Here is a 57,671-nt window from a genome sequence, read left to right on the forward strand (position 1 = left end):
CCCACTCAGTGCATGGCACTGAAAAAGCACTCGCATGAACAAGTTAATCAAAGCCTTACCCCAAAAGAGGGGTGGCTAGCCCGTTTGGCGGCCCAATTGCAGGGACATAGGCTTTGAGCCTTTGCACCTCTTGAAAAGCCGCCCTGAGGGCATTGACATAAATTTTGGTTTTTAGGGCAAAGTGGTTGGTCTGCTCTTTTGCAGACAGCAGTTCGAGTTTAGTCCAGGCAATCATGGCAGCAAAAACATGGTTGCACTGGGATGTCTCGTGCTTGGTGGGGGACTTTTCCAGCCCCACGTTTTGTTTGAGCGATTTGTGGAATACCTCCACTCCCCAGCGTGTCCCGTAGGTTGTGCAGATAGCTGGGCCGCTTAGCTCCAGATCGTTGGTGACCAGGTACAAGTCTCCAGTTGAGCCGTCTTGGTTTATAAAGACCTGTTTGACCAGCTGGACTTGGAAGTCCAGCCCTTTAAGGTAAACAGTAATGGCCTGGCCTGCTTGCAGTTCTAGCCCGTCGACTCGGTGGAACTTGCCTTCCAGTTTGTCTTCCATGGTAAGGGCAGCCTTGCGGTTGCTCTTTAAGGCACTGATAAAATGCTTGCCCAGCTCATAGTGCACGAACTCAAAGTTCTCCTTGGCAGCAAACCAAGTGTCCCAGACCACATAGCGGAAGGGCACGCGGTTGTATTTGACAAGTGCAAAAAGCTGGTCGCGCAGCATCTCGTTCTTGCTGCGGGGGCTGCGCTTCTTTACCTGCCCGCTTTTGGTATCCACGTATTCTTGCGACTTGCGCACGATCTCAAAAGCAACAGGCAGCTCTATGCCCTGTGGGCTCTGGTAAAGGAAATTCAGGATGTTGATCCCTTTGGTGTGCCCCGCTTTCGGCTTCTTGGAGTGGTCCCAGTGCCAAGTGACCACTTCATTCTCCGTAGAGTGCGGCTTCTCCTCGATCGTGTCATCTATCTTGATGACCGCGTCCGGGTGCTCCACTTTACGTACCAAAGGCTTTATGCAACGCCAATAGTCCTTTGCCGTGAAGGCTTCCTGCCCTAAAAAACGGCTGATCTTGTCATGGCTCAGTGCCTGATCGGTCAGCTCGGACAAGCCGGTGGCTGTCGCCATGCGAAACGATGCCAGCAGGTAGTCCGAATACAAGTCTAGTAACTTTGGGTCTTTCATCTTTCGCTCCTTTGAGCTGCAAGATAACTGCCCTGACATTATTAATCAATTTTCCAAATATTTCGCGTGCGAAAGGTCAGTTATATTAGTAAAGTAATAGGATTAGCCAACTAATCAAAGTTAGGTTACTCAATGAGCGATCAACAAATTCTAGCACAGCTTAATCAACTACCCGCGGGGCTGAAAAAAGAAGTTGAAGACTTCATTTCCTTTCTGTTATTCAAGTATAAGTCCCGTAATATCGATAATAAGAATAGAGTATCTGAAAAAAAAGGCTGCATTCAGCGAATACAGAGCTGTTTTTCAAAACGCTTATTCGATGGAAGAAATTGATTTGCAGTTAGATAAGCTACGTGACGAATGGGAAAGGAATTCCTTTTAGATACCAATACTGTAACTCACTCCCTAAACCGCTCCACCCGCTGTACCGCATTTTTCCGGATATCCACATAAAATAAATTGAGGTCGCCTACATGATAGTTGCGGCGCAGCATAAGGAAGCTGCCTGGAAACTGAGGTTTGCTGCTCCACAGTACGGGTCCGCGCACCTCCGCACTAACGTTATTGGGGCGCACCTTTTCGAAGGGAGTCAGTACAGCACCATCATTGAGCGTACGGGGCGCAAACGCCTTGGTGGTATCCCAAAGCAGGGGGTTGGTCACAACCACAGCTGGTTCAGGCTCCTTTTTGGTGCCCCGCCGGAAGGTCCGCCAGGAAACATAGCAGCTGGTGTCAAGGCTGTCGGTGCAGGGCGGTATGTTTTTAAAATCTGTTTGGCGTACCGGAATACCAATGATGTAAGCGGCTACGAGTTGTGATTGCAGCGGCTTCCCATCAAAAAACTCCCGTAGCAATTGTTTGGCATGGGTAGTCCCCTGACTATGAGCAGCGATGATGATCGGCCGCCCGTCATTGTAGTGCTCCAGGTAGTATTCAAATGCCCGCCGGATATCGCTATACGCCAGGTCAAAGGCTTGTTTGGCGCTTGTCGTATCTTTGGTGAAGTAAGCTTCAAGGTGCGCCTGCCGGTAAAATGGCGCATACACCTTGCCCGCGGCATTGAAGGCGCTCGCCTGGAATAAGATCGGTCCTTCCAGCGTACGCTCCTGCAAATCAGCTTTCCCAACCGGGCCGTTCCAGAGCCGGTCGCCCCGCTTACCGGTGTAGGTGGTAGGGTGTAGGAAAAACACATCGGCGGCAGCACTATCCTGTTGATTTTCCAGACCGTCAGGTGCCCGGTCGGCATGATCGGTTTTGGAGGGCAGGGCAGCCCAGGCGTCTGCCTGACTGTAATCCGGTGCCATCGGCTTGGTCGTGGTGGAAAAGGTGCCCGAAGGCTTGGTGGCGCACCCCCACAGGAGCAGGCTTAAAATCAGGATGTTAAATCGTGTCTTCATGGAATAGTACTTTTTTCGGATCGTTTGGCCATAGCCAACTGCCCAATAGCATGCCCAGCAAACTGCTCAGCCCGCCGTAGATCAGGCTTGGGATTGCAGTGGCTTGCCATTCGCAAATTAGCCAAACCGCCATACCGATGATAATGGCCGCAAGGGCACCAATGTTCGAAGCGCGCCTCCAGTACAGCCCTGCCGTTAGTGGCACAAACAGGCTCACAAGGCTGAGGGCGGAAGACTGCCCGACGAGCTCGTAGATGTTCTGAGTGCTTGCGGCAAGGAGTGCAGAACAAATGGCAACCCCTACCACAGACAGCCGCATCACCAACAGCAACCGCTGATCGGACATGTCGGGAAAGTAGGGGCGCACCAGGTTTTCCCCAATGACGGTAGCCGGGGCAAGCATAGCGCCGGAGGTCGTACTTAGAATCGCTGACAGCAATGCTCCGAAAAAGAGGATTTGCACCCACATGCTACTGTGTTCCAGCACCATAAAGGGCAGGACCATCTGCGTGTCGTCCACCATCTGCAGTTCCGGGTAGAGCATTTTGCCGCAAAGGCCGATGAAGAGTGGAATTGATCCAATGGTCAGGTACATGAAGCCCGAAAGATAGGAGGCCGTTACCGCCGTTTTTGCCGACCGAGCCGACATGACTCGCTGAAAGACATCCTGCTGCGGGATAGACCCCAGCCCGATCGTAATCCAGGCCGCGATATAGTGCACGATGCTGTGGAAGTTGCCCTCCGGCCAAAACCGGAAAAAGCCCTCCGGCACCGAAGCGGCCACCTTCTGTACGCCTCCCACCTGCTCCGACAATTGCCACGCAATGATCAGCAGCCCGATGATGATCATGATGGTCTGCAAAAAATCTGTGATGGAAACCGCCCACATCCCGCCGATGTAGGTGTAAAAGACCACGATCAGCGCACAGAGCAGGATGCCTTGCAGCAGGGTGAGCCCGGCGATGGTATTAAGAATGATCGCCATAGCCACGAGCTGTGCCGCGATCCATCCGAAGTAGGAAGGGATCATGAACAGGGCGGAGATGACCTCTGCCTGCCGGCTGAAGCGGATACGGAAGAAATCATTGAAGGTGATGATGTTCAGCTTGTACAGCGGGCGGGCAAAAAACGCCCCTACAAGCACCAGGCAAAGCGCAGCACCAAAGGGGTCTTCGATCACCCCGATCAGCCCGTGCTCCACGAATTCTGAGCTGGCGCCCATAATGGTTTCAGAACCAAACCAGGTCGCGAAAAGAGCAGAAGCCGCCACCACCATAGGCAGGTTACGCCCGGCAATAACAAAGTCTTTTGTGGAGTGCACCCGGCGGGAAGCCCACCAGCCTATACCGAGGGTCAGCAGCAGATAGCCACCGATGAAAAGCAACAGCATGGCCTACTCTGTTTCGGGTTGGAAGCGGATATCCTGCAGATCCATCAGGCGGCTTACGGGATATAGCCGGTAGGTAGGCTCATAGTGGGGAGACCGCTCGTAAATGAAGTTGAGCTGAGCCCAGGCGGACTTGGCAAACTCCGGGTCTTCCGCCCTTTTGGCTTCAAGCGCTGCCTTTAGTTCCGGGTCTGCCGCCAGCATAGCGGCTGCTTTGTCTTCAAATACGTAGGCTGAGAAATACTCCTTTTGCATCAGTATGCCATCGAAAAAGTTCCAGGAGAAGAAGGCGTCCGGCGCCTGCGGTTCCAGGGTTTCCACAATGTACCGGTTGAGGGGCTGATTGGTCAGGACCACGTAGTCGCCCCGATGGTAGCGCTGTTGGCGGTCTTCGGTGGTTACGGTTGTGCCGTAGTGGAGGTAGTGCCCTTCGTAGGCAGCGCGGTCTTTGTAATCTTCGATGCGGTATTGTTCCACCTTCAGCGTTTGGTCTTCCGTAAGGCGGTGCAGCGTGACATTATTCCACCGCAACCGTTCGATAACCTCCTGATAAGCCTGTGGAATGACATAGGCGATGGGCTTTTGGACGGCTACCGTGGTATTGTAAAACTTAAAGTAGGGAATTTCCCTGGTGTAGGGCGCCTCCCGGTCGTAGTAGAGCCGTTGTAGCCCGGAGACTTCGCTTGGCTTGTATTTGGCGGTGTAGCCTTTGAAAGTTTGAGGTACCTGACGCTCCATATCGAGTGCCCAGTTCAGGGCAAAGGTGTCCTTTTGGATAGTATGGGTACGGGCTTGCTTTCGGGCATGCTGAATGGATTCATGGTCGTCCCAGGCGGCCTGTAGCAGGTTGTCCATAAACGTGTAAGTGCTTTTTACCCGGTCTTTGAAGGGCTTCAGCATATGCGTCTCGGGCATGAACCCGATGGTATTGTGTAATGCCGCATAGCCGGTAGAGTAGCGGGGCAGGTCGAGAAAAGCCGCAATGCCTTCATCCGGTGTGCTGCGGGCGTAAACGTAGGACGTCATTTCCCACCCATCGGCTTCCATGTCGGCGTAAAGGCGGGGGAGCAGGCGGTTGTCCAGGTAATCAGACAGGTGGGGATCGAGCTTGTCGCTTTGGGTGGGAATGAGGGTGATGGTGTATTGATAGTCGGCCCCATTTGACGTATGATTATCAACGAACAGGTCCGGCTGCCAGTCAGCGAAAATTTGATTAAACGTCTGCGCATTGCGGGAATCGGCTTTGATGAAGTCCCGGTTGAGGTCGAGGTTGCGGGCATTGCCCCGGAAGCCATGTGCCTCAGGCCCGTCCTGATTGGCGCGGCTGTGCGGCCCGCGGTTGAGCCCTCCACCGATATTGTAAAACGGGATAGCCACCACCACAAGGCGGTCGAGTAGCGCCATTTTCTCCGGGCTTTGCAGCCAGTTGCGCAGGAGCAGCATCGTGGCATCCACCCCGCAGGGCTCTCCGGGATGAATGGCATTATTGATGAAGATGATCGTTTTGCCCTGCGCTTTTGCCGCTTCCGGTTGCCAGGCTCCGCCGGTGGCGAGCACGGCCGTATGCAGGGGGAAGCCTGCGTCAGTGTGCCCATGTGCCTGTAGGTGCAGCTGTGGATAAGCCAGGCTTAGCGTCTCGTAAAATGCAATCGTTTGTTGGTAGGTCGCAGTGGTATTGCTGTCCAGTTCGAAGGGGGCGGTAAGGGCCTGCGGCTGTTGGGCAGACAACTTCGCTAATGGGATTAGGGCCAGCAACAAAGGCAGTAGCAGCGAGTTTCGCATTTCGGATCATTTTAGTGAGGATAGCGGTGGTAAAAGTAGCTCAAAATACTACAACTCCGGTGCCCGCCGCGCCCCCCGCGCCTGCTCAAAATCATACGCCAGCCCGATCAGCACCGGTTCGCTCCATGCAGTACCATAAAAGGATAAGCCTACCGGCAGCCCTTCGATAAAGCCCATAGGCACGCTGATATTGGGATAACCGGCCCAGGCAGCAGGGGAGGAACTGCCCAGGGTGTAGTGGTCACCATTGACATGATCGGTTTTCCAGGCCGGGGCACCGGTGGGGGCGATCAGGGCGTCCAGTTCGTAGGTGGCCATGATTTTATCAATACCTTCAGCCCGGGCCAGGCGCTGCATTTCTGATACGGTACTGCGGTAATCATCGCTATCCAGCGGCCCCATTTGCGCGGCTTGTTCCAAAATATCCTGATGGAAATGCCGGAGCTCCACCTCGTCGGCCTGATTGAAAGCGATGAGTTCCCCGACTGATTTCACCGGAGCATCAGGGCCCAGGCTGCCAAAGTATTGATTGAGCCCGTCTTTGAATTCATAGAGCATCACCTGATAGCTCAGGCTGCCGGTTTGGGAAGGCAGGCGGTCCTCAATGGCAATCACTTCTGCCCCTTGTTCGCGCAGTGTCTGCATGGCGCTTTCCATCAGGGTGTCCACTTTGTAGTGAGTGCCTTTGGGGGCGGTGTAGTAGCCAATCCGCTTGCCCTTCAGGGCTGTACTGTCGAGGTAGGGCGTGTAGTCGGTTTTGAATTGCCCTTCACTTGCAGTGGTTTTGGCATCCGCCTGATCTACGCCAGTCATCACACCCAGTGCGATAGCGGCATCCGTGACGGTACGCGCCATAGGCCCGGGCGTATCCTGCGTAAAGGAAATAGGAATGATGCCATCGCGGCTCAGCAGCCCCACCGTAGGTTTAATGCCCACAATCCCGTTGGCAGAGGAAGGGCATACGATGGAGCCATTGGTCTCCGTACCCAGCGCCGCCACGCAGAGGTTGGCGGCAACTGCTACTCCGGAACCCGAACTTGACCCGCAGGGATTACAGTCGAGTCGGTAGGGGTTGTGCGTTTGGCCACCGAGCCCGCTCCAGCCACTGCTCGAATGTGTGCTTCGAAAGTTCGCCCACTCGCTGAGATTGGTCTTGCCAAGAATAATTGCCCCGGCTTCCCGCAATTGTTTGACAATAAACGCATCATCGGGTGCAACAGACCCTTCCAGCGCCCGGCTGCCGGCAGTGGTCGGCATTTGGTCGCCGGTATCAATATTGTCTTTTAGGAGCACCGGAATACCGTGCAGGGGACCGCGTACCCGCCCGTTGACTCGTTCCTCATCCAGCCTGCGGGCAATGTCCAGGGCATCGGGATTAATGGTTAAGACGGAATTCAGGCCCGGGTCGGATTGGTCGGTCGCAGCGATTCGGTCGAGGTAGTACTGCACTACAGCGGCAGCGGAAAGCGTGCCGGATGCATACTTTTCCTGTAATTCGGCAATAGTGATTTCTTCGAGGTTGAGGGCCTCATCCTGATTGGGTTCAGAGGCTGTGGCAGGCTGACAAGCGGGAAGGAGCGCAGATAGCAGTAACAGCTCAAAGCAATAGCGGATAAGTTGGTTCATTACAAGAAGCTTTAATTATTCAACTAACGAAAATATCGGATTTTTGTTAAAATCTATTGGCCGTACCTCCTGCAAAAGCGGAAAGCGGAGCCCCTGTATTTAGATTTTGATGAAGGATTTATGCCCTGTGGTTAATCCCTCTACAACTTCTGCCGTCTAACCCCTATCTTTAAGGCAGAAATAACAGCCCGTATGAATGACATGCAGCTTTGGGAAGCCCTTCGACGTGGCGAAAAGTCCGCATTGGAGGCCATCTACCGCAGGGAGGTGGCAGATCTGTTCCGTTATGGGCGCCGAATCATTAACGACGAGGCGCTCGTCGAGGATGTTATTCAGGACATGTTTATAGGTTTGTGGAGGCGTCGGGACGGGCTTGGGGCCACCGACTCCATTCGCCGGTACCTCTTTGTAGCGCTGCGCCGGGACCTCATCCGCCGCAATACCCGGCTGCGCCGAATCACCGGTGAGTTGGACGAGACAAAGCTTGAAGAGGAAACGGTGACCTCCATTGATGCCGAGATCATCGAAGCAGAAAGCCGGGAACTACGGATCGCCCGGCTGAAAGAGGCGATGCAGCAACTCAGCAAGCGGCAGCAAGAGGTCCTCTACCTCAAGTATTTCCAACAAATGGACTACCATACGATTGCGGAAGTGCTGGAAATCAATTATCAGTCAGTACGCAATGTAGCCTCCGCTGGGCTGAAAGCATTGCGTAAACTCATTGGGTTGCTTTTTCTGCTGTGGTGGCTATAGAATCCTGCGCTGCCGCAAAACCAATAGCAAGAGGCTCAGTACAAATACCCCACCTGCCAGTCCTATTTGCATCCATCGCGTCTGCTGCGCCCGCACCCGGCTTTCCACATAATACGGATTGGCAGCATTGGGTGTGCCGGTGCCCGGCCGGAATGCCCAGTTTTGAGGGTCCGAGTTGTTGAGGTCCGGCAACAGGAGGCTCAGTACGAATGCCGAATCTACCGGAGGGGCTTCGTAACTAATGCTGTCTACCATAGCGCCAAGGATAGAATACAGGGCAATGGATTCCTGCCGTTTATTCAGCCCGAAGTCCAGGCCTCCAATCACATTATAGGCTTTAGGATATTTGGCCCTGAATCCCACAGAATCTTCTGCAATGACCAGATAGTCGTTGGGCTCAATCGTTACTGCCGGAAAGGTGAAGGTGTTTTGCTTAAGGTCACTTAGGGTCCACTTGGCCAGGTTGAGCCGCTCTTTGGATCCGTTATACAATTCCAGCCAATCGCCGGCATCTCCACTTTTAGGTGATATTTCGTTGATAACCAGCTTGCTTTCCAGCGGGTGGATGTAAGGCTCGAAGACGGCGTAAACCTCTGTGTCTCCCGGTGCCAGCGAAAGGGATAGTTCCCGGCGTTCGTCCCCGGCAATGACCCCTTCCCAGTGGGAGAACCGGTAGCCATGGTGGGCTACTACACCCAAGGATATAGGGAACCGCTCAAAGTAGGTGCCCAGCAGGGTATCGGAGGTGATGGTCAGGTTTTCATTAAGGACGACCTGTCCACCCTTGGTACTGCCCACAGAGACCTTGCGCTGTGCTCCGGTCTGAAAATATTCCATCAGGTGCATGCGTACATATCCCGGGCGTTCCTGTGCAAAGGTGCGCATGACGTTTACGTGGAAATTCCAGTCCGTACGGCTAAGCTTCCATCGGTCCAGATGGCGGGGCATCTCGGGCTTCAGCCGTTCGTAAAAGAAGTTGACCTGATCCAGTACTCGTTGGGGCTCAAAAGAGGTATTCAGGCGATCGGCAAAGCGGTTGACAAAACGGTGGCGGCAATCCTCATTCTCCAGCAATTTGCGCAAAAGGAAAGTGCTCCAGGGCGGATTAGGCCAGGCCGGGCCATCGGGGTTGGTATGAAAAGCCAGGCTATTGTGCTCGAAGGCACTGGGTTCATGCAGGCCAAAGCCCCAGTCAGTATCGTAGAGGATCCAGCGCCACCGTCCACGTTCAGTTTGAGGGCGCCAGTACCGGATGTTGCCGCCTGCGTCCTGATTGTCGAAGTAAATCTGGGCAATCTGGTAGTCCAGAAAGTTGTCGATATCCATTTGTGTGGCTACATAATCAAAATGCCCGGGCTCGCTCAAGTCATGTTCTTCCAGATAGCGGAGCAGAGAACGGTAATGCCGTGCACTGCCTCTTTTGACCGTGTACCGGTGCTCCATGATATCCACGCTGTCGTTTTCCACTTCTTCAAAGTGGCTGTCAATGAAGTATCGGTTGATTTTTTCGCGGATGTTATAGATGCCCCAGTACCGCCCATTGATGTAGACATGAGCGGGGCGGTTGTCCTGGGTCTCCAGGTCCCAGTCTTCTACCAGGCTGGTCATGAGGGCATCCCGGAAGTGGCTTTTCCCAAAATCGCTGCCCGAGTTGCGCAGGACCAGGAACTTGAACTTCTTCTTGCCGGGCTTTCCGAAAATTTCGTGGTCAATGCGGTGCTCTCCGTATTCGTCCCGGGCAACCAGCGCTATGGATTTTTGTGGAAAAAGGCGGCTCATGCCTCCAAATAGCCGGAATCCGGAAGGGCTTCGGTATACGCATTGCCCGTTGCTTTCGAAGATCTCCAGATTGCAGGTGGTTTCTCTTTTGCTCCAAAAGTTGGCACCGGGTTTTTTCCAAAGGGTATCTACTGCATTGGCACCCAGCATAAAAAGCCCGTGGAAAGGATGAAAAAGCGTAGATGGGTCTATCCCGATAGAGATAGTGGCAAAGCTGGTCTCTGGCTCCCCAATGAAGTAGGTGTGCCCTTCCAGTACCTCGTCGCGCCCGTCCTCATAGGTGGCGAGGAGCCGAAGCACCGTGGTTTCCTGAATGGTGATTGGGTTTTGATAGCGGGCCGATCGTTGGGTCGGCGTTGAACCGTCGAGCGTAAAATAGACTTTTCCGCCCGGGCACTGAATGTCCAGGGAGATGGCTTCCGGATAATAACCAGCCGGGACGGATAGTATAATCTCGGGTGGTGGAGGCGCTGCCGCTTCCTGTGCGGGCAGGCAGAGCGTTAGGCAAAGCAGGGAAAAAAGGGATGTCAGTCGCTTCAAGGTGCTCGTGTGTTTAATCGGTTTTGGGCAGTAAGCCGCAAATTACGCATTTTTGTCAAGTGTTGCCACTCGCATTGTCCTCCTCTTCTTACGCAAATCAGGAGCGGTAAGTTACATTTTGCAAAATTGATTATTTTGGTAGCCTCTAACCAAAGTGAAGCGTCTTAAAAAGATGGGAAGGTACATTAGCACAATGCTTTTGAGCTGGCTGGGCTGGCGTATTGTCACCGCATATGAGGCACTGCCGCCTAAGTACGTCCTCATTGCCGTGCCGCATACCTCGAACTGGGATTTTCCGGTCGGTCTGCTGGCTCGCTCTGCACTGGGGCTCGATATCAAGTATGTGGGCAAGGACAGCCTTTTCCGCCCTCCACTGGGCTGGCTTTTCCGCTTGTTGGGTGGCTATCCTGTGGACCGGAACCGGAGTACCGGCTATGTGGATGCGGTGGTCGACATCTTCAATGAAAAAGACGCCTTCGCCATGTGCATAGCTCCTGAAGGTACACGAAGCCGGGTAGACAAGCTGAAATCCGGGTTCTACTATATCGCCATGGGTGCTCAGGTCCCCATTGTTATGACGCGCTTCGATTGGCAAAAAAAGTGCATCACGATCAGTGCCCCGTTTCACCCAACTGGCAATAAGGAACTGGATTTCTCTCATATTGATGCTTTTTTTGTCGGTACGCCCGGCAAAAATCCAGAGCAAGGCTACGGTTACCGTCGCGAGCACGACCTCGCTGCAGATTAGCCCCGGCTTTCTCTAAGGTGGAGATAAACCTTTTGCAACGCTTTCTGTCTTAAACTTCATCATTTACACTCATAAACCACCAACGATGAAGTTTAAATTACTCTACACGCTATTTGTGCTGGCGGGCGGTGCTTTTCTGTTCCTTGGCAACAGCTCAGGTGCCGGGGCAGTACAGGGCCAGGATCGTACCGGCTCACCGCTGAGCAGCGCTACCTGTGGCGCCTGCCATGGGGGCAATAATTTCTCGCCCATCATCGAATTGGAAATCCTGAAGGATGGGGAAGCGGTAGCCGCGTATATTCCCGGAGAAGTGTATACCATGCGGGTCTCAGCCGGATTCACAGGCAATCCTTCTGTTTTCGGCTTTCAGGCGGTTGCGCTTACCGGAGCTAATAACGCACAGGCTGGCGATTTTCAGAATGCGCCCTCTGGCGTACAAATCACTGCCCTTAATGGGCGGGAGTATCCCGAGCATAGCTCACGCAGCCAGGAGAGTGCTTTTGAGATAGAATGGGTGGCTCCGGAGGCGGGTACCGGTGAGGTGCGTTTCTACAGTTCCATTCTGGCAGCCAACAACGGCAATGGTTCCGGCGGTGATGGCGTAGCTACACTGGATGCACCGGTTGTGCTTACTGAGGATGCGACCAGCAATATAGCAGACCGTCTGGCCCTTGAGGCTGCAGTCGAGGTATTCCCAAATCCCGCAGGTGAAACAGCAAATCTACGCATCAGCGAAGCGGACGCAGGCGACTATCAAGTAGAACTAATGACGATACACGGCCAAGTGCTTTCTGCTCAAAAGCTGCAGGTCAATGGTGCTGCGACACTGCCAATAGATATGTCCGCTTGGGCAGCAGGGCTTTACCTTGTGCGAGTCAGCAATGGGGAGCGTTCACTCGTGCGCCGGGTAATCAAGCGATAAGAGGGCTTAGACTGTGTTGGGAATTCGCTTTTGGAGCGAATGAAGTCAAATTTTATTCTGAACAAGTCTTTGATCCCGACATTCATCGTCTGGGGCGCGATGAGGGAGCCTAGCCTGAGCTAAGCGACTGAAGAGCAACGAAGTGCAGGATAAATTTGGCAAATGCAGCCCAAAGGGTGAAACCCCAACACAGTCTTAACGAACTACTATGCCTTGTGGGGGCTGCGTGGTATTGGCATCCGTCAGGTACCCGTACTGCTCAATAGCTTCGTATACCGTGCTAAGGATACGGTGGCGGGTACGGAGCTTATTGAGCCGGTAGTTGTTCATATCCGGGAAAGTACGGTTGGAAAGGAAAACGAAGACCAGGTTTTCCTCCGGGTCCGCCCAGGCACAAGTGCCGGTAAAGCCGGTATGCCCAAATGCAGCATCGGAGGCATCGGCGGGCAGGTTGATCCACTTGCTGGGATCCAGTTGGCGCATGTCGAAGCCTATACCACGGCGGGTAGACTTGGGGTGCCGTTGGGCAAAAGCCTCAATGGTTTTTGCGTTGAGGAGGCGCTGATCACTGTAGAGCCCTCCATTGAGCAGCATTTGCATGATAGCAGCGAGGTCCTGGGCATTGGAAAACAGGCCGGCGTGCCCGCTCACCCCGCCCAGCATAGCTGAGCCCATATCGTGCACATAGCCCCGCAGAGCTTGCTTTCGGAAGTAGTTGTCAATTTCGGTAGGCGCTATTTCTAAAGGCTCAAAGCGCTCCAACGGGCGGTAGGTAGCGGTTTCCAGCCCCATAGGCTTATAAAACAGGCGGCGCGTAAATTCATCCAAAGGCATACCTGTAAGGCGGTCCACCATCTCAGCGATCAGGTAAAAACCAAGGTCGCTATACTTATAGCGTGGATTGTCGTCTACACTGGAATCAAAAATCTGCTGGAACAGGCTGGCCTTAAAATCATCTCTAAGGTACATGTCCGGAGCGACTTCTGTACTGAAACCTGGCTCCGGCATCCGGCGAAAGAAATCGCGGCTGTGCAGTATCCGACCTTTACGGGTATGTACCAGAGTTTGCTTGTAAAAAGGGATCCAATCTTCCAAACCAGCCTGGTGCGCCATGATATCTCTTAAACGTAATTGCGCTTTATTAGTACCCTCCAACTCTGGTAGGTAATGCACGATGGGGGTATCGAGGTGGATTTGGTTGGCTTCCTGCAGCCACATGACTGCCAGCGTGGCCGCAGCAATTTTAGTAACTGAGGCCAGATCGTAGATGTCGTCAGCATGTACAGGCTGCGCACCAGAGTAAGTGTGGTGGCCGAATGCCTTTTTGTAAACGATTTGCTGGTCTTTAGCAACCAATACCACACAGCCCGGGGTCGCCCTGGCTTCAATGGCCTGCTCTGCGATTTCATCAATTTTAGCAAGTGTCGCCGCATCCATACCTACCGCTGCCGGCGGTGCAAAACCAAAGCGGGCCAGTTTGCCAGTAATCACACCATCTCCGAAGGCACTTTTTGGAGAGGCCGTGATGGGCAGCCGGCCTTTGATGGCGCGGGCACCAAACAGGGCTTCGGCGGCCAGGTGCTGCATCATTGGGCTGTCTTCGTAGGCTTCCAGGACCCATTCCTGCTCGTCAAAAAACTTCAGGCTGTACGGGTTGCCAAATACGACAAGCACCACTTTGGTCTTTTGCTGGAGTTGTTGCAGCATACGCCGGGCTGCTCCCGAAATCCCAAAGTCATTGGAAGCCCGGCTGCTCATGTCATGCAGGCCAACGATGGCGATATCGGCTTTACTCAGTTCAGCAATAATACGGGCTTGCTCCCGTTCCGATGGTGCCTGTCCGCATTGCAGAGCTGGCATTTTCTTATACTCCTGCAGCCGGTCCTGGAAAGGGGTGACTTTGCTGGCATTAATGCTCAGGCTCGCCATTTTGATACCTTCCAGTTGCCGGAAGGGGAGGAGGTCGTTGGGGTTGCGGACCAGCGTGAGGGCATTGGCCAGGAGTTTGCGCTTAAGCACCAGAGCGTCATCTGTGTTCAGGCGCTCCCGCAGGCTGTCGGTACGCAGGGGCTCAAATTGCTGCAGCCCCAACTCATATTTCGCGCGGAGCACTTTTTTAACCCGGGGCGCCAGCTCTTCCCAGCTTAGCTTCCCGGCTTCAATGTAGTTGCGGATTTCCCGGTAGGCAGCCTCCATGTCTTCGGGTAGCAGCAGGATATCGTTGCCGGCTACCAGCGCTTCGGCTTCCACTTCTCCGCTTTCGAAGTGTTTGGTTACGCCCTTCATCTCCAGCGCATCGGTGAAGACGATGCCTTCGTATTCCAGCCCTTCCTTAAGGAGGTTGGTGATGGTGTTGTAGGATAGGGTAGTGGGGCGTTTCTCCCGCTCGTCCAAAGCCGGCACATTGAGGTGGGCTACCATCATGCTGCCGATGCCCTGTTTGGCCAGTTGCCGGAAGGGGAAGAGCTCGATGCTGTCGAGGCGGCCATAGTCGTGCCGGATCACCGGGAGGTCGTAGTGAGAATCCACATCGGTGTCGCCATGCCCCGGGAAGTGCTTGGCGCAGGCCATCACCCCGTTGTCCTGCATGCCCTGAGCGTACCGCCAGCTTTTGGCCGCTACATTCATCCGGTCCTCGCCGAAGGAGCGGTTGTTGATGACTGGGTTGGCGGCGTTGTTGTTAACATCGGCTACCGGGGCGAAGTTAACGTGGATGCCGGCCAGCTTCATCTGCCGGGCGATCTCGGTCCCCATCTCATAAATCAGGCTGTTGTCCTGTATGGCACCCAGGGTAAGCTGCCGCGGGAAGCTGATGGTGCTGGATTTCATGCGCATGCCCAGCCCCCATTCGCCGTCAATGGCCATCATAAGTGGAACGGGCTCCGCCAGCTTCTGGTACTGATTGATGAGCTCTACCTGCCGTTCCGGTGTGCCCTGGAAAAAGCATAAGCCACCGACCTTATACTTTTTGATTTGTGTTTCTACAGACTGGATGTGTTCCGGGCCAAGGTCAGAATGGGCACGGATCATAAAGAGCTGCCCCAGGCGCTCGGTTTCAGTCATGGTATTGTACACGGAGTCAGCCCAGGCGGTTGCCGGATCAGTTTGCGCTTGTAGCCCGTACCCCATCAGGAGCAGGCAGCATAGAGTCAGTAGTCGGATCATTTCAGGTCGCTTGTTTTAATTGTTTGACTGCATTTTTTCAAGGAAACCGGGGTCGAGTTCCAGTGCTTTATTGCGGTACTGTTGCCCCCGTTGCTGATCGCCGGCGTTGTAGTAGGCGGTGCCCAGGTCAAACCAGGCACTGGGGTTTTGGGGCGCAACTTCGGTCGCTTTGGTAAAGTATTCAATGGCTTTTGGGGTGTTGCCTCGTATACCATGGGCTACGCCCAGCAGACGGATGACTTCGTACTCGTCCGGCATCAGTTCGTAGGCCTTGTTCAGATAGGTGATGGCTTTGTCCACCTGCCCGAGCTGCTCGCCGTAGTATTTGCCGGCATCCTTATAGGTGATGCCTAGGTTGCGGTTGGCATCCCGGTAGTTGGGGTCAATCGACAGGGCATTTTGATAAGCGGCAATGGACTGATCGTAAGCCTCCAGGTAATTGTAGGCGTTGCCCATGAGGAGGTAGGCATTTTTGTAGTTCGGGTGGATGCGTACCGCTTCTTCCAGATGCCCGATGGCTTCGCGCAGCATGGCTTCCTTTCGGGTGGCATTCTCCGGTTTGACGGATTGGGTGACAAGCTCGCCGCCTACGGCATTGCGTAGTTTGGCGCTGTTGGGCGAGTATTGAATATCGGTAGTGAAAAGGGTGTAGTTGTCGGCCCAGACCGGGTTGCGGAGCAGCGTTCTCACTCCAAACAAAAGCGCAATGCCAGCTACCACGCCCAGCACCGGTTTGAAGCGGCGGAAGGCTGGAATTTTGCCGGCAGGCGCTCCCTTTACCGCCCAGCGATAGCCCAGCAGTGCCAGCGCCAGGCTGAATCCTACAGAAGGCATAAACAGCAGGCGCTCTGCCATGTGCGTGCCTACCGGAAAGAACAGGTTGGAGACAATAGCCAGGGTAATCAGGTAGAACAGGATGGCAAAGCTCATAGGGTCGCGTTTGGGGAGCCGCCACAGGGCGTAGGCACCCAGCGCCAGGTAGAGCAGCAGGCTGAGCATAGCCTCCCAGTCTCCAAAGGTCATCACGCCAATCGCCCGGGGGTAGTAATCGTGCGTGAGGGTGACGGGCACGAATAATAACTGCAGGTATTTCCCCAGGGAGTATATCACCGTGGCAAAGCGTTCCTGTGCTGTGAAGGCTATATAGCCATTGCCCTGTACTTTGACAAAAGGATTATTCATCATCTCCATGGGCGGATCGCTCAGCCCAAAGCCCAGCACCGAGAACCGAATGGCCAGAAAGGCACCGGCAGCGATAGCAAAGGGCAGGGCCTGTTTGATGATTTCGCCAGTCTTTGCGGAGGTAAAAAAGTAGTACGCCAGTGGTGCTACAAATAAAAACATGATGGCATTTTCCTTCGCCATCAGCGCCAGGAAGAAGACTATACCTGCCAGCAGATTGTAAAGTGGTTTCTTATCGAGAAAGGCACGAAGGGAGAGGTATAGCGCCCCAAGGCTGCCCAGCAGGGTGAGGATTTCGTCCCGCCCCTTGACATTCGCTACCACCTCAGTATGTATAGGGTGGACGGCAAACAACAGGCTTGCCGCCAGGGCAATGAAGTACGCCTTCACCTGACCCCGCTGCGGGCGGAACAGCTGCAACAATACCAGGTACAGCAGCACCGTAGTAGCACCGTAGTAGAGCCCGTTGAACAGGTGCCCCACGAAGGGGCTTTCCCCAAAAAACTGTACCTCAATAGCAAACAGGATGAGCGATAGTGGCCGGTAACGCCCCCCCGCCACAAGCGCAGCCTTGCCTTCCTCCTTAAAGAAGCCGAAAAAGGTGTCCTTGTTCAGAATGCCAGGTATGCCGCTGATACCTTCCTTGACAAACATATTGTCGTAGATCACGATGGCATCATCCAGGGCATAACCGTGCCCCAAGGTATTGGCATACAGCAAAAAGCTTAGGGCAAACAAGCCCCAGAGGTGGAGTTTCGAATTGGTAAACCAGGCCGGGTACCCTTTCGGGGCAGTGGCAGGCTGGCTTTTGGTTTGGCGCTCAGGCGTCCTTTTTCCCATGGTCAGTGGTGTCTGCAGTTTGTTGTCCGAGGTAAAATAGAGCTTTTTTGCTAGGCGGAAAAATTAAATCAAGGCATTTCATTACTTGAAAATTGTTGTTGTTACATAATTGATTTGAATCTAATTATCACAGTCAGGCGAGATTTATGAAGATACGCGTGCAAATACAGTGGTTGATTTTATGCCTGAGTTTTGATATTTTTATGCAAAAAAAAAATAAAAAATGCGTACAAGTATCGAAATAAATGACCAATTGATTCAGCAGGCGCTTGAATTAAGTCAACTAAAGACAAAAAAAGAAGTCGTGAATGAAGCGCTTGAGCAATTCGTGAAAAAGATGAAAAGGCTACGTATGCTTGAGCTCCATGGCAAGGTAGAGTGGGAAGGTAACCTTGATGAGATGCGCAGTATATGAAAAGTAGCGGTGTTTTGGTAGATACCTCTGTATGGATTAGCTATTTAAATGGAGGTGAAGAGCTGGAAGTGGCAGCTTTGATGTCATTGATCAGGCAAGATCAAAAAATAAGTATATGCCCGGTAATTGTTCAGGAAACGCTACAGGGGATTAAATCAGATAGCCAATTTAAACTGGTAAAAGAGAGCTTGCTGTCTTTTGATATTCTTGAATGGGACTCCATTGAAGCCGCTCTTTCCGGGGCTTTAATTTATCGGGCTTTAAGGAAAAAAGGAGTAACTATCAGGAAGTCCAACGACTGTACGATTGCTGCATTTGCAAGAAAATTCGATATGCAAGTCCTGCATATTGACAGAGATTTCGAGATAATGAGCAAAGTTGGTATTATTAGCCAGTTTAAATCCTTCTGATTCAAAAATTGATATGAAAGACATCCAAGCCCTCCTTCAACTGCTCGACCTGGAACCCATCGAAGCGCATATTTTCCGTGGGCAAAGTGCCAGTATCGGCAGCAAGCGGGTATTCGGCGGACAGGTACTGGCGCAGGCTTTGCAGTCGGCTATCCGCACGGTGCCGGAAGACCGGTTTGTACATTCTCTCCACGCTTATTTTATTCTGCCGGGCGATGTGGCACAGCCGATCATTTTTGAAGTGGACCGCATCCGTGACGGGGGCAGCTTTACTACCCGGCGTATCAAAGCCATTCAGAAAGGGCGGGCGATTTTTAACATGTCGGCCTCTTTTCAAAAGCAGCAGGAAGGGTTTGACCACCAAATCAGCATGCCCAATGTACAGCCCCCGGATGCACTGATGAACTGGGACGACCTTTTAGAGCAGATGGGTGACCGGTTGCCGGAGGGGATCCGTAAATTCCTGGAAATTTCCCATCCCATTGAATTCCGGCCCGTGGAGCGGGTGCACCCCATGCTAAGTGGCAAGCAGCAGCCCATTCGCCACGTATGGATGAAGTCGAAGGGGGCGATGCCTGATCAGGTTACGGCACATCAGGCGGTACTGGCTTACGCTTCTGATTACAATCTGCTGACTACCGCCCTGTTGCCCCACGGTGATCAGGTGTCGAAAACCAAAATTCAAATGGCCAGCCTGGACCACGCCATGTGGTTCCACCGTCCCTTCCGGGCCGATGAATGGCTGCTCTATGCCATCGACAGCCCAAGTGGTTCTAACGCCAGGGGCTTTACGCGGGGCAGTATTTTTAATCAGGAGGGTGTTTTGGTGGCCTCAACCGTTCAGGAGGGGCTGATTCGCCCGGTGGAGGCATGATTTTTTAGGGAATTGTTTGTCGTCTGTAGGGATGGCTGGCTATGTAGATGCAATGCCTGGGGGGCAGGGTATATTCGGCTGCACTTTGCTACCGATTGAGAAGCTTACTCATTTACCATTATCAAAACTTTCTGATATAGTTTTGGACTTATCCTAAATCCAATGTCATAGATTAGTTTATCTAAGATTGGTTTGATATCATTGACATAGTTTTTCGATTTGGCATCTATTAGAATTCCAACCAAACCAGTTATAGTCAAACCATACTCTTCGGCTACCTTTCTACCCTTTCTCTCGTCAATTAGCAGCAAATCTGCCTTGTTTTCCAAGGCCAATGCAATCGATTCAGCCTCTCCCGGATCAACTCTCTTTAGTAATTTTTCATAAAGTGGCTTGTTCAAAGTTTCTCTTACTTCAAGCCAGCTGTTTTCTTCAAATAATTGGTCTCTACCCTCTATTCTCAGAAGCTCTTCACTTACTTTTTGAGGAACTATAACTCTTTTGAATAACTTTTCCAGGATTTCTAAATATCCGATCTGTTTGAGGTTTGTAATCACAGAGGTATCGCTGACTATTATCATCTGGTTGATTTTAGGCTCAGGCTAAGAAGCTTTCTTTTGATGGAAAGCTTTCAGATTTTCTAAGTCAGTATCTAGGTCGTTTTCATCATATTTTATGTATATATTCCTTTTTGCTAACTCACGTTGAAACGAAATATGATCCATGTTTACCAGGTTTTTTGCTTGCCCTATCGACAACCTCTCTGTATCATACAGATGAACGGCTATTTCTACTAATAGCTCATCTGCTGATATTTCTGCAGCTTTTAAGGTCTTTTCAGATATTATCAAGTCCATAAACAATGATTTTCATTGTAATTTAATGCTTTTTAACCACTTGTTCAATATTGTTTTTAGCCCTTTTGCCTGCGAAGCTACCCCACTGCGTGAAGGTCATCCAGAAAGACCGGATCACTTTCAATGCATCTGCATTCTCTTTCCAAAAAGAGATGTTGGCATTAACCGTTCAGGAGGGGCTGATTCGACCGGTAGAGGAGTGATGCCTGGGTTTACTTTGGACCTGTCCCGGTTACAGCAACCTTAGTTTTCTTTTCCAAATCAGCCATCAAATCCCCTTAGTCTCATCCCCAACCTGAAAAAACAGCATGCCCGGTTCCTGTCCGGGGAGGACGATGCTGGCCAGGTTCTTCTGGTCGCGGTAGGTATCGAAGAGCACACGGTAGGTCAACTGCAGGGACTCCAGCTTTTCCAGGTTTTCCAATTCCATATAGCACCAAACGGCTGAGAGATCATCGGAGATTTCCTTGCCCCAGAATTTGTAGTCCTGTGGCTTACCATTGACGATTAGCTTGAAGTGCTCGCGCAGGTAGGCTTCGAGGTGTTGCTCGGCTTCAACGGCCTCCCTTGGGGTGCAGAGGAACAGATCGTCGTGCCCCCGTTGCTCCAGCGCCAGCTCCAGGTCATCCAGGAAAATATGCATACTCATTTGCAGCGACTGTGCCTCAGCATCGTATTCCATCAGGCATTTGCTGACATGAAAGTCGTGGGCTTCCAGTGCAGGCGCATTCGAAAACAGCAAGAGTAAGTATAGAAAAACCGTATTCATAGATTCGCGTAATTTATGAGGCGATCCACCTTATCCAAAACGAGTAACCACCCTTTGCAATTACGCTTGCCAACGGGAAAAGTTGATCAGGCACCGCGCACGGCCCTCTCCCAGTTTACACTTTGCTGACCTTTGAGGTAACGGCGCAGGCCGAGAAATACCGGAAGGTTCATGATGAAAAAGTAGTAGGGCACAAAGAGGACCTTCACTTTGAGCTTGCGGTTTTCCAGGAACCAGCCCAGCAGCGCTGCTGCGTAAAAGAGGACCTGCCCCCAGAAGAGCAGGCTGTACAAACCAAAATCAAACAACCCTTCCTGCAGTGCGAGTGCCAGGTTGATCGGAATCAACAGCAGCAACAACAAAGGCGTAAGCGTCCACCGTAGGACCCGGTGAGAAATATACTGGAAGGACAATCTTCCATATTTGAAAATATTCAGCAGCGGCCATAGGCGGATGACCGACTGAATGCCGCCCGCTGAGATCCGGACCTTGCGCTTGAGTTCCTCCTTGACATTGGCAGAAGCCGTCTCAATAGCGTAGGCATTGGGATTATACTGAATGGTGTAGCCCTGCATGGCTACCCGCAGGGAAATGATGAAGTCGTCGAGGAGGGTGTCTTTCTCCACCTCTTGCCAAAGCGCTGTACGAATGGCGAATAGTTCTCCGGCGGCACCGACCACAGAGTACAGCTCGGCATCCCATTTTTTGAGCGTAGACTCGTACTTCCAGTAAATGCCCTCGCCGGCTCCGGCAGCAGCATCTGCATCCCTGGAACGAATCCGCTTTTCGCCCGATACACATCCCACCTTGGGGTTGCGGAACAGGCGGACAATTTCCTGAATAGAGTCCTCGCCGAGGTCCGTATTCGCATCCGAAAAAATGACAATGGGGGTTTTGACAAACTGCATGCCCCGGTTCATGGCGGCAATTTTGCCGTTGCGGGCCGGGTTGTGGTGGACTTCGACTCCTTCGTATTGCTGAAGCATGTCGGGCGTGCCATCGTCCGAGCCATCCGTGACCCACATGTGGCTTACTTTTTCCTGTGGATAATTGAGGGATTTGGAGTTGCGGACTTTGGCGTCCACATAGTCCTTCTCGTTATAGGCCGCTACAAAAAGCGTTACCTCCGGCTCATAATCAGCATTGCCTTCGTAGGGGTGGTGCAGCCCCAGCAAACGCCTCACCTTTACAAGGAAGTATAGCAAAATGCAGTAGCCTACGTAGGTGTAAAAAACAATAAACAGGAATAACCAGAATAGAATTTCAAGAAGTGTCATGGCATATTTTTTGGATTAAATAGCCGATGCCAGCTAAATGCCAAAACTATACGGCTGAAAATACCCCTAAAAATAAGCAAATTTGTAATGTATTTGCCCAAATGGATTAGAGTGCGTGACAAAAAAGCGGGGATGGGTAAAAAAGGGAGGTTGAGCCAATAAGTCGTAAATTGAGTTTGACACAAAACAATTAACGACAGCCAAACCTCCCGGATGAAGTTATGGAAAAACAGCAACTTACCCAGCGATTAAATCAGAAGTTTGAAGAATTAGTGTGCCTTAGCGATGGATACGTCGAATCTTCGGATGCCATGCATGACATTGAAAAAGGCTTGCTGAGCGAATTGCTGAGCATCGGGCTGCTGCTGCTCCGGTACATCATAGCCGGGAAGCTAAAACAGTGCAAGAGTTATGAATTCGACGTGGACAATCAAGCAGCTTGCCAAAGCAAGGGCAAGAAGGCGCGGCGCTATTTAAGTTTGTTTGGGCCCTTATCCATACAGCGCCCGAGCCACTGGGCCAGTGACAAAGGGGTTGTATATAAACTGGATGAGCACCTGCAGTTGCCCCGAGGGAGCTATTGGTCTTACAATATCCAGGAATTAGTGGGCGAAAGTGCATCAGAGAATGATTTCCGTGAAAGCGTGCACCTGTTTAACAAGCTGCTGAATTTGGATTTGCGCTGGGAGTCCTCGGTGCGCAACACTCTTAATTTGGGCCAATACGTGGAAGCCTATTATGAGGCCCGCCCGGCTAAGGCAGAACCTGAAGCGGTGTGCTTCAGCGCCTCTTTTGACGGCAAGGGCGTACCGAAGGTAAGAAAGCCCAAAGCCCGCTCGGGCAACCCCAAAGCCCGCTTGGGCAAAGGGGAGAAACCAGGGACAAAGCAGATGGCAACTGTTTCAGTAACTTCCAGCTTTAAGCCTAAGCAACGTAGTGTCAAAGCCATTGCCGATGCTTTGATGGGAGTGGAAAACGAGCCTCAAAAGATAAAGAAAAAACCAAAACAAGAGCAGCGCTCAAAAAAGAATGGCTGGCACGAAAATATCCACCGCAGGGCATTTTTAGCAGGCCAGGACAAGGCGGTGGACTATGGGATACAGGACATCAAAAACCGGATTAGCCATACAGACAGCCGCTTCGTTGTCCCTATTGACGCAGGCATCGGGCTAGAGGACAAAGTCTTGGGAGCGGTCAAAAAATACGGTTTGGAAGATGCCTTTGATGGCATTATCCTGGATATTATCCATGTGCTGGAATATGTTTGGGCAGCCGCGACTGCGGTTTTTGGCGAGCAGTCCAAGCTGCGCACGCCTTGGGTCAGGGATATGCTCACGGACTTGCTCAACAGCAAAACGCAAAAAGTCATTGATGATTTAGTGGCTATCCGGGATAAGACAAAATTATCCAAAAGTAAAAGCCAACAGCTGAACAAAGCCATTACCTATTTTACCAACCATCAGCATAAGATGGACTATCTGGCTTTTATCAAGAAGGGATACCCCATAAGCTCAGCTATGGCAGAGTCCACTTGTGGGCATTTGGTCAAAGAGCGTATGGAGCAGAGCGGCATGCGGTGGAGCAGCGACAGTGCCCAAAAAGTGATGGATCTAAGAGCTGTAAAATTAAATGGCGACATGGAGGATTTTGTCCAGTTTGTCGTTGGCTCAGAACGCAAAATCCGCCTCCGGAAAATGGCGGCATAATAGATGCCCCGCTTTTTTGTCACGCACTCAAATGAATTAAAGGTTCTACGCTGCGCCTTGGCTTTGCAGGGGGCAGGGTTGGCAACGGTCTGGGAGAAAAAACAGTGGATTGTTTATCGTAATTGAAAACAGTACAACCGGGAGATCAGTCTCTGGAAAAGATCCTGTTCTGCAGTAAGTCTATAAGGAAGCTTAATGGACTGTAAGTTTGTTTGGGCTTGCCTCTGGCAAGTGTTATTTTTGTGTTTTGAGTCTTCCGGACAAAGGAAAACTCTTAAGAATTAAAGATAGCGATAAATCCTAATAAATTCCTTTTCACGTGTCACAAATTTACGAAACTTGAAAAAAATACAGGTCAAAATCAAATTGCTGCCGGATAAGCATAAAAAAATAAAGTATATTTACTGTTGTTAATGCGTTTTGTGTTCACAAATCAGCGCAATTCGTGACCGCCTGAGCCAGTTAAGCAAGGGGGCTTTTGTCCTCCCTGCGTCAACGCCCCAGGCAGCTTTTCCGGTTCCGGCATTATCTTGTATCTGATCCACCTGCCGGCTCTTCCCAAAAACTTAACTTATTGTCAAACGACGAAAAATTAAATACCCGGATTGGTATAGTTTCAGGGTATTGTGCATAATTCTCACTTTCCTAAAGAAGCGGAACCTGCCTAAGGCGGGTCTGATACAAAGGAGAAAGGATGGTGAAGTGGCCCTGTTCAGAGAAGAATGCCTGAAGGCGCTTCTTCCCTGAATGAGGGCAATCGCCACTCTACACTTCTTAAGAAACGGTTTTTGGTGAACAATTTCACCTTCGCCGGGCAGCCCAATAGAGCTTGGGTTTGCCCGGTTTTTATCTAAAGTTTTGATATTCAATAAATAACAATATGTTTTGATTGATGGTGAAAGGACAATAAGCTGCACATTTAGCCAGTCAAAAGTGGCAGGGTTTTAAATATTTACCTATTTTTGTGACAACTAAACCGGTAAGTCCTGTGCCGGTTCCGTAACCTACAATCGGATAGAATACCCCCCTGCCCCGAGCAGGATATTCTCTATTTAAACAAAACTTTAGATGTGAGCCCCGGCTCGCGCCTAACGCCCTTTACAAATCTCATTAAGTTTCCAGCGTATGGTTGTCGCAGTGCGATGAGCAAACTAAATATTTTGTACTCCTTTGCACCATCTTGCGTCTCAATAAAAAATTGGCGCAGATTTTGATGTAAGTAGTTGTACAAGCACTGTGACCCTGCAACTGGATGTAGCCAAACGCACCTTTACGGCGCTGAGTAACTGCTTTCGCGACATCAAAGCCCGTACAAAGGTGGTTGAATGCTTCAGCCAGCTTCATTATCAGAGTATTCAAATTTTAATCGCATGAGACATAGCTACACCCACTTCAATGTAGTGAACCATTTAGCCCACGTTATTAACCTCAAGGTCCTGCCGGTACTATTGCTGGGTTCTTTCTTTTCTTTTTCTGCTCTGGCCCAAAATCAGTGTGCCCTTTCCATCGATGATGTTGAGGTAAACTGTACGTTTCAGAATGGGGGTAATACTTTCGATGTGACAGTGCTCTTTTCCTGGGAGGGTATAGGTGGAAACGAATTGGACATCACGGTAGCCGGTCAAACGCAGACCTACGCTATTGGTGCCACGAATGGAAACGGCGAGCTGAGCGGTTTTACATTATCGGCACCTGGGTCAGGCTATCCGGTTATGCTTAGCGATGGCTCAGGATGTCAGGTTCTTGATGAGGTGTCAGCTATTGCCTGTACGCCTCCATGCACCGGTGAGCCGGATGAAATTGGCGGCCTGGTGTGGGAAGATCTGGACTACAACGGCACGTTCGGTGCCGAACCGGGCCTGCCTAACGTCAAGGTAGAAGCCTATGATTGTAATGGCGAACTGGCAGGTACTGCTTTTTCCAATGCAGATGGAGTTTGGGCAATCCCGAATCTAAATGCAGAGGAAGATTACCGCATTGAGTTCACTGCTCAAAACCTTCAGGGAGTAGGTTTTTCCATGGTTGGTGAAGATAATGTCTCGGATGTGCGCTTTGCTCAGCCCGGGGACTGTACTATCCTGGCAGGGTTTACTCCACAGGTTGTCGAGGAGGATTGTGAGAACCCGGACAACTACGGTAATATTTGTATTGAAAACTTTAATATTCTGGACTGGGCAGATTATGCAGATGGGGCAAACCCATTCCCACTGCCGCCTTATTCCAAAACAATAGGCGGGGATGAAATATCCTGTGCGATTGCTTCGGCAGATGGCACCCCCTACACCCACCGTGTCATTCATGAAATGCTGGGTGGAGAGGAAGTCTTCTATTCTCTGGAGATGGACGCTGACAGTCATGATGGAAATGATCCCAGAGACGTGGGCGTTGTCTTTTCTTTTGACCGCCCCGTACAGCGCCTGGTTTTTCAGGTATTAGATATTGACATTACCGGTAATGCAATTGACCGGGTCGCTATTCAGGGTTCTCTGTCTGGTGTGCCGGTGGGTATGAATATGGACGACACCTTTGTAGGGGTTCATGTCAATCAGCTTGGCGATGGCATCTTTGAAGGCACCACCACTGTGAGTGATGCCTCAACCTCAGGCAACGTTACCGTACACTTTACCGACCCCGTTGACCAGGTGGCGATCAACTTCTCGGCGATGGGGGCTGCGGTAGACGATCCGGGCCTGCAGATGATTGGCCTGGGCAAAATACAGTGGTGCGAAGACCCTGTGCCCATTGCGCCACAGTGCGCCCGTATTATGGATTGGCATCAGTTTGGAGACAATAACGTCAACCCGATGCCCCACACTATCGGAGGGTCTATACTGGATGTCGTTAACGAAGACCCTGCAGGTGTGGCTACCCCGGCCGGATTTATGGTTGACAGTGACCTGTCTCCACTGGGAGGGACCCGTGGGTTCTGGGCACTGGGTATGGATGCTGAGGTTGCCGGACAGTACGTACAGAGCAGTTTTACATTCGGTATTCCGGTAGATGATTTGAGCTTCTCTGTGCTGGGCATTGATCAGCTGGAAGGGGCTTATCAGGATAAGGTAAGCGTTCATGGCTTCCTGCATGGTACAGAAGTACCCCTTTCCCTAAACGATATCACGCCGTATTCCGGTCTGTATAGCAATCAGGTAGCTCTCCTAAACGCCAACGAATATGAGTCACAGGGTATGATGCTTGGCGCATCGGATCCCAGTGGTAACTTATGGGTGTATTTTGCGGAGAAAGTAGATTCTGTAGTCGTTCGTCTGGAAACAGGGGCACAAAGCCCACAAAACCCTGCCCCTCAGATGGTAGGTGTGAGTGACTTTATGTTCTGCATTTGCCGCCCGGCACCCATTCAGCTTGGCGATTATGTTTGGGCTGATAAGAATGCGAATGGGGTGCAGGATGCCTGCGAAGTGCCTGTCAAGGCTATGCCAATCAGCCTTTATGATGGCAGCGGCACCCTGCTGGCCACCACTACTTCGGGTGCGGATGGGCATTATCACTTTACAAAGCACGGTACACAGGGCGAAAACTGGTTGCTGGAAACTCAGGTGCTGCCTCAAACCCAATACTACATCGTATTCGGAAATGATGCGAATAACCCTGAGAATCAGTTTGTCGTAGCCAGCGGAAAAACCTATGCAGCAACCGGCAAGTTGGGCGGTTCTTCTTTGCATGATTCTAATCCCGATCCTGAAGTGTTATCTGACAATATGCCAGGAGGTATACCCGATGGGCTACCTTATATCGCCTACTCCACGGGTGAAGCCGGAGTGATGAATGCTTCGCTTGATGCCGGCTTCCAGGAAGTCCTCTTTGACTTGTCTCTGAAGAAAGAACTGGATACCGTGCTGACGCCTCCTCCGTTTACACCGGGCCAGCTGGTGAAATATAATATTACCGTTTACAATGAAGGTATGCTCAGCACTACCTTCCTCAGGGTTGTTGATTATGCTCCCGCCGGGCTCAATATGGAAGACGGCGGGCAGTACCATGTGTCCGGCAACCTCTTTCAGTTGCCTAATCTGGCACCTGGCGATTCGGTGACCATGAGCGTAACCTACCGCATTGATAATGCCTTTACCGGAGAAACCATTGTCAACGCTGCGGAGATTGCTCAGGTCAACAATGCTATGAATTATACCGATGCTGATTCCACACCTGACTTTATCAACGGGAACGATGATAACGAGGATGACTACAGTACCGTAGAGATATCCGTAAATCCGGTCTTGATTTTTGACCTCAGCCTGGACAAAAGAGTCGTGGGTAACGGGCCTTTCGAACCCGGCCAGGATGTGACTTTCGAAATTACAGTAAAGAATGAAGGTATCCTGCTGGCAGAAAATGTGGTCGTACAGGACTACACTCCCAATGGGCTTATCCTGAACGATACGGACTGGGAAACCGATAACGGCGTGGCAGTTCTCAAAGAAGAAATTGTGGAGATAGAGCCCGGACAATCCGCAACAGTACAGGTCACCTTTACTATTGATCCATTTTTCACTGGCAGTTCCATCGTGAACTCTGCAGAAGTACTGAGCTTCTATAACTTCCCATGGACGGATGATCAGGATTCCTCTCCGGATAACAACAACCCGGAGGAAGATGATCAGGACGAAGTATTGCTTGTCATACAGCCGTCCTTTGACCTTGCTCTGCATAAAAATGTGGTCAGCTATGGCCCCTACGAGCCTGGCGACCTGGTAACCTTTGAATTTGAGGTGACCAATCAGGGCTCCATTATGGCAACGAGCGTCCAAATCAACGAGCAGGTCCCCAATGGCCTGACACTGGAAGACTCGGATTGGGAAATGGTGACGCCTTCACGCGCGAATCTGGTTGCACCTATCCCCCTTGTAATGCCGGGCGCAACAGAAACCGTAGAGGTGACCTTCCGGATTAACAATAACTTCAGCGGCGTAAGCATCATCAACTATGGTGAAATTGCTTCTTATGACGACATGAACGTCCATCCTGACGGAGACTCCACGCCTGCAAATGGCAGTACGCAGGAAGACGATGATGATACGGCGGTTGTTCCTGTGGAACAGCCCATGCCGGTATTCGACCTCTCTCTGATCAAGCAAATCAATGAGGAGGTGAACCCAGGCCCATTCCTGCCAGGCCAGACCGTCGCATTCGATATTACCGTCACCAATGAAGGTAACCTGGCTGCTACTGGCGTGCAGATAGTCGATTATGTACCCAACTTCCTGACCCTGACCAGCAATACCTGGATGTCAATGATGAGCTCGGCTACACTGGCACAGCCCATTCCAACGATAGCGCCGGGTGAATCGGTTACCCGTACCATTACCTTTATGATTGACGCAGGTGCACCTGAGGGCGCCATTGTCAATAATGCGGAAATCGCTGCGGCTTCTAATGCCATGGGCATGTGGGATACGGATTCCACACCATTTAATGGAATAGGCAACGGCGAAGATGACACGGACAGCGCGGCATTAGAAGTTGGCGGAGAAGCCGAAAACTTCGACCTCGAACTCAATAAATCCGTGAATTCTTCCCTGACACCTGGCCCTTACGAGCCTGGCGATCAGGTTACTTATACTATTACAGTGGAGAATACCGGTTCTCTTGAAGCAACAGGCGTTCAAATTAAAGATACTTATCCATCGAGCCTGGTACCAAACGATGCCAACTGGACTTTTAATAACGGTATAGCCACTCTGAATACTCCGATTTCGAGTATCCCGGTAGATGGCAGCGTTAGTGTGAATATTACCTTTACGATTGATGACCACTTTACGGGTACATCGATCAATAACGTTGCTGAGATACAAACTGCGTCCAATAGCTCACAGCTGCCGGACGATGATTCCACACCTAATAATGGTGTCAGTGCAGAAGATGATCAGGATAACGCTCTGATTACAGTGGTGCAGAATTACGATCTGGCGCTGACTAAAACAGTAGTGACTGCTGGCCCATTTGAAGCCGGGCAGTACGTGACCTATAACCTTAATGTGATCAATCAGGGTAATATTACCGGTACAGATATTCAACTGTATGATTATTATCCTTTCAACCACATGACACTGGCGGATAATGACTGGGAGCCGGTTCAGGGCAATATTCTGCGCCTGAAAACGCCTATTGCAAGTCTGGTTCCGGGCGCCTCGGTTTCTGTGCCAATTACCTTCCAGATTGATGCGGATGTAGACTGTGGCGAAGTGCTGACCAACTGTGCTGAAATTGCCGGCGACAGCACCCCGCAACCTGATGTGGATTCTCACCCGGCAGATGGCAGCCATGATCAGGATGACGATGATGCTGTTGATATTACAGTTAGCTGCCTGCAGAACTTTGACCTGGCTCTGGAGAAAACAGTACTGGGCAGCAGCAACCTGTCTCCGGGCTCACCGGTTACTTTCCGTATCGAGATTACCAACGAAGGCGACCTGACGGCTCAGAATATCGAAGTCGTTGACTACGTTCCGCAAGGGCTGGTCGTTATCGATCCGGACTGGACCAACAACGGCGGCGTTGCTTCCCTAAACAATAACATATCCAGTCTTGCTCCCGGTGCTTCTGTAACCGTGGATATCGATATGGCGATTATTGCTTCATTCACAGGGGCGACGATAATTAACTACGCTGAGATTGCCGGCGCTACTAATAATGCCGGTGCACAGGACTCCGACTCCACCCCCGGCAACGGTGCCAATGCGCCAAACGAGGATGATTATGATGGCGCGGTCATCAGCCTGCAGCAACAGACTTTTGACCTGGCGCTCAGCAAATCCCTCAACAGTAGTGTAACCCCTGGCCCGTTTGAGCCAGGCGATGCGGTTACCTTTAATATTTCTGTGGCCAATCAGGGTAGCATTACAGCTCAGAATATTCAGCTTCGGGAGTACATCCCGTCCGGCCTTACTCTTATCGACCCGGACTGGACAGCAGTGGGTTCAGTGGCAGAGCTGAACGTGCCTATTGCCAGCCTTGCACCGGGCGCCACCACCACGCTGAGTGTGGACTTTGAAATTAATGCCTCCTTTGCAGGGACTTCTCTGACCAACTTCGCAGAAGTAGGCAGTGCTTTCAATACTTTAGGAATCGATGACCAGGACTCTACACCGGGCAACGGTAGCATGGGAAGCAATGAGGACGACTACGATGGCGCGACCATCTCCGTTCTGCAACAAAACTTCGACCTGGCGCTTTCCAAGTCAGTCAATACCAGCCTGACCCCTGGTCCGTTTATGCCGGGCAGCCCCGTCACTTTCACCATCACTGTGATTAATCAGGGCAGTATGACAGCGCAGACCATTCAGCTGCGCGACTATATGCCACTTGGGCTGGTACTGGCAGATAACGACTGGACGCAGAATGGTTCCACGGCTATTTTCAACAACGCCATTACGAACCTTGCTCCCGGGCAGTCTGCTTCTGTAGACATCTCCTTTACAGTATCTACAGCCTTCACCGGTTCAATTATTAATAATAATGCAGAAATCGGCGCCTTTACCAATGACCTTGGTATAGGTGACGCCGACTCCACACCGGCTAACGGCGCTGCCGGCTCCGGTGAGGATGATTACGACAACGCGATTATCAACGTCATCAGCAGCGTTCAGGAGTTTGACCTGGCATTAACGAAAAACCTCAATACCAGCCTTACACCCGGGCCATTCCTGCCGGGCAGTACGGTAACCTTTAGCATTACTGTGTTGAACGAGGGGGATATCAACGCCCAAAACGTACAAATCCGGGATTACATTCCACTTGGACTTGTGCTGGCAGACAATGACTGGTCACAGATTGGTTCTTATGCACAGCTTGATGTGCCTATTGCCAGCCTGCCTGCCGGTGCCTCAGCGACCCGAAATATCACCTTTACTGTTTCCGGAAGTTTCACTGGCACTGGTATTACCAACTTCGCAGAAATAGGTTCGGCCAGCAATACCGGAGGCTTTACGGATGTCGACTCCACACCAGGCAACGGTAGCTCCGGCAATAATGAGGATGACTTCGACGGGGCTTTCATCAACGTCTCTCAGGAAGATGACCCGGTATTTGACTTGTCGCTTGAAAAGGCTATTGATGTGAATGCTACGCCCGGCCCTTATCAGCCTGGCAACCTCGTGAGGTTCGTTATTACGGTGACGAATGAAGGGGACATCACGGCTCAGAATATCGTCATTAAAGACTACATAGCTGCCGGTTTGATCCCGGCTGATATGGACTGGTCTCAGCAAGGGGGAACAGTGGTGCTGAATAGCCCCATTTCCTCTCTGGCGCCTGGTAACTCGGCTTCGGTAACCGTGGATTTTGTGGTCAACCAGAACTTCCAGGGTGCGAGCATAGTCAACTACGCTGAAATTCACTCAGCGACCAATGCTCAGGGCATTCAGGATATTGATTCTACGCCAAATAATGGCTTCGCCGGTTCAGGTGAGGATGATATCGACAGTGCTTCGCTTACCGTCACGCAGCAAAACTTCGACCTGGCTCTGATCAAGACCCTGGCTAGTGTTGGGCCGTTTGAGCCGGGCGACAACGTGACCTTCAACATCAACATCAGCAATCAGGGCAGCATAGCTGCTCAGTTTGTCGAGATTCAGGACTTTATTCCGGACGGATTGACGCTGATTGACCCGGACTGGTCTGAAGACAACGGCATTGCGACGTTGAATACACCAATATTCACCCTTTCGGCCGGACAAACCACTATGGTCACCATTGACTTTGTGATTGATCCGGAATTTGATGGTACCAGCATCCAAAACTTCGCAGAAATCCTAAGTGCAGTCAACCCAATTGGTCTGGGCGACGGAGATTCCACACCCAATAACGGTGCTGCCGGTGCCAATGAGGATGATTACGATGGTGCTTCACTGGTAGTTGATCAGACCCCGGAAGCGGCCTTCGACCTGGCACTGACCAAGGTTGTCGGTACGGTGGGGCCATTCAGCCTGGGTGACCCTGTCACTTACAGTATCACCATTACCAATCAGGGAGACTTCCCGGCCTACAACGTCGAAATCACAGATTACATCCCATCCGGATTGAACCTTACAGACGCGGACTGGGCACAGAATGGTAATCAGGCAACCTATACCATACCCGGCCCAATTGCCGCACTTGGTGGTACAGAAACGGTCACCATTGATTTTGAAATTGATGATAATTACATTGGGGCCGCAATTACCAATTATGCTGAGATCAGCGCGGCTGATGATGATAATGATTCCACGAATACACCCCCGACGGATGCGGATTCCTTCTACGACAACAACCCGTCAAACGATGCAGGTGGCGCACCCAATTCCGCTGCCGATGATGCCATCAATGGAAATGGTACCGGTGCACCGGGCAGTGGCATAGCCGCAACGGATGAGGATGACCACGACCCGGCAACGATTACGCTAAACAACTGCAACGACCTGTCAGCCGGTATCGGTACGATGCAGCAGCTGTGCCTGTCCTGTACCCCGGATGAGATCAACTACGACCTGTTTGGAGCACTGGCGGGCACACCAAGCCCGGGTGGCTTCTGGCAGGATGTGGATGGCGCTGGTGTCAGCCTGCTCGATCCAACCAACGTTGACTTTGCAGGGGTACCGGAAGGCAGCTATGACTTTGTTTATACAGTAGGAGGGATGGGCATGTGCCCGGCAACATCCGCTACAGTGACCATTGAGCTTACAGACATTACTTCTTATGGCTGCAACGATCAGGTTAACGTAACTTTTGGTACCAGCTGTGAAATATTGGTCACGCCAGATATGGTTCTGGAGGGTACCCCGGATTGCATGGGCTCTTTGCAGGTGAATTTGATCAATGAGAGCGGTGTGTCTATAGGGAATACGATTACAGGAAACGAGGTTGGTCAGCTGCTGATTGCAGAAGTCATTGACCCGTACTGTGGCCTGTTGTGCTGGGGGAATATCTGGGTAACGGATGTAACAGCACCAACGATTGTCTGCCCTACGCAGGAAGTAGACCTGGTTTGCAACGATTTTGACTTTGTGATGGATGCTGAATCCAGCCTTGCCGATCTTGGGCAGCCAATTGTCCTGGACAACTGCGTGGACTACAACACCATTACCTTTACCGATGAGATGGTAATGGGGCTGCCAAGTTGTGAAGGGCAGCGCATCAACCGTACCTTTACAGTGACTGACCCGGCAGGCAACTCCACGACTTGTGTGCAGGAAATTAACTTCCGCAACCTGTCATTCAGTGATATTATGCAGCCGGACCCTGCACCGGTGGTCTCCTGTGATCAGCCATTCAATGCCGATCCGATAACGGGCAACCCAACGGCAGATGTTACCGGTTCCCCAATGATTGACGGTTACTATAATGATTACTTCTTTGATGGCGCGCTTTGCGACCTTGGCGCCACCTTTGAGGATGGCCCGCCTATTCAGGTGTGTGACGGCACGATCAAATTCGTGCGGGAGTGGACAATTATTGACTGGTGCCCGGATGGTGGCGACAACGTTACCACCTTCACTCAGCTGATTAAGATTGGTGATGAGGAAGGGCCTGAGGTTACAGCTCCGAACGTAGACACTGATGGTGATGGTGAGCTTGATCCACTCGTGTACTCTACGGGTACTTTCGATTGTACCGCAGCTATCGTGGTGCCAGAGCCAGACGTCACAGACAACTGCTCCAGCTTCGAGATTGATACAGACATCCTCGTTGAGGAAGTTGTACCCAACTACAATCAGTATGGCCAGTTGATTGGTTACGATACCGTACAAACGGTGTTTGCTTCAATCGGGCCGGATGACAACCGTTTCATAACGGGTATCCCGATAGGCTGCCATGTCTTCCGTTATAAAGTGACAGACGATTGCAACAACTTTACCATTATAGACGCACCGTTCTGCATCGAAGACAATATTGCACCTTCAGCGGTTTGCGACGATGACCTGAATATCTCACTGGGCGGTAATGGCGCAGCACGGGTATTTGCTACGGATATCGACGAGGGCAGCAGTGACAACTGCGAAATTGCCACCCTTGAAGTACGGCGCTTGTACGAGCTTGACCCTAACGATTGCAGTGATGTTACGGACTATTATTCCGACTGGGGTAATTTTGTCGATTTCTCCTGCTGTGATGCCGGCAGCATGGTAACCATTGAGCTCCGCGTGACAGACATCTATGGCAATCAGAATATTTGCTGGCTGGAAGTAATGATTGAGGATAAGATCAATCCATTCTGCGTTGCGCCAGCGAGCACTACGATCAGCTGTGCGGATATCCCGGCTGGTTTCGAACCAGAAAGCCCTCAGGCACTGGAGGCCTTGTTTGGAGTCGCTACTGCAATGGATGATTGCGGAGTCGCTACAGTGAATGAATTCACACCGGAATCCACGCTCGATGCCTGTGGCTTTGGTACCATTACGCGTACGTTCACAGCATTTGATAATGCGGGTAATCAGTCTACTAACACCTGCCAGCAGGTTATCACGGTTACAGAAGAGTACAACTACACGATCAAGTTCCCGAAAGACGAGATCTCCAACTGTGGGGTGCCGTCGCCGGATACGATCCTGGTCAATGGGCAGGGCTGCGATATGCTCTCGGTAAGTGTCTTTGATGAATACTTCTACCCGAATGCGGGTGGTAATGATGCTTCATGCTACAAAATCTTCCGCCGCTACCGGGTACAGAATATGTGCGAGTGGGACGGTATTTCCGGACCGTTCGTGGTCGGCCGCAATGAAGATTGCGATGCCACGCCCGGAGATGAAGATGTCTGGGTGGTTCGTACCCCGGGTATAACGTACATCGACCGCGACAATAACCCAGGCAACAGTAACCCTGCCTTTGGCGTGAAGGGGACGTCCTGCGATGGGCAGACCAACCCTGCGGGCTATTGGCGTACGGTTTCGTCAGTGGGTTACTGGCAGTATACTCAGATAATTGAGGTGAAAGATGAAGAAGCGCCGGAGATCAGCTTTGCCGGCCCTCAGGAATTCTGCAGTATTAATCAGGTGACTTGTAACGCAACGGTACAGTTCCCATTCACGATTGTTGAGAACTGCGACCCTGACAACCTCGATATTACAGTTCAGTTGGATGCGGGCGCCAATGGTACGATAGACTTCAACGTGACCAGCCAACTCACCGGTTCTTATCCCAACTATGTGATTGGTGGGGAGTATCCAATTGGTTCTCACGAATTCCGAGTAACGGTCTCAGACGGTTGTGGCGGGAATACAGATTTTGCGATACTCCCATTTGAAGTAATCGATTGTGCACCGCCAACGCTGACTTGCCTGAATGGCATCACCTTTAGCCTGCAGGAGCTGCCGCCAAACACCGATATTGATGGTGATGGCGAGATCGATGCCTACGGTGCAGGAATTTGGGCAAACGACTTCCACATCAGCGAATCGGACTGTAGTGATGATACTATCGCTTTCTCCGTGAACCTGGTAGGGGAGACGCCAAACTTCAACCAAACCTCGATCTACTTCACCTGTGATGACGTCGGTAATGTGCCTATTGAGGTCTACTTCTACGACAGTGCATTCAATCCGAATGCCGTACAACCGGATGGCAGCGTTGGCGGCCCGAACTGGGACTTCTGCGAAACGTATGTGCTGATCACGGATCCTGAAGGCTTCTGTAACACCACACAACCGGACCCGATGATGGCTGGCCTCATCTCCAGAGAGAATGACGATGCTGTGGAAGCGGTAGAAGTTTCGCTGAGTGGGCAGATGAGCATTTCGATGATGACTAACTCAACGGGTACATACGAATTTGTGGATCTGCCAATGGGCTACGACTATACGGTGACGCCGTCCAGGAATGATGAGCACCGCAATGGGGTGTCAACTTTTGATTTGATCATCATACAGCAGCACTTGCTGGGGATCTCATCACTGGGTAGCCCGTACAAGATGATTGCTGCGGACGTCAACAGGACCAATTCTATTACGACTCTGGATATGATTCAGATTCAAAAACTGATTCTGGGTGAAATCCAGGAGTTCGCCGGCAATACGAGCTGGAGGTTTGTAGACCGGGAGTTTGTATTCCCTGTACCAACGAACCCATGGTTCTCTCTGTTCCCCGAAAGTATTTCTATTAATAACCTGGATGATGATGTGATGTCCAATGACTTCGTAGCCATCAAGGTTGGAGATGTAAACAATAGTGCGACGACGACCCTGTTTACCGGAATCGATGAGCGGAGTTTCCGTGGTGCATTCCAACTGGAAACCGGGGAGCAGCAGCTGAAACCGGGAGCCCAAATCCGGGTGCCGGTGCGTGCGCCTCAGGATGAGCCCGTGTACGGCTATCAGTTCTCCATGAACTTTGATACCGATGTGCTGGTGCTGGCAGAGGTAGAGTATGGCCTGGCTCAGGAAAATAGCCTTGGTCTTTATGATGCAGACTGGGGTCTGATTACCGCCAGCTGGTACGACGAGGAGCTGATGGCAAATGGTGGCACGGCCGGTGGCCCCGTACTGTTTACCCTGGTCTTCGACGTTGCAGGCAACGCAAACGCCGCACTAAGCGAGGTGCTTGAGGTCAACTCCAGTGTCACACTGGCAGAGGCCTATAGCCGGGACGGACGATTGCTGGACGTCAGCCTGAACTTTGCACAGGGCGAAAGCTCAAGCTCAACGGCTCCGTTCCGTCTGTACCAAAACCGTCCTAACCCATTCCGGCAGGGAACCGTCATTGGTTTCGATCTGCCCGAAGCAGGTGAAGCTGCCTTACATATATTCGATCTTAATGGCCGCTTGCTGAAGACCTATGATGGGGATTATGCAGCAGGCTACAATGAGATTCGGTTGGAGCGGGATGAACTCCCTGCTGCCGGAGTGCTCTATTACCGTTTGCAGGTGAATGGACAGGTGGCAACCAGAAAGATGATTATTCAGGATTAATCAAAGCTAATGGCCTGCCAGTACGCTCTGACAGCCTACTGGCAGGTCTCTTTTTATACAAACCCGGGCTTAGTATTTCAGATAAAGGAACGATCTGTTGAATAATTAAGATGATTTTAGCATTTTTGTCATATCAGGAATAAGTCGATTTATTCCTGTTTCCTCATAGAAAGCGTGCAAGAATTAAGTGATTGATCCCTTTGTCACATCTGCCTAACCAGTAAAAGACGACCTCAAACACAGTACAGGTGTTCAAACAGTACCTTCCTCCCCCCATAGTAGTATTGTTTGTACCCAGACAGTAAGCACACACTTGGACAAATTCAGACACTAAAGAATGGTGACCGTACAGGCAGCCTCTTAGCCGTTGAAGCGGTCTTAGAAGTGAGGTACGAGGTTAATCCTCATCTTTCTAACATCAAAATAGAAAGGAATTTGTCATATATGTTATAATTTGTTAAACCAGTATTGCAGGGGATTGTAAGACATATATCTTTACAATCGAACTGATGATTCGCATCTCGTGAAATTATGAAGACGTCCGGCACCGCGGTTTTTAGCGTGTTTTGTTATGCATTGGGGCTCGTTTTGCTCCTCTGCACAACAGCGTGGTCCGTGCCTGCCCACGGAGGGCCGGCGGAAGTATCCCGGGCCGAATCCATCCTGTCTGATTGCGAATCAGATACTACTGCCCCGGTCATCGTTTATCCGGCTGCCGGTTTGCACGCGACCATTGAGGGCTGTAACGCCGGGCAACCTGCGGTTTTCTTCTTTTCTATTACGGTAGCCGATGATTGCGACCCCAATCCTGTACTTGATGTGGAGTTTTCAAATGATGATACCGCCAGCTTATCCCTTAGCAATCCTTACGGCAATCACTTTTTGCTTACGGCTCTGCCGGGCAGCTACGAAATTACCATTACAGCGTCTGATACTGCCGGGAATGGCCGGCAAGAAATTTTTGCCGTTGAGGTGGGGCAGGAGCCAGTGCCAGGTACAAGCTACGGCTGCAATGACACCATCATCGTTACACTTGATGAAGCATGTCAGCGCTTAATCACGCCGGATATGCTTCTGGAAGGGGATATTGGCTGTCTCCCGGCGGAATACTTCGATATACAAGTCATAGATGAGGTGCCGGGCAATGGGCCGGTAGTGGATGGGACAGGTACTTATCCGGTAGAGCTCAACCCTCAGCAAGTAGACGCTGTTGCAGGGTTTACGCTATCGGCTGACCCTGGGTTCTGGCTGTTATCCAATCGGGATAGTGCAGCCACCCGCTTTTCGGCAGATACGCTTTTTCAGTCCGTAAACGCATCTGGCGGTTGGTCGGCAGCAGTCCTTCCGATTGATTTTGGAGGAGTACTTCATTTTGACTGGGCAACATCCATTGAATTGGCAGACTCTGCTACCTTTAGTATTCAGGTACTGAATCCCGATGGCACGGTCGCCATTGAAAACCTTTACAACAATTCTGATGCGGGCAGCTTTGAAAGCCCGGTCACTCAGGGGCAGGTTCTTGTTCTGAATCTGGTTTCCCCAGGCGTGGCAGAGCCTATCCCTGCCTTCAGCGCCTTTGTTACTAATTGGAATGTAACGCTGGATGATCTTGACCTGAGTGCGGCTTTTCCCTGTTGGGGAATGGTCGTCGCCCGGGATCAGACGCCTCCTTCCATCACCTGTCCGCCCGATACCGACGCGGCAACGATTATGCAGACCGCTCAGCAACTGACTGGCGCCATTACGGCTCAAAGCCCAACCATTAATGTGAATGTCCACTCCTGCCTTTCCGGAGATTTGCCAGTCAGCGGGGACCGTTTCTACGATGTGATTGTCTTTGAAGTAGACCAACCGGGCATCTTTACGTTTTTTCTTAACACTACATTCTCCGATGGTGGCGGGCACATGGCCCTCTTTCAGGGAGGCTTCAGCCCACTGAGCCCGTGCAGTAGCATTTTGGCGCAACATGATTTCCCGGCCTCTCCAAACCCTTTCAACGGAAGCAACGACCCCTACGTAAGACTGTCGCTTCCGCTGGAGGCCAATCAGCTTTATTATCTTTTTACCACTACGGATACACCCGGCGCTACCGGAAACTATACGTACACGATTTTTCCTGATGGCAATGGCTTGCTTAGTGGTGCTACTGAGTTGGTGTTGCCGTTTACGCAAACCCTGTTCTGCGAAGACCTGTTTTTCATCCAGGAAACTGACAGCCTGCACTGGACAGGCACCCCTGAAATATCGGACAACTGCGGGCCTGTTAACTTTTCTTTTGAGGATGACCTGGAGCAATCAGGCGACTGTGGCGCGTTGAGTATCCTGCGGACCTTTACCGCTGTGGACGGTTCCGGAAATGCCAGTTTATGCACCCAGCAAATTGACTTGCGCCGGCCCGGAGTGGGGGATATATCACTACCGCCTCAGACGTTCCCCATTGATTGTAACTTAAATTATCCGGTAAACGGTATGGGCAATCCCTCCCCCAGCCTTACCGGCTATCCTTTTTTGCTGACAGTGCAGGGCGCCCGGGACCTGGACCAGGTGTATTGCAACCTGGGGGCAACTTACAGCGATGGCCCGGCTATTCCGGTCTGCGAAGCATCCTTCCAGTTTTTACGGACCTGGGAAATAATAGACTGGTGCGACCCGGCCAGCTCCTTTACCTTCGGGCAAATTATTAAAATAGGAGACTTTACCGCGCCTTTGTTGGACTGTCCGGCACAGGACACTGATGGCGATGGCGTGGATGACGCACTGATATTCCCAACCCAGCCTTTTGAATGCACTGGAGCTTTTGCAGTACCCTTACCGGAAGTAACCGATAACTGCTCGGGTTGGGAAGTGTTTACCCAGGTCGTAACCTTCCGCGATAGCATAGTGCATAGTGCCTCAGGCTTGCCTGTAGACACAATAGAGATCGAAGAGGTGCTGGCCACTATTCCCAATGATGCGCCCAACCGTTTTGTCTCCGGAATCCCTACAGGTTGTCATGCTTTCCGCTACCTGGTGACCGATGCCTGCGATAATCAAATCGAACAGTACTGTACCTTCTGTGTGGAAGACCGCACAGAGCCGGTTGCGGATTGCAATGAGCAGCTCAATGTATCCCTGACTCATGACGGTTTCGTACGCCTTCTTGCGCCAAGTGTAGATGAGGGCAGCTGGGACAACTGCGCCGTTGAGCAAATGGAGGTTCGCAGGCTGATCACCAAAGGCCCAGGCTGTGCAACGGTGGATTCTACCTACTCTGACTGGGCACCCTATGTAGATTTTACCTGCTGCGATATTGATTCGCTTGTGCTCATAGAACTGTTGGTGGTTGATACGGCAGGCAATGAAAATACCTGCTGGGCAGAGGTCCTGATAGAAGACAAAATCCGCCCCAATTGCAGTCCCCCCGGCGATCGGGTCATATCCTGCGATAGCCTGCCCAACGGGTTCGAACCGGATAGCCTGGGCGGGCTTCAGTCCCTGTTTGGCCAGCCTTCTGTAACTGATAACTGCTCGGCGACCTGGGAAGAGCTGGAATCCGAACCTTTGATTGACGAGTGTGGGGTAGGTACTATTGTCCGGCGCTTTCAGGCAGTAGACGCTGCCGGGAATGTGTCAAACACAGCCTGCGAACAGCTCATCACCATAGAGCCTGATCACAACTATGAAATAAAGTTCCCCCGGGATGGCATGTCCAACTGCGGAATACCCAATCCAGATACAATTGAGGTCTTTGAGATGGCCTGTGACTTGCTGGCCGTAAGTGTCACGGATACGATTTTTGCGGCTTCTGGAGACGAGTGCTACAAGCTTTTCCGGACTTACAAGGTGATCAACTGGTGCGAGTACGATGGAGAAAGCCCACCTGTACTGATCCGTCGTGATGAAGATTGCGATGAAATACCCGGAGATGAAGACGTTTGGGTGCTCCGCCGTTCGGACCATGCTTTTGTAGACCGGGACAATAACCACAGTAATAACATACCGGCTGCCGGTACGAAGGGCACTGTGTGCAACGGTCAATCCAACCCTGAAGGTTTTTGGCGGACAGTCGCATCGAACGGGTACTGGCAATACCAGCAGCATGTAAAGGTCTTTGACGATGAAGCGCCGGAAATCCTGTTCATCCCGCCATTAGATGTCTGTAGTATTAATAACGAAACCTGCCGTGCTTCTGCGGAGTACCTTTTTAGTGTATTGGATAACTGCACCCCATCGGACCTGACCATTGAAATATATTATGATGAATACTCCGATGGCACGGTTGATTCCGTTTTTACCGATATTTTTGGAACATATCCCAAGTGGAAGCTTAACGGGGACTGGCCCATAGGAGAGCATGAATTTGAAATCCGGGTGGAAGACGGATGTGGCAACGAGGCTGCTGCTACTATGCCATTCCGAATAGTAGACTGCCTGGCGCCAGTACCCACCTGTATTAATGGTTTGTCTACACCATTGATGCCCGTACCTCCGCAAACGGATGTGGATGGAGATGGAGATTTTGACCGCGGTGCCGCAACTATATTCGCTGCAGACCTGATTGTTTCTCCCTATACAGACTGTAGCGGTCCGGTCACCTACAGTGTCAACAGGGTGGGGGAGCAGCCCGGCCGCGACAAAACGTCCATCATCCTGACTTGCGAAGACCTGGGTGTGGCACTGCTTGAAGTGTATGCCTGGGACAGTGCAGACAACCCCTTCCAGGTACAGCCTGATGGGAGTACCGGTGGCCCCAATTACGATTATTGTGAAACGTACGTGCTGGTCACCAACAACCTGGCCGATTGCAATGCGCCGCTGCCCACCATTGCCGGTGCCATAGAGCGGGAGGATGAATCTCCGGTGTCGGGTGTATCTGCTGACCTTAGTGGCTTCATCAGCCAGTCTGTTCTTACTGATAGTATGGGGGGCTACGCACTCGAAGGGTTGGAACCGGAATTTGATTATACCGTTACCCCTTTCCTCGATGGAGACGACCAGAATGGGCTGACTACCTACGATGTCGTTTTAATTAGCCGGCATATTCTGGGGATCGATCATTTGGATTCTCCCTATCAGCTGATTGCTGCCGATGTCAATAACTCAGGCTCTGTTAGTACACTCGATATCATCCTGCTGCGTCAGGTTATCCTGAGCATCCTTGTGGAAATACCCAATGGGCCCAGCTGGCGGTTTGTTCCGAAAAGCCATCAGTTTGAAGATCCGGCAGATCCCTGGACAGAACCAATACCATATTCAGTAACTTACAATGACTTAGCTGCTTCCCGGCTTGAGGAAGACTATGTCGCTATCAAAATAGGTGATATTGACCTGAGTGCTGTTGCCAGTGCAGCTGGCCCGGTAACTGAAACAAGAAGCAGGCATGATGGTCCGGCAGCCATACTTCACTTTGAAGATGTCATCCTTCCTGCCGGTACTGCGGTGGAGGTGCCCCTGAATAGCGACTGGTCTGGCTTAGCTGGTTGTCAGGCACTTTTAACTTTTGATCAGGAGGTCGTGACCTTGGAAAACGTGGCGCCTGGTACGCTGGGTGAACCGTTTTTCCATCAGGCATCCGGCCGCTTAGCCATGAGCTGGAATGGCGACACTCCACCCGAAAACGACACACCATTACTCTATTTGACCCTTCGGGCTAAGCGTACGGTACGGTTGTCGGAAGTGGTATTCCTGGACGCTCAAAGCGTGCATCCGGAGTGCTATACCCAATCGCTGGTCAAAGGCCCCGTTTTCCTGGCGTATAAAGAGACTGAATCAGAAGGCTATGAACTGGAGATTTTCCCAAATCCTTTCGGACAGCAAGCCACGGTCCGCTACTATGCTTCCACAACCGAGCCTGCCCATTTGTCAATTCTCGATCAGCAAGGGCGGCTGATATGGGAAGGATGGCAGGCGCCCTCTTCTACCGGTTGGCAGGAGTGGGTGCTCAATGAGCAGCTATTGCCCTCCAACGGGCTGTATTTCCTCCGGCTGAGTAATAGTGGGCAAGTGTTGTCCCGTCGTATTTTGAAATCAGATTAGAGCTTTGCTATCACAAGGGATAGTCAAACCGCCCTGCGTGCCAGGAAGGCACGCAGGGCGGTTTTGTATGTAGAGCTACAGTAGCTGCTATAGCCCTATCGTGCGCCCTGTTTTACACTATTTGTAATTTGTCTAAAAAAAAGTTTCCAGATTTCAACCAACTGTGGGCAGGAGTGTTATATTTGCATCTGTAATAGTTTTACTATTGTGTAATGGAGTTAAACTTGTTTAAAAAATCGTAGCCCTATGTCACAGATCGAGTTTACTGAGTCATTCTGCCAGTTTCGCCCCATGCTTTCCTCCTTCGCATTTCACCTCACCAAGAATGAGGAAGAAGCGCAGGACCTTTTACAGGATACAGCATACAAAGCGTTTAAGTACCGCAGTATGTATAAGCCGCACACTAACCTCCGGGCGTGGCTGATGACCATTATGCGAAATACCTTTATTAATAACTACCGTCAGAAGAAGCGCCGTCAAACGCTAAACGACAAGACACCAAACAACTACTTCCTGAATAGCGGGGGGCGCATAGTGCTTAACGGTGGCGAGTCAACGGTGACAATGAAGGAGCTCTACCGTTTGGTAGACGGCCTCGAAGACTGGCTGAAAGTGCCCTTTTTGATGCACTATCAGGGTTTTAAATACGAAGAAATTGCTCAGGAGCTCGATATTCCCTTAGGTACGGTCAAAAGCCGGATCTTCTTTGCACGTAAGAAACTACAGGAAGGACTGAAAGGTATGTATCAGTCTCAAAACCTGAACGAATTATTGAACTAAAATGGCTGTAGGCAAGTCATTACTACTGAACCTTTCATCAACTTGAAATCCAAATGGCTCTGCTATCTATCGAGTTAAAGATCAACGAAAAGCTATTCAAAAACGACCCGCAGCGAACAGACCTGGGGCGTAAAATCCTTCAGTACAGCGTCATTATGATCGATGAGCTTGGGCTGGAGCGGTTCAACTTTAAAAAACTGGCGCAGCGTATCGGGTCTACAGAAGCGTCTATTTACCGTTATTTTGAGAATAAATACCTCTTATTGATCTACCTGGTCAATTGGTATTGGGAATGGATGCGCTTTAGGATTGATCTCAAAACGATGGAAATAGATGACCCGATCAAGAGGTTGCGCGCAGTAATTAGTTGTATTGTAGATACAGCAAAGCGAAATACAACTGTGGCGTTTATCGATGAGGATATCCTCCACAGAATTGTAGTGGCAGAAGGCACCAAGGCATACCATAACAAATCGGTAGATGCTCAAAATCAGGACGGCTTTTTCTCCTCTTACAAAGAGCTTTCCAGAAAAGTCGCTGACGTTATCCTGGAAAACAATCCTGACTTTCCATATCCCAGGGCTATGGCTTCCAATATTCTGGAGATGACTAACAACCATATTTATTTTGCCGAACACCTGCCCAGCCTCACCGAAGTGAAGGCTAACGGAGATATTCTCGCACAAGTGGAAGAACTGATGTTGTACTACATTTGGAAACTAATTTTCCCCCCAACCGTTCAGAATACTGAACAAGCAAAGCAAGTACGGATCAACCAACAAGTTTTGACTCCGGAAAGGTGGAGTGTTGACATAGTGACCAATGGGTTGCAACATTAGCAACAGTTGCAGGTCTTTACAAATATGGAGCATTTGTTTTGCCTGAAGGGCTGAACAAACACTTGCCTAGCTTGCTCTAACGACGCGGGACAGTCCTTAATCATCATGCATCGCTGCTGCAACGGCTACGCCAGTACGTAGCAGCTTTCAAAATATTTTTAGAATGGCTGATTATGGTTCTTCGAAACCATTGCAGCGGTTTTTCCGCTTGCTGGAACTCGACAAAAAAGATATCTATTACATATATGTCTACGCAATTTTTGCCGGGCTTATCACTCTGAGCCTTCCGCTTGGCGTACAGGCTATCATTGGCTTGATCGCGGGAGGGTCGCTGTCCGCGTCCCTGGTTATACTTGTAGCGGTGGTTACTCTGGCTACGGCACTTTCCGGCATCTTAAAAGTGATGCAGCTGACGGTAACGGAGACCATTCAGCGGCGTATTTTTGCCCGTTCGGCTTTTGATTTCGCCTACCGTATACCGCGTATAAAGCTTGATGAGGTGGTCCGGTTTTACCCGCCGGAACTGGTCAACCGCTTTTTTGATACGCTCTCCGTACAAAAAGGGGTGCCCAAAATCCTGATGGACTTTTCCACTGCAGTTCTCCAAATCCTTTTTGGGCTCATCCTGATTTCTTTTTATCACCCTTTCTTTGTCTTCTTCGGGCTGGCGTTGATCGTCATCTTGCTGGCCATCATGCGGGTGACCGGCCCCGGAGGGCTCAAAACGAGCCTCAAAGAGTCGAAGTACAAGTACGAAGTAGCTTACTGGCTGGAGGAAATCGCCCGAGCCATGAATACCTTTAAACTGGCAGGCGGTAATTCCTTTTCCCTAAATAAAACCGATGGCCTGGTTTGCGATTACCTGGATGCCCGGAAGAAGCACTTTAAAATTTTGGTCTTCCAATATGGCAATATCGTTGCTTTCAAAACTATCATTACAGCCGGGCTTTTGTTTTTAGGGGCCTACCTGGTGATTGATAATCAGATTAATATTGGGCAGTTCGTTGCGGCGGAGATTGTGGTTATCCTGGTTATGAATTCTGTGGAGAAGCTCATACTAAGCATGGAGACCATTTATGACGTTCTTACAGGGCTGGAGAAACTTGGTGCCGTTACCGACCTGCCGATTGAGGAGGAAGAAGGCCGGCTTTTCGAGCAAATTGACACCGGTAAAGGCATTGCGCTCAACCTGGAGAAGCTGACCTTCAAATTCCGGGATTCCGAGAAGAATACGCTGGATAACCTGAACCTAAAGATCAAAGCCAATGAGCGCATTTGTATCGCTGGCTACAACGGTTCGGGCAAGTCCACCCTGCTGCAGATTATGGCGGGCCTGTATACTGATTTCAAAGGCAGCATTTCCTACAACGGTTTCCCGGTACGAAACATCAACATACATAGCCTGCGGCAACAAATAGGCGATTATTCTGCTCAGGAAGACATCTTCCGGGGCACCATTCTGGAAAATATCACCTTTAGTTGCCCCGATGTACCATTGAAACGAGTAGTGGAAGTCGCGAATCAGATCGGGTTGAGTACTTACATTGACAAGCTCCCCAAAGGCTATGAGACTATGCTTCTGCCTGAGGGCAGCAACGTCACCCAAAGTATACGTACCCGCATTATTCTGGCGCGCTGTATCATTACCAGCCCGCGCATGCTGGCCGTGGAAGGTTTCTTCTACGGCATTGAGCAGGGCGACCGCGAGATGATTTCGGACTATCTTACTTCTAAAGATCACGACTGGACTATGGTCACCGTAACGGATGACCCTGTTTTGGCTTCCCGCTGCGACCGGGTCATCGTCATGAAAGAAGGGCAGATCGTACAATCCGGGACATTTGAAGAGATTGAGAAGGGGCCCCACTTTTACAATATTTTTACAAGAACTGACGCAGCACGGATTCACGGCAATGGAGTGGGGACGCCGCATCAATCTGCTGAATCAAACGCTTAACTGATATGTTGAATATATCTGATAATACCGTCAATCAGGAAGTAGAGTTCAGCCGGTTCAATTCTTTCAAACGGACTGTGCTGTCTAATGCCAACCGGATGTTTACCCGCTGGCTGTTATTCACGCTTTTCCTTGTGATTGTGTTCTTATTCCTGCCCTGGACTCAAAACGTGCAGTCTAAGGGCAAGGTCACCACGCTTCAGCCCGGACAGCGGCCGCAGACCATACAGTCCACTATTGCGGGCCGTATTGAGAAGTGGTATGTTCGGGAAGGGGACTTAGTCAGGCGGGGAGATACGATTGTATTCCTTTCGGAAATTAAGTCTGAATACTTCGACCCCGATCTTGTACCCCGCACCAATCAGCAGGTGAAAGCAAAGGAAGGAGCCATTAATTCCTACAGTGACAAGGTGGTGGCCCTGGAGCAGCAGATCGAAGCCATGAAGTCAGAGCTGGAATTCAAGCAGCGGCAGCTTAGGAATAAAATTCTTCAAACAGAGGCCAAACTTAACTCTGCAGAGGCAGATTACGCACAGGCTATTGTGCAGGATTCTATCGCTAAACGGCAGTTCGTCCGTTCACAGGAGCTGTTCGACAAAGGAATTGACAGCCGGACCAAAGTGGAGGATAAACAGTCGAAAGTTCAGGAGACCGAGAACAAAGTTATTTCTGCCAGGAACAAGGTGCAGGAGGCCCTTAATGAACTGGAGAACGCCAGATTAGCACTAAATACGGTGCAGTACGAATACAATCAGAAAATCGCAAAGGCAGAGTCTGACAAATTCAGTACGAGGTCCATGATGTATGATGCTGAGAGTAGCGTGAACAAACTGCGTATTCAAGCATCAAGTTACGAGTTTCGCAGTCAGTTTTATTACATCGTAGCCCCCCAGGATTGCTACATCACCAAAGCTATTACTCCTGGTATTGGCGAAACGGTGAAGGAAGGAGGAGATATTGTAACCATCATGCCGGCCGACTATGAACTGGCTGTGGAACTCTTCGTGAAGCCTATGGACCTGCCCCTGATCGAACTTGGGCAGGAAGTCCGCTTCATTTTTGATGGCTGGCCAGCATTCATATTTTCCGGCTGGCCCGGGCAGTCCTTCGGTACTTACTCCGGCAGTGTGGTCGCTATTGACAATATGATTAGCAAAAACGGTGAGTACCGCATTCTAGTGGGAGCAGACCCCGGCGGTAAGCCCTGGCCGGAAGCCCTACGCGTAGGCTCAGGCGCTCAGGGTATTGCGCTGCTCAATAACGTGCCGCTCTGGTACGAAATATGGCGCCGCCTCAATGGGTTCCCGCCAGATTACTACGATGCGGAAGATGGTGATATGGGAGATGGGGAGGATGTCAAAATGAAAGCTCCTGCAAAATCAATAAAATAAAATGAGATTGAGATTCATCCCGACGCTTTTATTGCTGATGCTATTTGGCATGGTAGCCGGAGCGCAACCGGCTGACAGTGCGCAGGTGCTCACCGCTGATCAGTACTTGTCCTGGGTGGCGAGTTACCATCCGGTGGCGCGGCAGGGGCGTTTGCTGAATGTGCAGGCAGAGGCTTTGGAGCGGCTGGCCCGGGGCGGGTTCGACCCTAAGCTTTATGGCGACTGGGATCAGAAAAACTTTAAGGAAAATGAATATTTCGCATTTGGGGAGGCGGGCGTAAAAATCCCTACCTGGTACGGTATAGAGCTGAAAGGTGCTTATGCCGTTGCTGATGTGGACGCGCTCTACCAAAACGCAGAGCGCACCGTGCCGGATGTAGGGCAGGCGATATTAGGCATTAAGGTGCCCCTTGGCCGTAACCTTATTATCGATGAACGCCGCGCTGCCCTGGAACAGGCCAAGATCATGGCGGGTGCGAACGTGGCGGAACAGCAGGGAATGGTTAATGATCTGCTCATGGAAGCGGCGCAAGTATACTGGGACTGGAGTGTAGCATTCAATCAGCTGATCATCTTCGATCGCGCACTGGTTATTACTGTAGAACGTTTCGAGGGGATAAGGCAGAGCTTTCTGGCGGGGGATTTGCCGGCGATTGATACGCTTGAGACTATGATTCAGGTGCAAAACCGGCAATTTGACTACAATAATGCCTTGATTGAGTACCGGAATGCGACCCTTAAACTGTCCAACTTCCTCTGGACCGAAGCAGGCGAACCTCTGGAAGTGACCGATGGGGTCCGGCCTTTACTGCTGGAAGAGCTTTCACCCGACCCTGTTCCAAATACGCGGCAACAGCTTTGGCAGGATGCCCGGCAAATACACCCGGATCTTTTGAAGTACCGGTTCAAGCTACAACAGTATGATGTAGATCGGAGGCTGGCCCTGGAGCAGCTTAAGCCACGCCTGGACTTCGAATACAACTTCCTGGGCGAGGGGACCAACTTCCTTCCTGGTTCTACAACAGACAATGGCATTACGCAGTTAGTGGGGCAAAACTATAAGTGGGGTGTACGTTTCGACTTCCCGGTATTCCTGCGTAAGGAGCGGGGCAAGCTGCAATTGACGCGTATCAAAATACAGGATACGGAATACACCCTGCAGCGTAAGCAGCTTGAGGTGGAAAACAAGATCAACAACTACTATAACGAGCAGGATAACTTTATCGCTCAGATTGAGCTCTACGAAGGTGCTGTTCAAAACTACAATACCCTGCTTGAGGCAGAATATATCAAGTTCGAACTGGGGGAAAGCTCCATATTTCTGGTTAATTCCCGTGAGCAGAAACTCATTGATGCGCAGCTCAAGTTGACTGAGCTGAGGGGGAAGTTCCACAAGACCCGGCAGAAACTTCAATGGGCGGCTGGTCAACTGGGGCTGATGGCTAACTGATGAATTCCCCAAATCAGGGTATCATCCTGGTTCAATAGATTTCCATTTCTAATTAGGTTCGTTGTCATACAGGGGCACCTCCAAATATGTTTTCAGGTGCCCTTGGCAATGGCCGTTCTCCGCTGTACTCATTTCGTACATTTCAGCTTACCATGTGAACAAGTTCCAAAAAAAGCGCCACGGCAAAAGCCGCAGCGCCTTCAAATTCCCCATAAATAATCCTAAATGCGCTGTCAAATATCAAATAGCAGGTAATCTGTAGCAGGGTATTCCATTGTTCATACTTGACAGAGGACTAGACCGGATACAGCCTGTATAACTCAATATTTTAAGTGCTGACTCCTTACTTTTAGCGTCGCTTCCGCCTTACTGCGTTGATTCAGATTTCACCGTGGCGCCTTTATCCACGATTCGTCAGGCATCGCCTGCGTTTAGCTTCGCGCCTATTTCCTGATTCCGGCCCTGGAAGCCGAAAAAACAGTGGCGTTATATTGTTACAAATCTCATCTTGTCAGGCTATACCGATGAGTTGTAAAAAAAACGGCAAAAAAATACTTGTGTAAATCGGTTTGAAGGAATGGATAGCGAGGAGTGTCGAATGCATATTTGTTTATGTTATGCAGCCTTTTGAACAAGTTAAATAATGCTCCTGCTTGTAGATACAAATCACGCACAGAATGCCGTGATTCCCATGTTTTTTAATCGGACAATTACTCGGACAAAGAGGTAATACGCAAGGAACACTAGTCTTTTAGGGGGATTAAAGTCTTACTTTTACCTTCATCAAGATTGTCTGCAAGCAAACACTATGTAATATCATGAAGATACTGAGCCCTTTTGAAGGTAGAGGTATGGGATACCAATACAGGGTTGTTCCTGATATGAGCAGTGCTTTACGACGCCTAAAGCTGTTGTTATGGTGTATCATAGCCTTAACAGTATCAAGCTGTGATGACACAGAAGATAATGAAGTGGAGGGTTTCTTCGAACGCCAAAATGCCGCTCATGAGGGAGACTATATCGCCACTTATCCACTTTCAGACCCGGATTCCTGCATTGCCCGGCTCAAGGAGGAAGTGCCGAAAGCTCTTCAACCCTGGGCTTGTCTGTCTTTGTGGTACCATTTGCCGAGGGACAGCCCGGAGGTCAACTTTCGCCTGTTAGAACTTTATGAAGAGAATTACCCCCACGATACTGTGTTTGCATTTTGTCAGATGATGCGTGCAGAGTTTTATATCGACCTTGCCGAATTCGACCTTGCTGAAAAGTATACGGAAGACGCCTACCGCCGGTATATGGAACTGGGCCGGACGCTTGATGCTGAAGATGCCCGATATCTTCAGGCCCGCAGCTATATTTACCAGAACAAGTTTGCGGAAGCACTGGAAATTTACTTTGATTTGCTGGAGATTCTGGATAAGGCGAGTAATCATTTCTCAGACCGGCATGCCAACCTTTACTCTGATATCTGTGTGGCCTATGAGCGTAGCAGGAACAGGGCTCAGTATCTGGAGTGGGCACAAAAAAGTTGGAAGGCAGACGTTTCCAAAATACATGAACCCTGGAGGTTTCGGATAAAGACAGCGAATCACTTTAACGGCTACTACCTTAAAACTCAACCTGACTCCAGTATTTACTGGGCAAAGGAAATGCAAAAAATATTTCGGGAGGCTAACCCTGAAAAGCCGGCTTATCAGGGAATTACAAATTAAACTCAGCCAGAAAGCCGGCCCATCCTCTCCTTCCGAAGCCGGGCATGCGTCTCAGGAGTCGTCCGAGCTCAAGAGTATGAAAATTCTGACAGACCAGGACTGGCTTGTTTTCAAGGAACGTTATGAGGAGTGCTTTCCGGGTTTTCTTGACAAACTGAAAGAGATGTTCCCTAAACTCACCTCTGGCGAGACACGCCTTATCTTACTAATGAAACTAAAATTTGACAACAGAGAGGCAGCCGAATCATTAGGCATTTCCCTTCATTGTGTATGGCGCAGCCGCCATCGGCTAAGCAGAAAGCTAGGCCTTAATACTACCGGGGACCTGGACGTTTTTATCGAAAGGCTTTAGCGGGCCGTTGTGAAGTCAGTACACGCTGCCGTAGTGAGCCTGATTGATGCCCGGAAGTATATGCAAAAAGTAAAGGAGGCGTGTACTTACCATTAAAACTTCTGAAACACGTAGCTGCCAGCGAAAGGTGGAATCAGCTCCTGCTACTAATTTCCCAAACCGCTTCAGGCATTTTAAGAAGAAAAGTATTACTTTGGCAATAACCAAAGGGAGAATCGCCTTTGTACTAACGAACCACCAATTTACAACACTATGCGTTTTTTGGCCTTATTGGTTTTCATGGGCTTTCTGGCCTTCGCTTTACTGGCACGCTGGTACTTTATTTGTGAGCTCCGGCAGCAGTGTGGCCCCGGAGAGCTGGTAGATGCCCGTTTGCAGACCCTCCGGCTCACAGAGGGCGATAGCGTGTTGCTAAGGGGTTATGACCAATTTGCCTTCGACTCTGCTGCTTTGCAGCCTCGCCTAAACGACAATAACCAGTTTTTTCTGGATACACTGGCGGCTATTCTTAGAGACCGTTCGGACCGTAACGTGACCCTCACTGCCCTTTATCGCGAAAGCGAAGACGCTGTAGCCCCCGGTTTCTTTGAAAACCTGGGCCTGGCACGCGCTGATCAAATCCGGAAGCTGATGATGCGAAGGGGTATTGACCAAAACCGCTTCACCCTTGATTACGGGATTAGCGAAGACCGCCAACTACGTGAACCCATCATGTTTGACCTTTATGACCCCGCAGCGGTAGAAGGGGGCTTTGAAAAAGTGTTGTTTACCTTTAAGAACATGACTTTTTCAGATGCTAACTTTGAGTATAATTCAGCCGTTTTCAAGCCGGGGCCGTCCCTGCAGCTCTATGCAGATTCGGTGAAAACCTACCTTGACCTCAACCCGGAGGCCAGCATGGCCATCATCGGTCATACCGATAGTATTGGCTCTGATGCCTATAACCTGGATTTAGGGATGCGCCGGGCCGAAAATGCCCGCTTTTACTTTCAGGACTCCCTGGGCGTGACCGCCAGTATTCAGATTGATTCCGAAGGGGAGAGCCGCCCTGTAGCTCCCAACTCTCTGCCCGGCGGTGCCGATAACCCGGAAGGCCGGCAAAAAAACCGGCGGGTCAATTTTGTCTTAAGTACTGCGGCGGACTCCACTGCTGTACAGTAAGGCAACTGAATTAATAACCTTGGGCATCAGCCCGTATCAACAATACCAATAAACCATGGACCTGAGCAATTTATTTAGTCAGTTTACCGCCCGCGAAAGCATCTTCATACTTATCGTCATGTTAACCGCTTTTTTGTTCGGGCTGCTGGTAGGCTACCTGCTGCGGAACCGACGGGTGCGCGAGTTGCGGCGCGAGTTGAACGATAAAAAAAAAGAACTAGCTGATGCGCAGGCAGAAATAGAAACCTTGCGCGAACAATTGTCCCTGAAAGATGCCGACCTTAAAAAACTGGGGTTCTCTCTGCAGGAAGCAGAAGCCGGGCAACAGCGCTTGGAAGAAGAAAAGGAACAGCTCAATAAAGAGGTGTTTATGCTCAGGCGGCAGTTGGAGGAAGGCGGGCACAGCGGAGACTCTTATCAGCAAATTGTCGATGACCTCAATGATGAAGTGGCAGCCCTGCGTTCCCGAAATCAGGAGTTGGCCAATGCTCTTGAAGCAGCTTCAAACAACGGTGGGCAGATGGCTTCCGCTGCAGTGATAAGCCCGGACCGGTTGGATGCCCTGGAGCGCAAAATGGATAATCTTTCTCATGATAATGCCGCACTTCGGTCTGAACTGAAAACCCTGGTGGGGGGAGCCGTGTCCCGTGGAATGGCCACTCCGGAAGCCAATATACACCCCGAAGTGCACCCTATGCCGGGCCTGCCTGACGCTACGGTGGTGGAGGAAGAACCGGAGCTGCAGTTTACCAACCCAAAGCCCTTCATGGATAAAATCCGGGAGCAGGTCGCAGAGCGCGATGACCTGACCCGAATTGAAGGGATTGGCAATTTTTTGGAAAAGCAGCTCAATGATATCGGTGTCTATACCTACGAAGAAATAAGCAGTTGGGACTCTGAGCGTACCCAACAGGTTACAGAAACGATTGGCTACTTTGAAGGCCGAATTGAAAAAGATAAATGGGTGGAACAAGCCGCCCAGCTGGCCCTGCAAAAACAGGAAAATCCGGATGACTTCAGGACTAAGGTGGCCCCATTATCTGAAGATCCCACCGATCTGACTATTTTTGAAGGCATTGGGCCTATGGTGGCTGATGCCTTAAAGACAGCTGGAATTGGAAGCTGGGGTGAGCTTGCTGCTGCAGATACGGACCGCCTGCGGGAGATACTGGAAGCCTCAGGGCCCAATTACAACATGCATGACCCCGCCACCTGGCCGGCACAAGCCCGCCTGGCTACGGAAGGAGAGTGGGCGCTTTTGCAGGAGTATCAGGAAGAGATGCGGGAAGGGTAAACGAATCGAACATGCTATTTAAGCCGCTGTTTTACAGATGAATAAAAATAAATACTGTAAAATATGCGAATTCTTAGTCTGTTGATCTTTTCTGTTTGTTTGACGTTTTCCGCCTTAGGGCAGAAGCCAGACACTTCCTACGGGGAATATGACGTACGGCCTTATCCGGCAACCAATGTACCCGTTAGCCCGGAAGCAGCTTCTTTTATTGCCCTTTTCGAGGAAAGCAACGTCGGTAATCTGCGGGTCTATGCGCACTATGATGAGGGGCTACCCTACAATTACCCATTTAAAGGTGAAAAGATACCGGAACCGTATTATGAAATGTTTGCCGGAACCCACCGCGATTTACTGGAGGATGATAAAGCTTCGGCTTACAGCATTTACAGCATCAAAGGCAACAGGGCAGAGCACTACCTGATTCGTACACCTTCAGGCAAAGGGCCCAATACCATTGTTTTATTTGATCTGAAGGGGGAAGTGATGGAGCCCGTACAGGTTTTAGCCTATGCCTACTGTAAGGGTGACTTCTGCTATCAGCAGGATAGCTTTATCACTGATCTGGATGGTGACACCGACCTTGATATTCTGACCAAATTCCGCCGGATAGAAGCCGATGATGAGGAAACGCTAGTCAAAAATGACATCGTCTACCTGCAGGAAGACGATGGTTCCTTTGAAATGGTGCTGGATAACGAGTTGCGCATAGACAAAGATGCCTATAACATGAAAGCGATTGAATTTGAGGAATAAGCAATGCCTGAATTGGCAGTCATGCCCCGCCTGAAGCTTTAAAGCAGCAGGCGGGGCATTTTCTATTTCAGAAGGTCAAGTACCGCCGCAGTCATGGCCACCACACCTGTTGTAATTGTCGGCTCAGGGTCAGGAGCAAAGCCGGAGTTGTGCAGCGACGGCAATTGTAGTGCTCCCCGTTCGGCGGCAGCCATCTGTTCCTTAGCTACGGCGCCCAGCCAAAACATGAAAATGGGGACCTTTTCTTCAGTACGTCCGTAGCGGCCAAAGTCTTCCCCACCCATCACCGGATCTACGGCAAGGGTATGCTCTTTGCCCAATGCGTCAGTGAATACCTGTTGTACGCGCTGTGCCAGTTCCGGGTCATTGAATGTGGCTGGGGTGAACTCATCGCGGAGTTCCACCTTCGGGTATTGATTGGCCTGCAGCCCCGCAGACATTGCCACGCCCTGGCAAATACGTTTGATTTTCTCAATAATGGCCGCACGGACTTCATCGGTGTAGGAGCGCAGCGTCAATTCGAGTTGCACCTGATTAGGGATGACATTGCCTTTGGTTCCGCCATGAATAGACCCTACTGTAACCACCGCAGGCTCCAGGGGAGAAAGCTCCCGGCTGACAACCGTTTGCAGCGCCACTACGATACGGGAGGCTAAAAGCACAGGGTCCTTGGTAGTGTGGGGGTAAGCCCCATGGCCGCCCTGACCATAAACCGTGATATCCATCATATCCACATTGGCCAGGCTGTAGCCGCTCCGGCAGCCCACTTTACCGGCTTCCATGCCCGCGCTGACGTGCAGGGCGATCGCGTAGTCTGGTATGGGAAAGCGCGTGTAAAGCCCATCTGCCAGCATGGCTTTAGCGCCTCCGCCCCGTTCTTCTGCCGGTTGCCCAATGAAGACAAGCGTGCCTTTCCATTGATCCTTCCGCTCCGCTAATTGCCGGGCTGCCCCTGTCCAAACCGTCATATGTATATCGTGCCCACAGGCATGCATGACGCCTACCTCATTTCCGGCATCATCTTTTGTAGTGACGGTGCTGGCATAGGGCAGGCCGGTGTCCTCGACAATCGGCAAGGCATCCATATCTGCCCGTACAAGCACCGTTGGGCCTTCGCCATTGCGCATAATCCCTACAACCCCATAACCACCAACACGCTCGGTGACTTCAAAACCAAGCTGCCTTAGTTCCTCCGCCATGCGTTTAGAGGTTGCTGCTTCCTGGAAGGAGAGTTCCGGATGGAGGTGGTAGTGGCGGTACAGGTCTTCCAGGTAAGCATAATCTTTCCGGACGGAAGCTTTGAGCCCTGCGTAGGGGTCATCTGTTCCGGATAAAAAAGCGTGGTCTTCGCGGACTTCTTGTTTCAGGGCATCCAATGCGCCCTGTGCAGACAAGGCTATGGCGCAGCCCAATAGGACAGCGGTCAGGATCAGGTATTTCATTGTTTTGGTATTCATGTGATGAGAAATATAAGCAAAACCATAGGGCAATTGGAGGTGTTCTCCTGCCTTTCTTGTTTTCTTCTTACTTTTAGCTTATCCAAAGTTGCAGAAATGAATGCTATTGATGCCATAAAGATCAACTTTAACCCCGAACAGCTCACACTGCTGAATATTTGCCTGGCCTTCATCATGTTTGGCGTTGCATTGGACTTGCGGGTGGATAATTTCCGGGAGTTGCTACGCCGCCCAAAGGCTCCACTCATCGGATTGAGCTCGCAGCTGATCCTGCTGCCGTTGCTGACGATAGGGCTGATCTATCTTTTTCGGCCGGCACCAAGTATAGCATTGGGCATGTTGCTGGTTTCCGCTTGTCCGGGGGGGAATGTATCCAATTTTGCTGTGCATTTGTCCAAAGCAAACACGGCCTTGTCGGTCTTAATGACAAGCGTATCCACGCTTGCGGCGGTCGTGATAACGCCCCTGTACTTTACCATGCTGGCACCGCTCGTACCAGGGTCTGAAGGATTACAGGGGGATATTTATGTGTCGCCAATGAGTATGGTCACGACCATTGTACAGTTGATTCTAGTGCCTTTGCTGATTGGGATGGGGCTTCATGCCCGATTCCCTAAAACCACGGCTCTGCTGAAAAAGCCGGTGCGCATGCTGTCTATGGCCATCTTCATCGGGTTCGTCATCTTTGCGCTTTATGCCAACTACGACAATATCGTCAATTACCTATACATCGTTTTCTACCTCGTGGTGATCCATAACGCACTGGCGCTATTTACCGGCTATCAGTGGGCTTACCGGAATGGCCTGCCACAGGCAGATGCCCGGGCAATTTCCATTGAAACCGGCATTCAAAACTCCGGGCTGGCCCTGATTCTGATTTTCAATTTCTTCGACGGACTGGGCGGTATGGCTTTGGTGGCAGCGTTTTGGGGCGTTTGGCACCTGATTTCAGCCTTCACCCTGTCAATGTGGTGGCAGTTCCGGCCTATCACTGCTGCGGCCTTTG

Annotated in this window: 34 protein-coding genes (1 of these 34 running past the window's edge); 21 read left to right on the forward strand and 13 right to left on the reverse strand. The window is 50.9% G+C overall.

Annotated features, from left to right (window positions below; genetic code table 11):
- Positions 1–55: 55 nt before the first annotated feature.
- Positions 56–1,180 carry an IS701 family transposase gene (locus IX84_RS13665; protein WP_044215897.1) on the reverse strand — a complete coding sequence of 375 codons (1,125 nt, stop codon included), beginning with the start codon at positions 1,178–1,180 and terminating at the stop codon, positions 56–58.
- Positions 1,181–1,312: 132 nt separating this feature from the next.
- Between IX84_RS13665 and IX84_RS34600 the strand changes: the two genes are divergently transcribed.
- Complete coding sequence (locus IX84_RS34600; RefSeq protein ID WP_044221695.1) at positions 1,313–1,513, forward strand: DUF2281 domain-containing protein; 201 nt, start codon at positions 1,313–1,315, stop codon at positions 1,511–1,513.
- A gap of 65 nt (positions 1,514–1,578) precedes the next feature.
- Here IX84_RS34600 and IX84_RS13675 read toward each other — a convergent pair whose 3' ends face one another.
- Genes IX84_RS13675 through IX84_RS13690 form a run of 4 tightly spaced genes read right to left on the reverse strand, consistent with a single transcriptional unit; the run spans position 1,579 to position 7,372 of the window.
- The gene (locus tag IX84_RS13675; RefSeq protein WP_044221698.1) at positions 1,579–2,577 is read right to left on the reverse strand and encodes a DUF3089 domain-containing protein; all 999 of its coding nucleotides are present in this window, start codon (positions 2,575–2,577) and stop codon (positions 1,579–1,581) included.
- The gene (locus IX84_RS13680; RefSeq protein ID WP_044221702.1) at positions 2,561–3,967 is read right to left on the reverse strand and encodes a sodium:solute symporter family protein; all 1,407 of its coding nucleotides are present in this window, start codon (positions 3,965–3,967) and stop codon (positions 2,561–2,563) included. Before IX84_RS13680 ends, IX84_RS13675 begins: the two co-directional genes overlap by 17 nt.
- 3 nt (positions 3,968–3,970) lie before the next feature.
- The gene (locus tag IX84_RS13685) at positions 3,971–5,746 is read right to left on the reverse strand and encodes a M14 family metallopeptidase (protein WP_044221704.1); all 1,776 of its coding nucleotides are present in this window, start codon (positions 5,744–5,746) and stop codon (positions 3,971–3,973) included.
- A 48-nt stretch (positions 5,747–5,794) separates the two neighbouring features.
- The gene (locus IX84_RS13690) at positions 5,795–7,372 is read right to left on the reverse strand and encodes an amidase (protein ID WP_044221707.1); all 1,578 of its coding nucleotides are present in this window, start codon (positions 7,370–7,372) and stop codon (positions 5,795–5,797) included.
- A gap of 192 nt (positions 7,373–7,564) precedes the next feature.
- On the opposite strand from IX84_RS13690, the gene IX84_RS13695 reads away from it, so the two are divergent.
- A complete protein-coding gene (locus tag IX84_RS13695) occupies positions 7,565–8,125 on the forward strand; it encodes an RNA polymerase sigma factor (protein ID WP_044221710.1) in 561 nt (186 codons plus the stop codon).
- On the opposite strand, the gene IX84_RS13700 is transcribed toward IX84_RS13695, so the two are convergent.
- Positions 8,120–10,444, reverse strand: coding sequence for a CotH kinase family protein (locus tag IX84_RS13700; protein ID WP_044221713.1), 2,325 nt, complete (start codon positions 10,442–10,444; stop codon positions 8,120–8,122). The genes IX84_RS13695 and IX84_RS13700 overlap by 6 nt on opposite strands.
- 172 nt (positions 10,445–10,616) lie before the next feature.
- Between IX84_RS13700 and IX84_RS13705 the strand changes: the two genes are divergently transcribed.
- Together IX84_RS13705 and IX84_RS13710 are read left to right on the forward strand one after the other, a co-directional pair.
- Entirely contained in the window at positions 10,617–11,192 is a 576-nt protein-coding gene (locus IX84_RS13705; protein ID WP_044221715.1) for a 1-acyl-sn-glycerol-3-phosphate acyltransferase, read from the forward strand.
- Positions 11,193–11,277: 85 nt separating this feature from the next.
- The gene (locus tag IX84_RS13710) at positions 11,278–12,114 is read left to right on the forward strand and encodes a T9SS type A sorting domain-containing protein (protein WP_052516004.1); all 837 of its coding nucleotides are present in this window, start codon (positions 11,278–11,280) and stop codon (positions 12,112–12,114) included.
- Positions 12,115–12,309: 195 nt separating this feature from the next.
- On the opposite strand, the gene IX84_RS13715 is transcribed toward IX84_RS13710, so the two are convergent.
- Positions 12,310–15,279 carry a glycoside hydrolase family 3 N-terminal domain-containing protein gene (locus IX84_RS13715; protein ID WP_072013661.1) on the reverse strand — a complete coding sequence of 990 codons (2,970 nt, stop codon included), beginning with the start codon at positions 15,277–15,279 and terminating at the stop codon, positions 12,310–12,312.
- A 15-nt stretch (positions 15,280–15,294) separates the two neighbouring features.
- Positions 15,295–17,301, reverse strand: a complete 2,007-nt coding sequence (locus IX84_RS13720; RefSeq protein ID WP_044221723.1) for a tetratricopeptide repeat protein — start codon at positions 17,299–17,301, stop codon at positions 15,295–15,297.
- Between the two features lie 223 nt (positions 17,302–17,524).
- Here IX84_RS13720 and IX84_RS13725 point away from each other — a divergent pair, with 223 nt between their 5' ends.
- The 3 genes from IX84_RS13725 to tesB are packed head-to-tail and all read left to right on the forward strand — an operon-like array spanning position 17,525 to position 19,000.
- A complete protein-coding gene (locus IX84_RS13725) occupies positions 17,525–17,716 on the forward strand; it encodes a type II toxin-antitoxin system VapB family antitoxin (RefSeq protein ID WP_044221725.1) in 192 nt (63 codons plus the stop codon).
- Positions 17,713–18,126, forward strand: a complete 414-nt coding sequence (vapC, locus tag IX84_RS13730) for a type II toxin-antitoxin system VapC family toxin (protein ID WP_044221729.1) — start codon at positions 17,713–17,715, stop codon at positions 18,124–18,126. The genes IX84_RS13725 and vapC overlap by 4 nt, the downstream gene beginning before the upstream one ends.
- Positions 18,127–18,139: 13 nt before the next feature.
- Positions 18,140–19,000, forward strand: a complete 861-nt coding sequence (gene tesB, locus IX84_RS13735; RefSeq protein WP_044221732.1) for an acyl-CoA thioesterase II — start codon at positions 18,140–18,142, stop codon at positions 18,998–19,000.
- Positions 19,001–19,104: 104 nt separating this feature from the next.
- On the opposite strand, the gene IX84_RS13740 is transcribed toward tesB, so the two are convergent.
- Both IX84_RS13740 and IX84_RS13745 read right to left on the reverse strand, forming a co-directional pair.
- Complete coding sequence (locus IX84_RS13740; protein WP_044221735.1) at positions 19,105–19,581, reverse strand: DUF3368 domain-containing protein; 477 nt, start codon at positions 19,579–19,581, stop codon at positions 19,105–19,107.
- Between the two features lie 21 nt (positions 19,582–19,602).
- Positions 19,603–19,857, reverse strand: coding sequence for a UPF0175 family protein (locus tag IX84_RS13745; RefSeq protein ID WP_044221737.1), 255 nt, complete (start codon positions 19,855–19,857; stop codon positions 19,603–19,605).
- Positions 19,858–19,922: 65 nt separating this feature from the next.
- Between IX84_RS13745 and IX84_RS33350 the strand changes: the two genes are divergently transcribed.
- Positions 19,923–20,060, forward strand: coding sequence for a hypothetical protein (locus IX84_RS33350; RefSeq protein ID WP_160213768.1), 138 nt, complete (start codon positions 19,923–19,925; stop codon positions 20,058–20,060).
- Between the two features lie 65 nt (positions 20,061–20,125).
- Here the strand turns inward: IX84_RS33350 and IX84_RS13750 are convergent, their stop codons facing one another.
- Together IX84_RS13750 and IX84_RS13755 are read right to left on the reverse strand one after the other, a co-directional pair.
- Positions 20,126–20,626, reverse strand: a complete 501-nt coding sequence (locus IX84_RS13750; protein WP_044221740.1) for a DUF6702 family protein — start codon at positions 20,624–20,626, stop codon at positions 20,126–20,128.
- Between the two features lie 86 nt (positions 20,627–20,712).
- Positions 20,713–21,903 (reverse strand): glycosyltransferase family 2 protein, encoded by a 1,191-nt coding sequence (locus IX84_RS13755; protein ID WP_044221743.1) that lies wholly within the window; start codon positions 21,901–21,903, stop codon positions 20,713–20,715.
- A 221-nt stretch (positions 21,904–22,124) separates the two neighbouring features.
- Between IX84_RS13755 and IX84_RS13760 the strand changes: the two genes are divergently transcribed.
- From IX84_RS13760 to IX84_RS13825, 12 genes are all read left to right on the forward strand, one after another.
- Positions 22,125–23,609, forward strand: coding sequence for an ISKra4 family transposase (locus IX84_RS13760; RefSeq protein WP_044221746.1), 1,485 nt, complete (start codon positions 22,125–22,127; stop codon positions 23,607–23,609).
- A gap of 1,370 nt (positions 23,610–24,979) precedes the next feature.
- Positions 24,980–37,504 (forward strand): DUF7507 domain-containing protein, encoded by a 12,525-nt coding sequence (locus IX84_RS13765; RefSeq protein WP_044221749.1) that lies wholly within the window; start codon positions 24,980–24,982, stop codon positions 37,502–37,504.
- 531 nt (positions 37,505–38,035) lie between these two features.
- Positions 38,036–43,519, forward strand: coding sequence for a T9SS type A sorting domain-containing protein (locus tag IX84_RS13770; protein WP_081968759.1), 5,484 nt, complete (start codon positions 38,036–38,038; stop codon positions 43,517–43,519).
- Between the two features lie 246 nt (positions 43,520–43,765).
- Entirely contained in the window at positions 43,766–44,299 is a 534-nt protein-coding gene (locus IX84_RS13775; RefSeq protein WP_044221755.1) for an RNA polymerase sigma factor, read from the forward strand.
- A 53-nt stretch (positions 44,300–44,352) separates the two neighbouring features.
- Positions 44,353–45,138, forward strand: a complete 786-nt coding sequence (locus IX84_RS13780; protein WP_063978271.1) for a TetR/AcrR family transcriptional regulator — start codon at positions 44,353–44,355, stop codon at positions 45,136–45,138.
- A 163-nt stretch (positions 45,139–45,301) separates the two neighbouring features.
- Positions 45,302–47,095, forward strand: a complete 1,794-nt coding sequence (locus IX84_RS13785; RefSeq protein ID WP_063978272.1) for a peptidase domain-containing ABC transporter — start codon at positions 45,302–45,304, stop codon at positions 47,093–47,095.
- A gap of 5 nt (positions 47,096–47,100) precedes the next feature.
- Positions 47,101–48,486, forward strand: a complete 1,386-nt coding sequence (locus IX84_RS13790; protein WP_044221758.1) for an HlyD family secretion protein — start codon at positions 47,101–47,103, stop codon at positions 48,484–48,486.
- A gap of 1 nt (position 48,487) precedes the next feature.
- Positions 48,488–49,936 (forward strand): TolC family protein, encoded by a 1,449-nt coding sequence (locus IX84_RS13795; protein WP_052516005.1) that lies wholly within the window; start codon positions 48,488–48,490, stop codon positions 49,934–49,936.
- Between the two features lie 818 nt (positions 49,937–50,754).
- Complete coding sequence (locus IX84_RS13800) at positions 50,755–51,648, forward strand: tetratricopeptide repeat protein (RefSeq protein ID WP_152605057.1); 894 nt, start codon at positions 50,755–50,757, stop codon at positions 51,646–51,648.
- Positions 51,649–52,252: 604 nt separating this feature from the next.
- Entirely contained in the window at positions 52,253–53,161 is a 909-nt protein-coding gene (locus IX84_RS31010) for an OmpA family protein (RefSeq protein ID WP_052516006.1), read from the forward strand.
- A gap of 55 nt (positions 53,162–53,216) precedes the next feature.
- Positions 53,217–54,455 (forward strand): helix-hairpin-helix domain-containing protein, encoded by a 1,239-nt coding sequence (locus IX84_RS31015; protein ID WP_052516007.1) that lies wholly within the window; start codon positions 53,217–53,219, stop codon positions 54,453–54,455.
- A 63-nt stretch (positions 54,456–54,518) separates the two neighbouring features.
- Entirely contained in the window at positions 54,519–55,208 is a 690-nt protein-coding gene (locus IX84_RS13825) for a hypothetical protein (RefSeq protein WP_152605058.1), read from the forward strand.
- 62 nt (positions 55,209–55,270) lie between these two features.
- Here the strand turns inward: IX84_RS13825 and IX84_RS13830 are convergent, their stop codons facing one another.
- Entirely contained in the window at positions 55,271–56,650 is a 1,380-nt protein-coding gene (locus IX84_RS13830; protein WP_044221773.1) for a M20 metallopeptidase family protein, read from the reverse strand.
- Positions 56,651–56,761: 111 nt separating this feature from the next.
- Between IX84_RS13830 and IX84_RS13835 the strand changes: the two genes are divergently transcribed.
- Positions 56,762–57,671, forward strand: partial view of a bile acid:sodium symporter family protein gene (locus IX84_RS13835; protein WP_044221776.1) — the 5' portion only. Its footprint extends 20 nt past the window's final position; only the first 910 of its 930 coding nucleotides appear in the window; its start codon is at positions 56,762–56,764; its stop codon lies off the right edge, out of view.

Origin of the sequence: Phaeodactylibacter xiamenensis, assembly GCF_000759025.1 — a bacterium.
In the GTDB taxonomy this organism is placed as follows: Bacteria; Bacteroidota; Bacteroidia; order Chitinophagales; family Saprospiraceae; genus Phaeodactylibacter; species Phaeodactylibacter xiamenensis.

Excerpts from the sequence above, each read along its gene's own strand:
- IX84_RS13665 (WP_044215897.1), bottom strand. The coding sequence starts at position 1,180 with ATGAAAGACCCAAAGTTACTAGACTTGTATTCGGACTACCTGCTGGCA.
- IX84_RS34600 (WP_044221695.1), top strand. The coding sequence starts at position 1,313 with ATGAGCGATCAACAAATTCTAGCACAGCTTAATCAACTACCCGCGGGG.
- IX84_RS13675 (WP_044221698.1), bottom strand. The coding sequence starts at position 2,577 with ATGAAGACACGATTTAACATCCTGATTTTAAGCCTGCTCCTGTGGGGG.
- IX84_RS13680 (WP_044221702.1), bottom strand. The coding sequence starts at position 3,967 with ATGCTGTTGCTTTTCATCGGTGGCTATCTGCTGCTGACCCTCGGTATA.
- IX84_RS13685 (WP_044221704.1), bottom strand. The coding sequence starts at position 5,746 with ATGCGAAACTCGCTGCTACTGCCTTTGTTGCTGGCCCTAATCCCATTA.
- IX84_RS13690 (WP_044221707.1), bottom strand. The coding sequence starts at position 7,372 with ATGAACCAACTTATCCGCTATTGCTTTGAGCTGTTACTGCTATCTGCG.
- IX84_RS13695 (WP_044221710.1), top strand. The coding sequence starts at position 7,565 with ATGAATGACATGCAGCTTTGGGAAGCCCTTCGACGTGGCGAAAAGTCC.
- IX84_RS13705 (WP_044221715.1), top strand. The coding sequence starts at position 10,617 with ATGGGAAGGTACATTAGCACAATGCTTTTGAGCTGGCTGGGCTGGCGT.
- IX84_RS13710 (WP_052516004.1), top strand. The coding sequence starts at position 11,278 with ATGAAGTTTAAATTACTCTACACGCTATTTGTGCTGGCGGGCGGTGCT.
- IX84_RS13715 (WP_072013661.1), bottom strand. The coding sequence starts at position 15,279 with ATGATCCGACTACTGACTCTATGCTGCCTGCTCCTGATGGGGTACGGG.
- IX84_RS13720 (WP_044221723.1), bottom strand. The coding sequence starts at position 17,301 with ATGGGAAAAAGGACGCCTGAGCGCCAAACCAAAAGCCAGCCTGCCACT.
- IX84_RS13725 (WP_044221725.1), top strand. The coding sequence starts at position 17,525 with ATGCGTACAAGTATCGAAATAAATGACCAATTGATTCAGCAGGCGCTT.
- vapC (WP_044221729.1), top strand. The coding sequence starts at position 17,713 with ATGAAAAGTAGCGGTGTTTTGGTAGATACCTCTGTATGGATTAGCTAT.
- tesB (WP_044221732.1), top strand. The coding sequence starts at position 18,140 with ATGAAAGACATCCAAGCCCTCCTTCAACTGCTCGACCTGGAACCCATC.
- IX84_RS13740 (WP_044221735.1), bottom strand. The coding sequence starts at position 19,581 with ATGATAATAGTCAGCGATACCTCTGTGATTACAAACCTCAAACAGATC.
- IX84_RS13745 (WP_044221737.1), bottom strand. The coding sequence starts at position 19,857 with ATGGACTTGATAATATCTGAAAAGACCTTAAAAGCTGCAGAAATATCA.
- IX84_RS13750 (WP_044221740.1), bottom strand. The coding sequence starts at position 20,626 with ATGAATACGGTTTTTCTATACTTACTCTTGCTGTTTTCGAATGCGCCT.
- IX84_RS13755 (WP_044221743.1), bottom strand. The coding sequence starts at position 21,903 with ATGACACTTCTTGAAATTCTATTCTGGTTATTCCTGTTTATTGTTTTT.
- IX84_RS13760 (WP_044221746.1), top strand. The coding sequence starts at position 22,125 with ATGGAAAAACAGCAACTTACCCAGCGATTAAATCAGAAGTTTGAAGAA.
- IX84_RS13765 (WP_044221749.1), top strand. The coding sequence starts at position 24,980 with ATGAGACATAGCTACACCCACTTCAATGTAGTGAACCATTTAGCCCAC.
- IX84_RS13770 (WP_081968759.1), top strand. The coding sequence starts at position 38,036 with ATGAAGACGTCCGGCACCGCGGTTTTTAGCGTGTTTTGTTATGCATTG.
- IX84_RS13775 (WP_044221755.1), top strand. The coding sequence starts at position 43,766 with ATGTCACAGATCGAGTTTACTGAGTCATTCTGCCAGTTTCGCCCCATG.
- IX84_RS13780 (WP_063978271.1), top strand. The coding sequence starts at position 44,353 with ATGGCTCTGCTATCTATCGAGTTAAAGATCAACGAAAAGCTATTCAAA.
- IX84_RS13785 (WP_063978272.1), top strand. The coding sequence starts at position 45,302 with ATGGCTGATTATGGTTCTTCGAAACCATTGCAGCGGTTTTTCCGCTTG.
- IX84_RS13790 (WP_044221758.1), top strand. The coding sequence starts at position 47,101 with ATGTTGAATATATCTGATAATACCGTCAATCAGGAAGTAGAGTTCAGC.
- IX84_RS13795 (WP_052516005.1), top strand. The coding sequence starts at position 48,488 with ATGAGATTGAGATTCATCCCGACGCTTTTATTGCTGATGCTATTTGGC.
- IX84_RS13800 (WP_152605057.1), top strand. The coding sequence starts at position 50,755 with ATGAAGATACTGAGCCCTTTTGAAGGTAGAGGTATGGGATACCAATAC.
- IX84_RS31010 (WP_052516006.1), top strand. The coding sequence starts at position 52,253 with ATGCGTTTTTTGGCCTTATTGGTTTTCATGGGCTTTCTGGCCTTCGCT.
- IX84_RS31015 (WP_052516007.1), top strand. The coding sequence starts at position 53,217 with ATGGACCTGAGCAATTTATTTAGTCAGTTTACCGCCCGCGAAAGCATC.
- IX84_RS13825 (WP_152605058.1), top strand. The coding sequence starts at position 54,519 with ATGCGAATTCTTAGTCTGTTGATCTTTTCTGTTTGTTTGACGTTTTCC.
- IX84_RS13830 (WP_044221773.1), bottom strand. The coding sequence starts at position 56,650 with ATGAAATACCTGATCCTGACCGCTGTCCTATTGGGCTGCGCCATAGCC.